General features: G+C 43.0%; 48 protein-coding genes (1 of these 48 running past the window's edge). 24 read left to right on the forward strand and 24 right to left on the reverse strand.

The genetic code is table 11. The features are described 5' to 3' along the window. Positions 1 to 61: 61 nt before the first annotated feature. Positions 62 to 523 carry a TetR/AcrR family transcriptional regulator gene (locus tag AB4558_RS17245; RefSeq protein ID WP_017062760.1) on the reverse strand — a complete coding sequence of 154 codons (462 nt, stop codon included), beginning with the start codon at positions 521 to 523 and terminating at the stop codon, positions 62 to 64. A 530-nt stretch (positions 524 to 1,053) separates the two neighbouring features. Between AB4558_RS17245 and AB4558_RS17250 the strand changes: the two genes are divergently transcribed. Beyond that, a complete protein-coding gene (locus tag AB4558_RS17250; RefSeq protein ID WP_017062761.1) occupies positions 1,054 to 1,353 on the forward strand; it encodes a YfcZ/YiiS family protein in 300 nt (99 codons plus the stop codon). Positions 1,354 to 1,389: 36 nt separating this feature from the next. Here AB4558_RS17250 and AB4558_RS17255 read toward each other — a convergent pair whose 3' ends face one another. After that, entirely contained in the window at positions 1,390 to 1,686 is a 297-nt protein-coding gene (locus AB4558_RS17255) for a YnjH family protein (protein ID WP_102332681.1), read from the reverse strand. Between the two features lie 103 nt (positions 1,687 to 1,789). Here AB4558_RS17255 and AB4558_RS17260 point away from each other — a divergent pair, with 103 nt between their 5' ends. After that, positions 1,790 to 2,389: a hypothetical protein gene (locus AB4558_RS17260; RefSeq protein WP_372074935.1), complete on the forward strand. Its 600-nt coding sequence runs from the start codon at positions 1,790 to 1,792 to the stop codon at positions 2,387 to 2,389. A gap of 141 nt (positions 2,390 to 2,530) precedes the next feature. Here the strand turns inward: AB4558_RS17260 and AB4558_RS17265 are convergent, their stop codons facing one another. Next, entirely contained in the window at positions 2,531 to 3,637 is a 1,107-nt protein-coding gene (locus AB4558_RS17265; RefSeq protein ID WP_017064308.1) for a 1-acyl-sn-glycerol-3-phosphate acyltransferase, read from the reverse strand. A 175-nt stretch (positions 3,638 to 3,812) separates the two neighbouring features. Here AB4558_RS17265 and AB4558_RS17270 point away from each other — a divergent pair, with 175 nt between their 5' ends. Continuing rightward, positions 3,813 to 4,439: a hypothetical protein gene (locus tag AB4558_RS17270; protein WP_017064307.1), complete on the forward strand. Its 627-nt coding sequence runs from the start codon at positions 3,813 to 3,815 to the stop codon at positions 4,437 to 4,439. Positions 4,440 to 4,572: 133 nt separating this feature from the next. On the opposite strand, the gene AB4558_RS17275 is transcribed toward AB4558_RS17270, so the two are convergent. Together AB4558_RS17275 and AB4558_RS17280 are read right to left on the reverse strand one after the other, a co-directional pair. Continuing rightward, positions 4,573 to 5,058, reverse strand: coding sequence for a hypothetical protein (locus tag AB4558_RS17275; RefSeq protein ID WP_372074936.1), 486 nt, complete (start codon positions 5,056 to 5,058; stop codon positions 4,573 to 4,575). 27 nt (positions 5,059 to 5,085) lie between these two features. Beyond that, positions 5,086 to 5,607 carry a nicotinate-nicotinamide nucleotide adenylyltransferase gene (locus AB4558_RS17280; RefSeq protein ID WP_017064305.1) on the reverse strand — a complete coding sequence of 174 codons (522 nt, stop codon included), beginning with the start codon at positions 5,605 to 5,607 and terminating at the stop codon, positions 5,086 to 5,088. Between the two features lie 109 nt (positions 5,608 to 5,716). Between AB4558_RS17280 and nadE the strand changes: the two genes are divergently transcribed. Continuing rightward, the gene (gene nadE / locus AB4558_RS17285) at positions 5,717 to 6,547 is read left to right on the forward strand and encodes an ammonia-dependent NAD(+) synthetase (protein ID WP_102393916.1); all 831 of its coding nucleotides are present in this window, start codon (positions 5,717 to 5,719) and stop codon (positions 6,545 to 6,547) included. A gap of 106 nt (positions 6,548 to 6,653) precedes the next feature. Here the strand turns inward: nadE and AB4558_RS17290 are convergent, their stop codons facing one another. Together AB4558_RS17290 and AB4558_RS17295 are read right to left on the reverse strand one after the other, a co-directional pair. Next, positions 6,654 to 8,525: an MOSC N-terminal beta barrel domain-containing protein gene (locus tag AB4558_RS17290; protein ID WP_372074937.1), complete on the reverse strand. Its 1,872-nt coding sequence runs from the start codon at positions 8,523 to 8,525 to the stop codon at positions 6,654 to 6,656. Between the two features lie 209 nt (positions 8,526 to 8,734). Further along, entirely contained in the window at positions 8,735 to 9,499 is a 765-nt protein-coding gene (locus AB4558_RS17295) for an EAL domain-containing protein (RefSeq protein WP_017062770.1), read from the reverse strand. 269 nt (positions 9,500 to 9,768) lie between these two features. On the opposite strand from AB4558_RS17295, the gene AB4558_RS17300 reads away from it, so the two are divergent. After that, complete coding sequence (locus AB4558_RS17300; protein WP_102321328.1) at positions 9,769 to 10,725, forward strand: helix-turn-helix domain-containing protein; 957 nt, start codon at positions 9,769 to 9,771, stop codon at positions 10,723 to 10,725. Positions 10,726 to 10,821: 96 nt separating this feature from the next. Then, a complete protein-coding gene (locus AB4558_RS17305) occupies positions 10,822 to 11,832 on the forward strand; it encodes a helix-turn-helix domain-containing protein (RefSeq protein ID WP_102321327.1) in 1,011 nt (336 codons plus the stop codon). A gap of 255 nt (positions 11,833 to 12,087) precedes the next feature. On the opposite strand, the gene AB4558_RS17310 is transcribed toward AB4558_RS17305, so the two are convergent. The 7 genes from AB4558_RS17310 to AB4558_RS17340 all read right to left on the reverse strand — a co-directional run bounded on the left by AB4558_RS17310 (position 12,088) and on the right by AB4558_RS17340 (position 19,349). Continuing rightward, on the reverse strand, positions 12,088 to 12,351 hold the full coding sequence (locus AB4558_RS17310; protein ID WP_017062773.1) for a hypothetical protein: 264 nt from the start codon (positions 12,349 to 12,351) through the stop codon (positions 12,088 to 12,090). Between the two features lie 533 nt (positions 12,352 to 12,884). Continuing rightward, positions 12,885 to 13,625 carry a LysM peptidoglycan-binding domain-containing protein gene (locus tag AB4558_RS17315; RefSeq protein ID WP_065584792.1) on the reverse strand — a complete coding sequence of 247 codons (741 nt, stop codon included), beginning with the start codon at positions 13,623 to 13,625 and terminating at the stop codon, positions 12,885 to 12,887. Continuing rightward, positions 13,622 to 14,749, reverse strand: a complete 1,128-nt coding sequence (locus AB4558_RS17320) for a hypothetical protein (protein WP_102321325.1) — start codon at positions 14,747 to 14,749, stop codon at positions 13,622 to 13,624. The genes AB4558_RS17315 and AB4558_RS17320 overlap by 4 nt, the downstream gene beginning before the upstream one ends. Continuing rightward, positions 14,706 to 15,410, reverse strand: a complete 705-nt coding sequence (locus AB4558_RS17325) for a hypothetical protein (protein ID WP_229648578.1) — start codon at positions 15,408 to 15,410, stop codon at positions 14,706 to 14,708. Before AB4558_RS17325 ends, AB4558_RS17320 begins: the two co-directional genes overlap by 44 nt. Positions 15,411 to 15,423: 13 nt before the next feature. Next, positions 15,424 to 18,225 carry a CS1-pili formation C-terminal domain-containing protein gene (locus AB4558_RS17330; RefSeq protein ID WP_372074939.1) on the reverse strand — a complete coding sequence of 934 codons (2,802 nt, stop codon included), beginning with the start codon at positions 18,223 to 18,225 and terminating at the stop codon, positions 15,424 to 15,426. Further along, positions 18,225 to 18,752, reverse strand: a complete 528-nt coding sequence (locus AB4558_RS17335; RefSeq protein WP_240800848.1) for a hypothetical protein — start codon at positions 18,750 to 18,752, stop codon at positions 18,225 to 18,227. Before AB4558_RS17335 ends, AB4558_RS17330 begins: the two co-directional genes overlap by 1 nt. Positions 18,753 to 18,818: 66 nt before the next feature. Continuing rightward, positions 18,819 to 19,349: a hypothetical protein gene (locus AB4558_RS17340; protein WP_102321323.1), complete on the reverse strand. Its 531-nt coding sequence runs from the start codon at positions 19,347 to 19,349 to the stop codon at positions 18,819 to 18,821. A gap of 482 nt (positions 19,350 to 19,831) precedes the next feature. Here AB4558_RS17340 and AB4558_RS17345 point away from each other — a divergent pair, with 482 nt between their 5' ends. The 3 genes from AB4558_RS17345 (at position 19,832) to pyrC (ending at position 23,447) form a co-directional block, all read left to right on the forward strand. Next, a complete protein-coding gene (locus AB4558_RS17345; RefSeq protein ID WP_372158945.1) occupies positions 19,832 to 21,781 on the forward strand; it encodes an adhesion domain-containing protein in 1,950 nt (649 codons plus the stop codon). Between the two features lie 286 nt (positions 21,782 to 22,067). Next, positions 22,068 to 22,226, forward strand: a complete 159-nt coding sequence (locus AB4558_RS17350) for a YqaE/Pmp3 family membrane protein (RefSeq protein WP_017059962.1) — start codon at positions 22,068 to 22,070, stop codon at positions 22,224 to 22,226. A 192-nt stretch (positions 22,227 to 22,418) separates the two neighbouring features. After that, positions 22,419 to 23,447 (forward strand): dihydroorotase, encoded by a 1,029-nt coding sequence (pyrC, locus tag AB4558_RS17355; protein WP_372158946.1) that lies wholly within the window; start codon positions 22,419 to 22,421, stop codon positions 23,445 to 23,447. A gap of 117 nt (positions 23,448 to 23,564) precedes the next feature. Here pyrC and AB4558_RS17360 read toward each other — a convergent pair whose 3' ends face one another. Continuing rightward, positions 23,565 to 24,470 (reverse strand): DUF808 domain-containing protein, encoded by a 906-nt coding sequence (locus AB4558_RS17360; protein WP_102427973.1) that lies wholly within the window; start codon positions 24,468 to 24,470, stop codon positions 23,565 to 23,567. A gap of 175 nt (positions 24,471 to 24,645) precedes the next feature. Here AB4558_RS17360 and AB4558_RS17365 point away from each other — a divergent pair, with 175 nt between their 5' ends. Further along, positions 24,646 to 25,572: a M14 family metallocarboxypeptidase gene (locus tag AB4558_RS17365; protein ID WP_372074943.1), complete on the forward strand. Its 927-nt coding sequence runs from the start codon at positions 24,646 to 24,648 to the stop codon at positions 25,570 to 25,572. 205 nt (positions 25,573 to 25,777) lie between these two features. Here the strand turns inward: AB4558_RS17365 and AB4558_RS17370 are convergent, their stop codons facing one another. Further along, positions 25,778 to 27,385, reverse strand: coding sequence for a BCCT family transporter (locus AB4558_RS17370; protein WP_372074944.1), 1,608 nt, complete (start codon positions 27,383 to 27,385; stop codon positions 25,778 to 25,780). A 486-nt stretch (positions 27,386 to 27,871) separates the two neighbouring features. Next, positions 27,872 to 28,444, reverse strand: a complete 573-nt coding sequence (locus tag AB4558_RS17375; protein WP_017070684.1) for a malate synthase — start codon at positions 28,442 to 28,444, stop codon at positions 27,872 to 27,874. A 465-nt stretch (positions 28,445 to 28,909) separates the two neighbouring features. Between AB4558_RS17375 and AB4558_RS17380 the strand changes: the two genes are divergently transcribed. After that, on the forward strand, positions 28,910 to 30,337 hold the full coding sequence (locus AB4558_RS17380) for an NAD-dependent succinate-semialdehyde dehydrogenase (RefSeq protein WP_372074945.1): 1,428 nt from the start codon (positions 28,910 to 28,912) through the stop codon (positions 30,335 to 30,337). A 211-nt stretch (positions 30,338 to 30,548) separates the two neighbouring features. On the opposite strand, the gene AB4558_RS17385 is transcribed toward AB4558_RS17380, so the two are convergent. Together AB4558_RS17385 and AB4558_RS17390 are read right to left on the reverse strand one after the other, a co-directional pair. Then, entirely contained in the window at positions 30,549 to 32,732 is a 2,184-nt protein-coding gene (locus AB4558_RS17385; protein WP_065583554.1) for a malate synthase G, read from the reverse strand. Between the two features lie 155 nt (positions 32,733 to 32,887). Further along, positions 32,888 to 33,841: a LysR family transcriptional regulator gene (locus AB4558_RS17390; RefSeq protein WP_372074508.1), complete on the reverse strand. Its 954-nt coding sequence runs from the start codon at positions 33,839 to 33,841 to the stop codon at positions 32,888 to 32,890. 141 nt (positions 33,842 to 33,982) lie between these two features. On the opposite strand from AB4558_RS17390, the gene AB4558_RS17395 reads away from it, so the two are divergent. Beyond that, the gene (locus AB4558_RS17395; RefSeq protein WP_136981762.1) at positions 33,983 to 35,581 is read left to right on the forward strand and encodes an isocitrate lyase; all 1,599 of its coding nucleotides are present in this window, start codon (positions 33,983 to 33,985) and stop codon (positions 35,579 to 35,581) included. A gap of 212 nt (positions 35,582 to 35,793) precedes the next feature. Further along, entirely contained in the window at positions 35,794 to 36,372 is a 579-nt protein-coding gene (locus AB4558_RS17400) for a hypothetical protein (RefSeq protein ID WP_017067975.1), read from the forward strand. Positions 36,373 to 36,475: 103 nt separating this feature from the next. Here the strand turns inward: AB4558_RS17400 and AB4558_RS17405 are convergent, their stop codons facing one another. Further along, the gene (locus tag AB4558_RS17405) at positions 36,476 to 36,868 is read right to left on the reverse strand and encodes a cystatin domain-containing protein (RefSeq protein ID WP_017064277.1); all 393 of its coding nucleotides are present in this window, start codon (positions 36,866 to 36,868) and stop codon (positions 36,476 to 36,478) included. A 668-nt stretch (positions 36,869 to 37,536) separates the two neighbouring features. On the opposite strand from AB4558_RS17405, the gene AB4558_RS17410 reads away from it, so the two are divergent. Both AB4558_RS17410 and AB4558_RS17415 read left to right on the forward strand, forming a co-directional pair. Then, complete coding sequence (locus tag AB4558_RS17410; protein WP_372074505.1) at positions 37,537 to 38,766, forward strand: acyl-homoserine-lactone synthase; 1,230 nt, start codon at positions 37,537 to 37,539, stop codon at positions 38,764 to 38,766. Further along, positions 38,759 to 41,368, forward strand: coding sequence for a response regulator (locus AB4558_RS17415; RefSeq protein ID WP_372074503.1), 2,610 nt, complete (start codon positions 38,759 to 38,761; stop codon positions 41,366 to 41,368). The genes AB4558_RS17410 and AB4558_RS17415 overlap by 8 nt, the downstream gene beginning before the upstream one ends. Positions 41,369 to 41,490: 122 nt before the next feature. Here the strand turns inward: AB4558_RS17415 and AB4558_RS17420 are convergent, their stop codons facing one another. Both AB4558_RS17420 and kduD read right to left on the reverse strand, forming a co-directional pair. Further along, complete coding sequence (locus AB4558_RS17420; protein ID WP_017059986.1) at positions 41,491 to 42,129, reverse strand: RpiB/LacA/LacB family sugar-phosphate isomerase; 639 nt, start codon at positions 42,127 to 42,129, stop codon at positions 41,491 to 41,493. A gap of 53 nt (positions 42,130 to 42,182) precedes the next feature. After that, positions 42,183 to 42,944, reverse strand: coding sequence for a 2-dehydro-3-deoxy-D-gluconate 5-dehydrogenase KduD (gene kduD, locus AB4558_RS17425; protein WP_017059987.1), 762 nt, complete (start codon positions 42,942 to 42,944; stop codon positions 42,183 to 42,185). A 317-nt stretch (positions 42,945 to 43,261) separates the two neighbouring features. On the opposite strand from kduD, the gene AB4558_RS17430 reads away from it, so the two are divergent. Both AB4558_RS17430 and AB4558_RS17435 read left to right on the forward strand, forming a co-directional pair. Continuing rightward, positions 43,262 to 44,593 carry an MFS transporter gene (locus AB4558_RS17430; protein ID WP_017059988.1) on the forward strand — a complete coding sequence of 444 codons (1,332 nt, stop codon included), beginning with the start codon at positions 43,262 to 43,264 and terminating at the stop codon, positions 44,591 to 44,593. 191 nt (positions 44,594 to 44,784) lie between these two features. Then, on the forward strand, positions 44,785 to 45,666 hold the full coding sequence (locus AB4558_RS17435; protein ID WP_372099890.1) for a multidrug transporter: 882 nt from the start codon (positions 44,785 to 44,787) through the stop codon (positions 45,664 to 45,666). Here AB4558_RS17435 and AB4558_RS17440 read toward each other — a convergent pair. Further along, entirely contained in the window at positions 45,653 to 46,843 is a 1,191-nt protein-coding gene (locus AB4558_RS17440; protein ID WP_372158948.1) for a GGDEF domain-containing protein, read from the reverse strand. The two genes, AB4558_RS17435 and AB4558_RS17440, sit on opposite strands and share 14 nt — an antisense overlap. A gap of 321 nt (positions 46,844 to 47,164) precedes the next feature. On the opposite strand from AB4558_RS17440, the gene AB4558_RS17445 reads away from it, so the two are divergent. The 7 genes from AB4558_RS17445 (at position 47,165) to AB4558_RS17475 (ending at position 56,701) form a co-directional block, all read left to right on the forward strand. Beyond that, positions 47,165 to 47,953, forward strand: a complete 789-nt coding sequence (locus AB4558_RS17445; protein WP_372158950.1) for a phytanoyl-CoA dioxygenase family protein — start codon at positions 47,165 to 47,167, stop codon at positions 47,951 to 47,953. 20 nt (positions 47,954 to 47,973) lie between these two features. Next, positions 47,974 to 48,963, forward strand: a complete 990-nt coding sequence (locus AB4558_RS17450) for a zinc-dependent alcohol dehydrogenase family protein (protein WP_372158951.1) — start codon at positions 47,974 to 47,976, stop codon at positions 48,961 to 48,963. 301 nt (positions 48,964 to 49,264) lie between these two features. Then, a complete protein-coding gene (locus tag AB4558_RS17455; RefSeq protein ID WP_372158953.1) occupies positions 49,265 to 51,169 on the forward strand; it encodes a bifunctional UDP-sugar hydrolase/5'-nucleotidase in 1,905 nt (634 codons plus the stop codon). A gap of 743 nt (positions 51,170 to 51,912) precedes the next feature. Next, positions 51,913 to 52,611: an ABC transporter ATP-binding protein gene (locus AB4558_RS17460; RefSeq protein ID WP_017072425.1), complete on the forward strand. Its 699-nt coding sequence runs from the start codon at positions 51,913 to 51,915 to the stop codon at positions 52,609 to 52,611. Positions 52,612 to 52,619: 8 nt separating this feature from the next. Continuing rightward, complete coding sequence (locus AB4558_RS17465; protein ID WP_372158956.1) at positions 52,620 to 55,154, forward strand: ABC transporter permease; 2,535 nt, start codon at positions 52,620 to 52,622, stop codon at positions 55,152 to 55,154. Then, positions 55,154 to 56,287: a lipocalin-like domain-containing protein gene (locus AB4558_RS17470; protein WP_372158954.1), complete on the forward strand. Its 1,134-nt coding sequence runs from the start codon at positions 55,154 to 55,156 to the stop codon at positions 56,285 to 56,287. The genes AB4558_RS17465 and AB4558_RS17470 overlap by 1 nt, the downstream gene beginning before the upstream one ends. A 204-nt stretch (positions 56,288 to 56,491) precedes the next feature. After that, the gene (locus AB4558_RS17475; protein ID WP_048609786.1) at positions 56,492 to 56,701 is read left to right on the forward strand and encodes a hypothetical protein; all 210 of its coding nucleotides are present in this window, start codon (positions 56,492 to 56,494) and stop codon (positions 56,699 to 56,701) included. 279 nt (positions 56,702 to 56,980) lie between these two features. On the opposite strand, the gene AB4558_RS17480 is transcribed toward AB4558_RS17475, so the two are convergent. Further along, positions 56,981 to 57,671: the 3' portion of a helix-turn-helix domain-containing protein gene (locus AB4558_RS17480; RefSeq protein ID WP_029235520.1), read on the reverse strand. It continues 98 nt past the right edge of the window; 691 of the gene's 789 nt are visible here — the last part of the coding sequence; the start codon falls outside the window, past its right edge — the gene reads right to left on this strand; its stop codon occupies positions 56,981 to 56,983.

A 57,671-nucleotide genomic window follows, 5' to 3' on the forward strand; every position in this document is an offset into this window, starting at 1 on the left:
CCGCTAATCCGCGATGAACCCAAAAAAAGCCCCCGCAGGAGCTTCTTTTATTGAGTGCTGATTATTGGCTCATACGAATCAATGATTTACCAATCAACCACTCTAGTTCTTTACCGCTAGTATCGCCAAACTGAGTTTCAGTCAGCTTGTATAGACGATCAATACCGTTTGCAGCGAACTCATGCGCGCTCTCAGCAGTAACGATATGATGGAAAAGTAAACGTAAGATTGCTAGGAACTCAGCGTCTTCAAGTGCTGCAACCCAGCTAGCTGAAAATGCGTCAAGGCCATTTTCGAAGTCAATGTGTTCCACGAACATCTTGAAAATACGACCGTCTAGAGCAGCAGTAAAATCCGTTTTCTTTGGAAAGTGATGACTTATACCTGTACGAGAAACACCCGTTTGTTGACTCAACGTCGTGTATGACATCTTGTCGTAACCCAATCTTAGTAGCTGGTCTACAACGGCATCCATGATTTTCTGGATCGTGATTTCTGTATCTTCTTTACTACGCTTTGGCATATTCAGGCTCTTCTCTTTGTAAATCCATCTAACTCAATCAAATGAAGTCAGAATGAAAATCGTTATCAGCATTATGTGAGCAAGGTATTTTTTCGCAAGTATTTATAACTAAATTCACACAAATACTATGTACGAACAATTTTACAGTGATGCCTCTTTGGACACTTTGTCTAATTATTCTTCGAAAATCACCTTACAATCCTAAGTCGATAAGTTTAAATAACTACTTAGAATATGAAATACCCAACGAAAAATTCATTGTATAAATACCTATCAAGCGATAGATAGTCTTATAAAATCATTTCTGGCGCAACTAAGTGAATGATATTCTGACATATTAATAACATTCCTCTTCAACAAAACGTGAGGTAAATCACATACATATTTGGCGGCGCGAATATAGATATTCATCAAACACCTTAACAAACAACATAGCATACCAGTATAAATTAGTTCAAAGGTTTTAATTTTTGTAGATACAGTTCAAATTGCTCGTTAGAATAACCTCAGACTTTGTAAGAGGATTATTTATGAGCCAAGATATTGGTAACAACGATGTATGTGAGGCTTGCGGCTGTGCAGGCGAAATCGGGTTCATCATTAAAGAAGGCGACGATGTTGCTGAAGTAACGGTTTACGGAAACTCAAAAGCACTGATTGAAGCTGAGTTTGCTAAGTATGTTGAACTTGCTAAACAAGTGTCTAGCAACGTTGAGTTCGAAGCATCAGAGATGACTGAAGAAAGCACAGAGTTGCACGCTCGCTTTAAATTTGAAGTTAGCGCTGAGAAGATTATTTTTGAACTTAAGACTCGCTCTCTAGCGCGTTAATATAAGCATTTATATGCTTATTAAAAGACGAGTGAATTACTCGTCTTTTTTTAATTGAACCCAAGCCAGTGACCCATTTTGCTCAAAATCATTTTCTGCAGCGCACTGAATCACTACGCCCCCTACCTCTAACACTGCCCCAATACTATAAGCCTTGTCATCATAATAACAAACTCGTTGCTGTTGACTGCCTTGTGTCACCACTACCGCAGCTTTACCGGGCGTTGAAATTACTTTATTGGCACTCGCAGACATTGAGCCAAACAATGAAGCGGCTATCAGAAAGACCTTAATAATTCGTATATTTACTCTAATCATTGATTTACCTATCATCTTTGCTCCATTCCTCGTTAATCTACCGCCAAATGGGTAAAACACTATGCGAGATTAATTTTTCCATTATAGTGTAAGCGTCTATCGTAATAAGAAGCCTGTTATGCTCAGAATAATTGCACTTATTATTGGTTCCTTAACCATAACAAATGTCAGTGCTGAACCACTCGATCACTATCAAATATTGAACCATCTCGATAATTACGGAAACTTATATCTACGAAATAAGCCTTATAGATCACTTCCAACTGGCTTGGTGGTAGATGGTAATCTCAATATAGAGAATACTGCGATCACACGCCTACCCAAAGGGTTAGAAGTGAACGGCAGCCTTAAAGGCTCTAACAGCCAACTCGCTCGAGTCCCGAGCGGGGTTAAGATAAAAGGTTACGTCGACTTGATTGGCAGCCAAATCACCAGCTGGCCAAGAGGTGTAAGAGTGGGCGGCTTTATCAACCTCACCGACACTCCACTGGAAAGGCTACCGAATGGCTTTAGAGTAAAAGGCGATCTGAGCGTGATCCGCACTCCTTTAACCGAGTTACCCAACGGGATCGTGATTAACGGCGACCTTTATATAGGTGGTTCTGGGATTACAACATTCCCCGAGACCATGACAGTCAAAGGCAACATCTATCTGGGCGGCAACACCGTAACCAAATGGCCAACCAATCTAGATCTCGGTGGTGCAGTCGCTCGCTAATTCAGGCTAATGCTCTAATGCTCTAATGCTCTAATGCTCGATCGCAGCAACAAATGGTGATTCAGAAACAAAAAAGGAGCCCAAGGCTCCTTTTTCAATTCAATCAAGTTGCTAATCAACTAGCAAGCTAACTAACGCTCGTTAACCAATGTTCTTCACTGGGTTGGCGTAGCTATCGATCAAGTACTGACGCGCACCTTGTGGCAGGCTCGACAGTTTAGCTTCAAACTCTTGTTTAACGGCCGCTGTAATCGACTCATCTTCTTTTTCTGCTGCCAGCAAGTTTACTGGGAACAGTTTGTAGTTATCGTGGATCTGACGATCGATCTCTTCAGCAAGCGCTTCAGGCGTATCAAAATCTTGGTCGATAACCTGACCGAAACCAACGTGAACGCGTCCTTTATCACCGATGATGCCTTGAATGATACTTTCGATATCTTCAAACTCACCCTTTTCGTAACTGCCGTTTACGTCTTTTTCGAAAAGCTCTATCGCTTTAGCCGTGTCACATGGGTCGTTCTCGTAAGAAATAGCCACAGGAACAATCTTCAATGACTTCACGTATTCAGGGAAAGCAATTTTTTGCTTACGTCCTTCAACGTGGAACATTTTCAAAATTGCTGGCTCAGTAAAATCGTTACCGTCTTTCGCACGACCTTCCTTTTGAGCGATCCAGATTGAGTTGCCCGTTTCTAGAGAGTGCTTAATGTAAGAAGACAACTGCCCTAGCGCTTTCATCATCTCACGCGGTCCTTTCAAAGAACGCTTTACGATGAAGCTCTTGTTTAAACGCATCAATTCAGTCGCACATGGCTTTTTCAACAGGTTGTCTCCGATAGCGATACGACAAGTCTGATGATTATTTTGATGCAGAGCGTAATTTACCAACGCAGGATCCATAGCAATGTCACGATGGTTTGATACAAACAGATAAGCTTGGTTCGCATCCAGTGACTCGATACCAGTGTACGTCACACCGCTAGTGGTTTTCGCTAACGTGTCGCGTAAGTACTTTTTCACTTCAATCTGAATGGATTCAACGCTAGTCAGCTTGCTCCATTTCATTTTTAAGTACACACGCAAAATCGGGCTCATTAATGCTTTGAACCAAGACGCATGGTTTGAAAAACGGTAGTGCAAGATTGCACTGATAAATTCTTCATCATTAATAAGACGGTTTAGTGCCGCTGGAATTTCATCATCGCCGTAAGGGCGAATATCAACATATGGATCGGTTGGAGAGGTCATTTTTTAATTCATATAATAAAAAGCTGGCTCATTCTACGCGTTGTTTTGACTTCTCGCAGCTACAGAGCCCATACTTTTGACAAGGTCAGACCAGAAACATTGAAAATCCCCTGTTATTGTTGGCATTCTTTAAGATTAACGGTAATCTTGACGCCCCAAAATTAAGGTACTATCTATGAACTTCGCTATTGAATATACATCGGCTTACTTTTCACACTTGGTGATCACACCACGCAAGAAAGTACTTAAACATAGCCTTGTATCGGTTCAAAGTGGCTTGGTTTTGATTAAGTTAGGCAAACAAGAGTATGCCGTTGAACCAGGACAAAGCGTCTGGATTCCATACGACTGCCTAACGTCACTGACCTACTTTCCAAACACTCAGGTTAACCGTGTCGATTTTTCTGTTCGTTTGACGGATTCATTCCCAAGACAAGCGGGTTACATCACGCAAACGAACCTCTCTTCGGCACTACTAGAAAAGCTAGAACAAACCAAAGCTCGCGCTTCTAATGCCAATAATACGGAACAAGCGTTTAAAGATATGCTTTCTGTATTGAAGCAAGAAGTGTTGTCGTTTAAACCCCTGCTTTGCGAAAGTGCTCTTTCTCAGCGATTCAATCAATGGAACATTGATGACTCAAACTTGCCACAAGAGCACACTCTGGTGATGGTGATGCGAGAAGCGAAGAAGCGCATGCAGTCAGGTCAAAAACGTTCACTTGTGATTGATGATCTGTTCTCAGGCAAAGAAGAAGAGTTCGAGCAACTGTGTATGCTTGTTTTTGGTGAAGATTTATAGCTTGGCGGAAAGTGAGTGCTGGTATTAAAACTCGCAAGCCAGATACTAAAAAGCCGCAAAAACTGAGTTTTTGCGGCTTTTTTAATTTTTACTATTTAGACGTAGATAGCAATCTATCTGTGCATCTGCCTGTCTAAAATGGCAACTCAACCTGCATCATTAGGTCGGCGTCACGTGAGTCGTGCCAACGATAATCAAAGCGCATACGCGGCTGCCCTTCGACTTTCTCGCCAAAACCGATGCTGAGTTGAAGACCATGATTCATCAACCACTCCTCTGTAGACATATCATACTCCTCGTCTTCAAGGTCTTCTGGAAACCACATACCCAAGCCAACATAGTTTGACTCAATGCTTTGTGTCAGCAATGGCGAGTCTTTACTTTGAAGTACCCAATCAGACCAATAGTCCGGTGTGCTTTCAGGTTCATCATCGCTCAGCCCACTGATTTCCATCATACGTTGGCCAAAAGACTCAATGCTGGTCGAGAAATCTAGACAATTGTCATCTTCATCAGAAGTCAGCATGATTGAATCTAAGCTAAAAAAATCACACTCAGCATACGCAGGCATACTGCATGCTGCCATGATCAACGTCGCTGGTATCGCGCTCTTTAGCATAGTCCTCTGACCTCTTGATTAGTGAACTTACATTATCTGATACAGTCCACTATCTTGCAACATCTTTGTAACTGACTTTGTACTCAGTTTTGCCACATCGCTTCCACTTATCAGTGCATTACGTATGTCTGTGCTGCGAATTTTCACTTTTTCAGGGCAAGCCATTACAGACCACTGCTCAGTAATCTCATCTGATTTATAGAAAGATGAGAACTTAAAGAAGTTATCTGGGCCAATAACAAACGTCAGTTCAGCGTCACGATGTAACTTTTGCAGTTCACTGAGTACAGCAAAAGTCGTCACGCTTTCGCCGGGTGTAAATAAGCTCTTTTCGATCAACGAAAGCTCAACTTGATCCAGTGAAAGATCACTGATAAATGCATTAACTAACTGACATCTCGTATCAAAGTCTAGCATCTCTTTTCCCCAAGCATGGGCAATACTTGGAACGAGTAGAATTTTGTCAAAGTGAGCCAACGAATCAATCACACTTTTATGCCCTAGGCTCGGTGGATTAAACGCACTACCGAAAATGGCTATTTTTTCCATTGTTTATTACTGCCTTCTCTTTCTAAGCTTGTGCAAAGAGGTTTTTAAATCGGATGATTTAGGTATGATAACACTAGATTTTTAATTTGCTTGCAGGAAAGGAATACGAATGGAACAGTTAATTCGTGACGAAATGCGCGTACTACCTTCAATTGACCCTCACTTCGAAGTGACTCGTCGTGTGGACTTTATTAAAACGAAACTTCAGCAGTCAGGCTGCAAGTCTCTGATCCTTGGTATCAGTGGCGGTGTGGATTCGACAACTTGTGGCCGTTTAGCACAAATGGCCGTTGATAGCCTAAATGAAAACGCTGGTAGCAACGACTACCAATTCATCGCGGTTCGCCTGCCTTACGGTGAACAAAAAGATGAAGACGAAGCGCAACTTGCGCTGTCTTTCATTCAGCCTTCTCAATCTGTTTCTGTAAACATTAAAGCGGGTGTTGATGGGCTTCACGCTGCATCTCACATTGCTCTAGAGGGCACAGGCCTACTACCAACAGATTCAGCAAAAATCGACTTTGTGAAAGGCAATGTGAAAGCTCGAGCTCGCATGATCGCACAATACGAAATTGCAGGTTACGTTGGCGGTCTTGTCATCGGTACTGACCACTCAGCTGAAAATATCACTGGCTTCTACACCAAGCACGGTGACGGCGCATGTGATTTAGCGCCTTTGTTTGGCCTGAACAAGCGTCAAGTTCGTGAACTTGCAGCAACGCTAGGTGCGCCAGAGCTATTGGTTAAGAAAGTGCCTACTGCCGACCTAGAAGAGCTTGATCCACAGAAAGCCGACGAAGCAGCATTGAACCTTTCTTACGACCAAATCGATGATTTCCTTGAAGGTAAAGAAGTCCCTCAAGACGTGTCAGACCGCTTAGTAGGCATCTACAAAGCAACACAGCACAAGCGTCAACCGATCCCAACGATCTACGATTAATTGTTTGAATTAATCTTAGAATCAAAAAGGCCGGAAGTTCATTTCAGTGAACTTCCGGCCTTTTCTATTCAATGTGCTTTTCTTTCTGGCCTTCCGACCTACCGAGTTAGTCTACAACTTCGATATCAGTTTGAGGCACACTGCAACACGCCAGTATTTGCCCCATGTTGCGTTCATGATCTTGCAACGCCGGTACATCAGGTTGATGAACTTGCCCAGACTCAAGGGTCACTTTACAAGCACCACAGAAACCCGCGCGACAGCTTGATGCGATAGACACACCTGCCGACTCAGCTTGCTCTAGTAGTGTTGATTGGTTGTTGCCTTCGAACAGGTAGCCGTTAACGCTCAACTGCAGTTGCTTCACCGCTTCTTCCGTTGATTGAGCAACACCAAACGCTTCTTGATGATAATGCTGAGGATTCAGCCCCATTTGAATCAGCAATTTCTTGGCATTATCCATAAAGCCGTCAGGGCCACACACGAATGCTTGGCGCTTATGAAGGTCCTCAATTTTGGCGACATGAGACACACTCAAACGACCTGACAAACCATCCCACTCTTTCGTTGGTTGGCTTAGTGAATAAATCACACTTAGACCAGCATGTTCGCGAGCGATCTTATCAATCTCAGCTTGATAAGGGATATCTTCTTCACTGCTGCATTGGTGATAGAACACCACATCATCAATCTGACCATGGTCGGCTAAGTAACGAAGCATCGACAACATAGGGGTGATGCCGCTTCCCGCTGATAACAGCAGTAATGGATGTGTTGGGTTATCTTCTAAGTAGAATGCGCCATCTGGATTCTGAGCAACTAGCGTGTCACCGACTTGGAAGTGATCATTGAGCCAGTTTGAGATTTGACCATCGTCCACTCGCTTCACGGAAATCGCCAAACGACCTGCGCGTGAAGGGCTAGAAGATAACGTGTAACGACGAGACACTTTCTCGCCATTAATCACCATTTCAATCGGTAGATGCTGCCCCGGCTGATAGCTTGGTAATAAATTGTTCTCTTTCGCTGGCTCTAGCCAAAAGGTTGTGAAGTCGCGAGCGATCTCTTCACGCTCGACGCAAGTTAAGTGCAGTGACTCGACCCAAGAGTCTTCGTAATGTTCTTTCTCTTTGGTTTCAAGTACCTCAACAACGTCACCCGCTTTCACCAGACCTTCATTTTTCGCCACAAGGTTCTGACCAAAGAAAACGCCACCACGTTCATTGGCTCTGAACGTAGAAAAGGTATTGAGTGGCTCTTTTGTTGCTCTGAATTCGCCGCTCTCAACATCGACTGTCGTTAGGATACAGCGCTCACAAGGCTTCACCGCTTCGAATTCAACCTCACCAATTCGAATGCGCTTCCAACCATCTTCAGCAAACGCTTCAGTGTTTGAGACGACAAAATTGGTGCGGAACTGATCCATTGAATGGGTTTCAGGGCTGCGGCGATTGAGTTCATCAAGAGAGGCTTGGCTGATCACTAACATTGGGTAACCGTCAGCAAAACTCACATTGTGACCGAGCTTTTCACGAACACGATTAGATTGCTCACCACAGAACAGTAGCTCAACGCGCACGCCCAACACATCACTGAACCAATCATCGGCTTCATCACATGTCGTGTATGCCGTGAAGCTGTCTTTCCACACCTTTGCTGGCGCTTCTTGCATCTTGAAGCTCGCATACTTTAAGCGCAGCGGTTCTTTAGCTTCATAAGTGAAGATCAAACCATCTGGTTGCAAGCTAGAAGATACCTTGACCATTTTAGGGTACTTACGTGCCGTCACCATTGAGCCGTCAGCCAAGGCCAACATAAAACGTCTGTCGAAGGTAAGGCCCTGTTTTTCGACCCAAGCAGAAGAGAGTGCAATCCCACCTACTGATTTAACCGGAAACACATTAATTTGAGATAAGGAGGGCTGTTGACCTGAAAGCTCTTGCTCCAAAGCCTTTTGATCCAAAGGTGACTGCGACATAACGATTCCAATGTTTTGTTGTTTGTCCCAATGCTAACAAATGGTTATAAATAGATAAACTGGCAGGCATTAAACACTTGATACTAAGTAGGCATGATTAAACTAATAGAATGGCATTATGTTCCGGCAAACCTAAAACTCTTGAAACTAACGATGATGCTTTACACACTAAAAGTAACCCGAATTTATTCACGCTATTTTTAAGTAGATCAGCAATATGCTGCACCTTGTTTCGACAATTGACTCAATGAGCCAGGTTTGCCTAAGTGATAGCCCTGAAAATAATCTATGCCCTGCGATTGTGCAAAACGTAAATCTTCATGGTTTTCTATACCTTCAGATAACAATTCAATCTGATACTTCCGAGCTAAAAATCTAAGACGCTCCCAAAAGGTCGAATTATCACTCCGGTTTCTCATTAACGACCGATCTATTTTCACTATGTTCGGTTTAACAACCCTAATCAGTGCTTCACCAGTGTTATAACCACTGCCATAGTCATCTATCGCGATTTTAATTCCAAGACCACGACATACTCCAAACTGGGACATCATCCTTTTCTCGTCAATGCCAACCGGGTATTGTTCATTCTCAGTAAGCTCAATCCATAAGGTTATACCCAACTTATTACATGCTTGCCAAATTGGGGAAATATCACGTAGAAAAGTGAAACTTAAAACGTGATCAGGGGAGATATTAATAGTCAGAAAATCAATCATTTTCTTCTGAGACAATAATTCCTCGGACACTCTTAACAAGAATATTTGAGTAAACCATGCAATCTTCTTAGAGTCTAACAGACAGCGAATTGACGATTCAACATCGTGCCCTTTTTCCCAACGTAACAAAACCTCAGCACCGACAGTTCCATTGCCATTAGTTATCGGTTGAAAAACAGGATAAAACAATCCCTGATTAACATCGTCAATAAGTGCTTCGGCTTGTAAATTTTCAGACAACATATTCGTATTCATAAACAAACCTCTTTTTGTGATTAATCCATACTACAGATCAATAACTAGCAAGGATTAGCATGAACAAATCATATGTAGCTTTACATGCCTACTTCTTAACCGTGAAGACAAACTGCATAAGTAGTTAAACGAACTCCTGTACAAATACACAATGCCGTTTCAAAACGGTAATCTCGAGTCTGTTACATTTAGATAGGTTATTAAAAACGCCATTAACTATCATAGATGACTATACTTCAATTAGATCAAATTACGCTTAGGGATAATGTATGTTTGGTGACTATTTAAAGGAATTGAGAGTCTCACTAGGTCTTACTCAGAGTGAGCTTGCTGTTAAGTTAAACCTTGCAAATGAAGAGTTTCGCTCTGTAGACGTGGTAACTCTCAGTCGTTGGGAACGAGGAAAAACCAAACCAACACTTGCAAAATGCCTAAGAATCTTGCGTTGTTTACAGGTTGACCTGAGTGACTTTTATGAATTAATACCTAATCCAAACGAAACAAAGCTACTAGACGAGGTTGAACAACTTCGTTTTAATAACAGGGTAACGAAGCTTTCATCATTAAGTTATGAAGAGCCACAAGAGCCACAATCAACTTTAATTACTGAGATGCCACTTCTTTTGAAAGATGATGACAAGATACTATCTAGCCTTAAAATCTTTTACGAAACAGCCATCCATACACCGAAGGGTTTTTTCGACATTAATCTATATGACTACCAACAAAACAAACGAGCTATTTTAAAAAGATTTATAACAGAAAGCGGGCAGTTGGTAGGTCACTCAATTAGTTTTATATTCGAAAGTGACTATTTTGACAAAGTTACTCATTCAAAAATCATTGATATCGACCTGACAAAATCTGTCAGTTATAAAAATTCGACTAAGTTATCAGTTTGTAATTATAATCGTTACTCTTCTAATTTCCAGATATTTCGATGTATGTTAGTTTCTCAATTTATAAACCTAATTCACTATTCAAATGTTCAACGTTATTATTTCTTTAGTGCATGGCCTGAAATCGGACAAATTTTAGAGCAACTTGGATTTAAGAAAATAGCATTTGATATTGAGTCAGAAAAAGGAGGTTTTAAATTAGGCAACCGCTCATTCGAACATTGCTTATACGAAATTGATACAGCGACACTTCTTTCTCAACCCGAAATAATAACCCTCATAAAAACAACCCAGTGGGATAACCAATACTCAATCAAAAATCATTAGGCATAGCCAAACAGACTTTAAATTAAGATGCCTACCATCTTAAGTTTCTACACATAATAATACTTCGCCTTATGCAAAAGATTGGAGAAAACTACTGTGTTTGGCGAATACTTAAAAAAATATCGAATCGCGAATGAACTAACACAAAGTCAAGCAGCTACAAAGCTCAACTTACTCGGAGGAGATCTATCGAACATTGATACCGTTACACTTAGTCGATGGGAAAGAGGAACAACTAAACCAACTCTTAGCCGTAGTATTCGTGTTTTGCGAGAATTTACCAACGATCTTGAGCCTTATCTATCTAAAGTTAGTCATTTACAACATCAAGACCCTAGTTCTAAAAATAGAGTTGATCAATTCAATACTCTGATGGAAGAGAAATACCGTAGTTTAAATAACTTGATCGCCAGAGCAAATTATCAGTCAACATCGATGATCGAACACAATCCTGTTTGTGAATATCCGATTGGAAATTCTAATGATAGTGAGATTGTAAATTCTGTACTTGTTTTTCATGAGAAAACCTCTGATGAGAATATTAAGCATGGACTCTATAAAATCGATTTTTTAAAATATTGCAATGAAAAACGTTTCATTGCCTATAAATATGTCGACAGCGTCACAGGGGAGCTATTAGGACATAACATAGGCACTATATTCACGACTGAAGGTATGATCTCCGAAATTGAAACACTTTCTCAAAAGTCGATTGATGAAATAGATTTAAGAAAAACCGTTCCTTATAATAAAAGACGAAAATTAGCTTATTTTGCGGTGAGCCATCATTCGCTGTACGAGCGACCTTTTCGTCTACAATTAAATAGAGAATTCAGGTTTCTAGCAAAACACGCTAACATTACCGACTACTACACAACAGTTGCTATAAAGAGCTCAGCAGAAGTACTCGAAAAAATGGGATTTTCTGTTGTTTCGTACGAGAAAAAATCAACCAACGGTGCAATCAAAATTGGTAAACACTATTATTCTAAAGCTTTAATGCACATAAAAACAAGCCAGCTATTTACTCAACCCGAGTTCTTGAACTTGCTTACAGGCTGTCAAACCTGTTCAAACCCATGCTCAATTAGCTCTCAGTGTTGCTAAGCGGTCTCTTTCCGCGCACATTAACAGGAGTACCAATCCATCGAAAGATAGTTCTGATGGATGAACTCCTGCTTGCTTCAATCTTTCAAAACACAGCTCTACAGTTTTGACATTCGTATTCGATATTATTGAACCAATATACCTCATTATTTTCCCACTTAAATTATCAGTACAATCTATATACTATGTAATTAAGCGATTGAGTATTAAAGCATATGGTAAAAAGTTAGAATCTAATATGCTATGTTCGCTTGACTACATGTCAACCTCACGAACAATTACATCATCTACTTCATTGTTTAGTAATGTTACATAACTGCTCTGAGTCATGCCTCTTACAGCTTTCGTGTTTTGCATGCCATCCACATTCGTTAGACTTTTGTCAGAATAAATTGCTCGTATATCTCCATCGACTCGGCCTGAAAACGTGACATCATCAGCACTAATAGAAGCAATCGCTGAGGTTGCAAAAAATAAAAACGAACATAAAACGACCTTAATATTGACAAACGACTTCATAAACACCTCAAATGTAATTGGTTACATATGAGAGTTTAGCTTATTCGCAGGAAAAAAGAAGTCTAATGCCTACCAGCCACTCTTGCATCCGTGATGTTAGATTTGTAAACATTAATTTGTTCAGAAAAGTCCATTCATAACGATCATGATATAGCATGGATACGGCCACATCAATTCACCAGACTTATGCATATTATGCACTGGTTAGCGATTTGATGGCAGTTAAACCTTAGGGAGAGACCGAAGAGTAAAACGCTAATACATATCTTGCAAGTCTTCATAGTAGTTTAATGGTTTTACATTAAGAGAATTAAATTTTATCTAACTTCGTAATATTTAATACCTGAACCTAAGATCTGGTATGTAAACCATGATTCTTGGCAACACTTGATTATTCACATCAACGTAAGCTATGTAAGATCATAGATGAATAGTTAGACAGATTTAATCGAGTGCAAAAAAAAAGCATCACCATACCTTATAAGAAATAGGTCTAGTAATACTTTAATATTGATCAGGTTACCGGTAAGAGCTTATTCTAATACTTGGCCAGGAATGATCAAATCAGGATTTTCAATATCATTACTCTCAATGATCTCTTCTAAATCGAAGCCGAACTTTCTACGTAGTTCATATAACCAATCACCTTCTTGTACGACATAAGGTAATGTCGGCTTAACAGCAACTTCGGATATACTGTTAGACATAGTATCGAAGTCACAGTCCGTATCAGTTGGGTCAGATGTGCAATCCGGAGCTTTCGTAATTTCAAGTGACGAAGGGCGAGGTTCAACTTGGTCAGACTCAATCTTACGCTTGCTGTCATTGAAATAATAAGATAATCCAACCACGGCTTCTCGTTGATTTTGCCCAAAATCATCATTCAACGTTTGATTAAGTGCGATACTCGCACCGAAATATTCATTCAAAGCATACTCAGCAAGGTACTCTATTGTTGGATATTTATCTTCAAATCCGACTCCAACCTTTAAATCAATTTCTTCTCCATCATGTATACTATAAAGCAAACCTAAATCAGGTATGTACTCAGAATCATCTAATAATTTATAATGTTTGATACCTAGATTCAATTGAAGTCGGTTATATTGGTAGAGAAAATAAATAGATTGAGAATTCTCAAACATATCTCCATCAAAATTATAGCCATAGTTTGCCCCTACCCCCAAAATATGAGCAGTTGGCTTCTCAGCAACCGCTGCACCGCTGGTTAGTACTAGAAACATAAAAAAAATATTATTAATTAGTCGGTTCACAGGTTCACCTCATAAACAACATTAAACGACCCTTGGTAATTACCTGAACTGAGTGCATTTCCATCGACATCAAAACTAACATCGTATGCTACATCAACTTTGTTACTACCTTCTCCATTCACTGTAATCACTTCTGAATCAGGAAAAGATACGGTATTAAGTACTCCGTCTTGGACAATCACCTTGTCAGGGCTTTCGCAGCCAATGGCACACGTGATTGTGTAGGGTATCTTTTCTAGCGAGTTATCAATATTTGTAAGCTCATAGTCACCTGACGTAGGGCTAAATGTCATAATAACGCCTGTAGGTAAAGTCCCTAACAAGCTAACATCATACCTCGTTGTACCAGAGATCCTTTTTGTTGCAGTATCATACTGGGGTTCAATATTCCCGTCTCCAAGTACCGTTAATGATTCAAGGATCGCAGCTTGATAATCAATCGTGATAATTAACGTCTCCGGCACTCTGGTATAAGTCATCGTACCGGTTTGACTTGTAAAAAAGTAAGTGGGTGAAAGGTTAATTGATGCCGTAAAAGTTCCAGATCCAACAGGGGCTGCGAACACATCATTACTGATATTAGGCAAAGCGAAAGCAGGTCGATAAAACTTAAAAGGCTCTATTCGGCTTGTTGCTGTGTAACCCATTCGCGACACACACAAAGTCGACTCTTGGCCCACTTTCGCACTCGAACCACTTATATTTGTAGCTGCACACTCATTGGCAACTCCCATTCCCACATTTGACCCGTAGTCTTTTGATGTGAAATAACTAGCCGAGCTACCCAAATTATACTCAACGCCTAACAACTCCAGGCTGGTGTTAAAACTTTCGCCTGTAGAATGATTAACAAAGCTAACGTTATTAACGGGTTGGTTATCCATCGTTGCGGGATACCACTCTGCCGTTGGTTGCTCTTGCGCTATCGTCCATGCAGATGGAGATATAGCTTCACTACCGAAATAACTATTTGGCGCCGCATTGTTCCAAACCACAGAGTTGTTTGCTGTAATCGTTCCGTATACATCTGCAGCATGGCTACTATCTAAAGCCGTGAATAATAGCGCTATACTAATTAGGCTATTTCTTTTTAATAGTGATATTTTTGTTATAACTGTAATCATGGTTGGCTACCTTAACGGATAACGAATCGACATTTTGCAGGCCTTCTGCTAATTTTATGGTTTTCTTTCGACCAGATAGTATTGTATTAGTTTGTTTACATTTGTTACTAACAGAATTCGGTTTACAGTTATCAAACTGTATGTAGAAAAATGTGTTACCATTATTTTCCACATAAACTTCTGAACCGTTATATTTAACTTTGTAGTCAACATTAGTATTTTTTGCAGGTACAATATAATAAGGAGCATAACCATAATTAATACCAATTATACTTTCTTTTTTATCTCCATCGATAACGCTAGGCATGAAAGTCACTTGATAAACTTTGTCCTTCTCTAAATCATCACAATTAACCTGACATAAATTCTTTACTGATACACGACGTCTTTCCCCCGGATTTAATATCAGTTTATTGGGTAATAGCGCAAGATCCCATAAAGGTAAATTATCTTTTGTTAGCTCTACCTTTTCTAACTCTCCGTTTTCAACCTTTACTTGGCTAACGTTACCTTTTATATATTCAGGTTCAGTTTTCGAACTAGTCAGAGTAAAAACTCCATTACCATCTTCTCCAGCTATAAGAAGCATTTTATCTATGCTAAATGCATGGCTAAAAGAGGTCGTCATTAATAGTATCGAAGTAAATATTACACGTTGCATAATTTTCTCTATGTTAGTTATAAGCATATGGCGTCATCTCCATATGAACTGCATAATTAATGAGTTCATCAACATACAGTTTGTTTGCCGTAGTTAGTTGCTCAGGAGACTTAGCGAATATATACAAATAACCGCCAAGCTTTTTGTTTATAATTTCAACACCTGAGTTGTTCAGTTTGTTCTGATAGTTCAATACAATATTACTATCCTTGTATTGCCCTAAGTAGTAATAATAAACACCATCAACTAGGGCTATCTGATAACCTTCACTATTTTCTTCGAATGATGGCATACAGAAGTTATTACCTAAATTCAAATTATTAACCGATGATAACTCCGGTATTACACATTGGTTTTCCTTAGATATAATTTTGTAAGGTTGTTTATCTTTCACCTTAAATTGATACACACCTTCAACAAGCTTGTCAGTAGAAACACAACCTCCACCGATACATTCAACTCCGTCTATTGGATTTCCATTTATATCACTAAACGTCGATATAAATGATTTCAACTCAGACAACGACGTATCCAAACGGATAACAGTTCCTGGATAACTAGTAGCCGACGTATAAGACTCACCATTGTTGTAAAAATCAGAGGCTTCCGTATCAAGCTTGAATTCATATTCATAGAACTCTTTTAATGGATATACCGTCAAAGCATCTCCACTAACATAAGCATTGCTTTGTTTTCCATTCTGCTCGGAGTTAACTACCGCCAAGAATTTTCCATCCGAAGACAGTTCCCCTGTATCATTATTCGAAATAAAATAAGAAGATGACTTTTCACTCGTAAACTCTATTCCTTGAGAAGTTACGATATTACTTGTACCAATATATGCAGAAACACTTGTATTGCTACTTGAATTGATATAGGTATAAGAGTTTGAGTCAATATATTTATTCTTATAATTTGCAGACAATGATAAATCGGCACTGCTTTGGTCTTCAGTAGAATCTTGATAATAAAGTCCCGCAGAGCTTGATACATTTAGATTGTTTCTGTTAATTAGACTACTTGAGACTGTATCTCTATGCGATAGCGCAACATCACCACTATCATCTATTTGTGCTTGTGTACTATGTGTGTATGTGTTTTCCTGGCCTATTGGAATAATTATTGAGGCCATAACACCATAATTTATATCGCTCGATTCACTTGCTGATAACTCTAAGTTCACCTTTGAGTCAAGTGGTAATGATGATATCTGCACGCCACTTCTTGCAGACCAACTTTCTGATTCATTATTATAACCATTACTAAAATCTTTATATTGGTTTTTTGTTAATATACCCGATATATATGATGATATATTTCTCGTTAAGTACTTGTTGTAATTTACTGATAATGACGTATAGTTCGAGTTACTGAATAAAAGTTGAGACAAACTAATATCTCCAATACTATTATCATTTTCACTATCAAATTTTGTGTAAGATACACTTAAGTTATAAATCCCCACATCAAAATTATAAAAACTAGATCCATCGTCAAATAATCCTGTTACTGCCGATATTCTGGACACTTCCCCTAAAGATAAGTGACCACCAACATAATTATAATTATCTTCCCCTGTAATAAACGAACCTGCACCCAGTGCAAAAAAATCCGTAACTTGATAGCTCAATTTCCCATTGGTGAACATTGGACTTTCATAATTATCATAAGCAAAGTTGATGGATTTCTGGTCAAAATCGTCCTCTAGTCCCGTATTCGTCAGGTCTCTTGATAAATAACCGGCTGTAATATGATAATCTAGTTCGCCGGTTTTAATCGACGAAGAGCTTGTATTGACTATCAACCTATCTTCTGTGTAAAACTCTTCACTGCCATCAAATATTCGAATTGTCGCAGTATAAGTACCAAATGGTAGCTCGTTATAGTCAAAGTATTCTTGCCCTGCATCCACATTACGACTTAATAGAACACGGCCTCTATCATCATTAATTTCTAGTCGACCAGCTCTTGAAATGTTCAAATATACTCGTCTAGAATTAGAAGATGATTTTTTTACTAGCTCTCTCGTCGATCCAATCGACAACATGTAACCAGAAGTTTTGCTGCCATTTTCTAAAAACTGAGTACTATTCCAAGGGCGTTCTTGGTATTTATACCCGACAGAGAAACGAGTATTACCACCAACATAGTTATACGATGAGTCATCCGAACTGAAACCATTGACATCACTAAAGTTTAGATCATTATGCAAATAGCCATACTTGCCAAAACCTGCATAATTTTCATGTTGATAAGAATAAGACGATGTATAATCAGTGTTGTCGCTATAAGAACCAGATAGATTCAAACCATGTGACATAATGATCGCGTTTTGATCGATCTCTTCTTTTACAAATTTTATTTCTGACTCTTCTATTATCTCAGTTAAGAATTGTGAGTTAACATGAATAATCAATGATTGGCTATCTGGCACATAAACAAAATCATATAAATCAGGTAGTAGACCACATTCACTTCGATAACCTTTACAATCTAGGCTCGATTCAACCCCATTTACCAGTGTTGTTGCCACCGCATCGCTAACATCTTTCTCAATACCAAGTTCATTCGCCAATGCTTGTGCTACAAGTTGTTTTTGTGAAGTGGGAATTCTTACTTCATCACCCGAGATGAAAGCTTCCGAATAGAATAATTTGTTGTTATCAGCCGAGAGAATTAGTGGCATTCTTATCAACTTCTCTTCAAACATATCTTCAAATCCATCTGGAATATTTGCGACGGATTTTGAACTATATATTATGGCCAAGAAAAATATGATAATTAAGTTTAAACCAAACCAAAGTCTAATAAACATTATAGTTGAAGCTCCACATTGAACGTAATACGACCATTGCAATCTAATGGCTCATCACTCGGTATATTTTTATTTGTCACTAATTCAAATTCATTGGTAGAGTTTTCATATTCAGTATTTTTAATATTATTAAATTCAAAGTTTGGTATATCTGAAATATCAGAGTAATGTTTTCTATCGATATAGAGATCGACAAAATCATCATACATAGTCTCACCGCTATCGTTGAAAACACATTTAGAAGTGAACTCTGATATGTTATAACTGTATTCAAACGAATCCCCAGAGCTTGTTGGTATATTCGTTCTAATATAAGAATAAAAACGCCCATTTAGAAAGGTTTCGTTCTCACCATCATACTTCAGTGCAATAAACTCATCAGATAAATCTACATTTATAGAATAGTCATACAAATTCGCTCTATTTATTTGTGTATTTACTGGAAATGAATAGCTTTCATAGCCAAAGCTATTGAAACTAAAAATAACAAGCAATAATAGAAAGAAATAATTTATATAGATATTCATTTTCATCAGCCTCGAAAAACAAGGCACTTAATTAATTAAGTGCCTATCAAATAATGAGATTTTTTCTTATGGCAAAGTTGCAATCATATCAACGTTAACGATAACTTCTGTACCAGCAATATCATCTGGAGTTGAGTGTGCTGTATCGTTAGCAACATACAGTTGAATCGTATCGCCTGCTGAAAGTTGAGTTGAAGCTAAGTAGTCAGCTGCAGTAAGTTCCGTCGCTGAAAGGTTATCGCCGACGACAATGTTAGGCTGTACTTCACCCATTGAAGCTGGAAGCACATTTACTTGTGATACCGTCCAGTTAGCTGGAGTTAAAGCCCCAAGCACAGCCCCCGTGTAGTCATGCGCTTCCAAAACAACTGCTTTAGTCGTTGCGAACGTACCGTCAGCGTTCACCTGTAACGTACCAACAAAAGAAGCAGGGTCTTCACTACCGCCCGCACCAGTAACAAGGATGTCACCGTTGGATACAAAACCAGGAACAAAGCCGCTGAATACTACAGAACCAATAGAGGTATCGCCAGGTGCAGAAAAAGCTGGAACAGATGTAATTGCAGATAGCAGTGTAATAAGTGTTAGTTTTTTCACTTTTATTTCCTTCGATATATTCATAATATGATTAGTTAGCCCCTTGCTAACTTCGGGTGTATGATATGCAATGAATAAACGTTTTGGTTAGCAAGTAAAGAAAAGTGACCTTCCGATATGCCTAGTGGATATTTGAGCAAGAAAACCATTCACCTAAAAAATAACCTAGGCATTTAATTCCTTAGGTTACTCATTCGCTAATTTAGTAACTGGTATTAGATCCCACCTTCGGTCTTATCTTATAAAAGTAGTTATTCACATGAACAACCCCACTTCAATATAAATACTAGAGACGTATAACAGTTTGAGTTTTAACTTATATCATTGCTAATAGCGCCAGCTGTCAACTAGGCACTCACCAGTGCCAGATACTAGCTCGTGCTAATTTAAAGTGATTTAGCCTTGTTAGAATACGCAAATAAATAATGGGCTGTGCTCTCTTTGCTTAATTCCCATAACATTCACTAATGAGTATTAAATACATGATGAGAATAAGTACATACGCACCTTTTCATAAATTATCCCTGTCAGTAGCGATATCATTGGCGCTGTTTGGGTGTGGTGCATCTAGCGACGAAGCGACTACTAACTCCAAACCCGAATCTCCAACATCAGGAGATACCCTTTACTATGCTCAGGATGTAATTCGTCAAAGCACTCCCACAAATACCTTTTTTGTTGATTTGTCGAATAATATGGAGTCATCTGATGATTCGTCAGTTACATTAACGACAGTTACGTCTTTGAATAATAGCTATGATTGTAATGTTGTATCCCAAAATGCCAATGGCTTCACCATTAGCGCTCAAAGTGCAAAAGTGTGCGACTACCGCTATCGAGTTGGCGCTGCGCTACCTTCTGACATCGCTATGAGCTCCCATAGTAACCATGGAGAGGCGCGTATTAGCGCTACTTCAGCAACATCAGGAGATGGTTTTGCTGAAGCGACAGTTCGTGCGGCTGTCGGTGAGTCAACTGAGCAACTTACACCGATTTCAGGACTAACCTCCTCTTTCACATCTGTACAAATAGATATCGCTAAAGAGCTTGGGAACGCGGGGTACTCTCTAGACACAAGCACATATGCATTAGCAACCACGGTTACATTGCCTAATGGTGATGCGACAAATTCAACTGCTATTGCAAACACATCAACTAATACGATTGATTACACCCCAGGAGATGGCATACCAAGCGGCGTAGAACGCATCCTATATAGCTATAGTGATGGTTCAAGTGTGTTAGCTGGTAGTATTGATATCGCGGTCTCAACAGACACAAACAGTGCACCAACAGCAGAATCTCGTAGGAAAATCAGTTATATAGATCCAGACTCTGGTGACGAGGTAGCTAAAATTCCTTATGGTAAACAATTAAGGTTCAATGTTGCGGATCTTATAAGTGACCCTGACGGTGATACTCTTCATCTCGTTGACATATACAGCTTTGGTGCAACCATCTTAATTCCAAACGATGCCAACAACGATGGTAATCTTTTCAATGATACTGAGTTTGATTTCACTAGTACCCAACCTGGAGAAACATCTGTGTCCTATGTTGTGTCTGATGGAAAAGGGGGCTATGCCACAGGAATTTTGCAAGGTTACGTCGGTAACCCATATGAGCCAATCGTCTCAGGGAATATCTACCTACCACCGTTGATGTACGCAGATGCTAAAGATGCTGAAATCATCGCCACACCTCAAGTTGGTAACGGTACTACCGCTTTAAATGGTATCACCACGGCTTCTCACGATTGGCACACTGCTAATCACTTGTGCCAAGCTAGAGGAGCACGATTGCCAACGGTGACGGAACTTCGAAGCCTATATGATGATGGCAATACTAGTGGCCGTTTGTTTACTAATCACAACTGGCCAATTGACGTTAGCTACTGGGCTAGTAACCAAGGAGCAAGTGGAACTAGCTATCATCATTCCGTAAACATGGCAGATAGAGTTGTTAGTACATATGATGCCAATTCGAGTGTTCGATTTGCTGCTTGCGTCGATGCAACACCTCTAGGGTATCCAGTTAAATTCCTTGGTGATGACATTGGTAATGATTATCTATTTGATACTCGTATCAATGCTCAAGTGACGTTTGGCTGTGGGTTTATTGTAGATTCTATCTCGCAGGTAGGAGGTGCTCATATTGGAGGCACTGGCGGAGCCAAACATACAATAAACGTTGCTGACATAGGTAGAGTTAGAGCTGTCTGGGGACCCACAGAGTTTGGGTCTGGAAACGATATGTCTCGACTCTTTCTATATAATAAATCTGGTGGCTTACTGTTAACCTGTGGTAGCAAATCTTACTCAGGTCACTATAGCGATGAATATACTCTAACCGCAGATGAGCAGTTAACAGGCTTTAGGGCCACAGGAGACAGCTACCTAAATGGATTAGAGCTTTGGGTTGATACCGAATAATCCTAAGACGCTAGCGTTAAACTAGTTATTCGTAACTAGTTTAACGCTAGACTGCACACTATTTATGTTTCAATTTAAACAATTTCAACTCAAACCTCACTATTACATCCAATCTAACTTTAGTCGAACTGGCAGGCATTAAACACTTGATACTAGGCTAGTATCTTGAGATGTTTAGCTTTCTATTTTGGTACATTAAGGCAGCAATGCCGTAACACTCTCGAGACGTTCTATAATATGAACACGTTTACCGCATTGAACTTTCATTGAATAAAAAGGATTTATCATGAACAAACTCGTCATTATCATCTTATGTGTACTGCTTCCGCCTGTTGGCGTGTTCTTCGCTCGCGGCGCCGGGAAAGATTTGGTGATTAATATCATTCTTACTTTCTTCTTCTGGGTTCCAGGAATGATCCATGGTCTGTGGGTAGCCACCCGCTAACCCTTATTAACAAATAGATACCGAATAAAATATCCATAAAAACAAGCTCCTAGCCATGAAGAGTTAAAAATAGGATGAAATGAAAGTACTTTTCCACTATCATCCTGTCGCCTAAACGTAAGCGATTGCTTTCACAGATTTCGCTGAGTTTAGGCTCCAACTACATAACACTTCAAATGGTGGGAGCCTTCAATGACACAACTTACGATTACTCGTCCTGACGACTGGCACGTTCATCTACGCGATGGCGAAGTATTAAAAGATACAGTGCGCGATATCAGCCGCTACAATGGTCGAGCGTTAATCATGCCAAATACCATCCCACCGGTAACCGATACCGAAATGGCTTTAGCTTACCGTGAACGCATCATGGCAGAGCAGCCAAGCGAGCAATTCCAGCCTCTAATGGCACTCTACCTGACAGACAACACCACTCCTGACGAAATTCGCAAAGCGAAAGAGTCTGGTGCAGTAGTGGCTGCAAAGCTTTACCCAGCGGGCGCGACGACTAACTCCGATTCAGGCGTGACGTCAGCACAAAAGATTTACCACGTGTTAGAAGCAATGCAAGAAGTGGATATGTTGCTACTGGTACACGGTGAAGTAACGGCTCACGATGTTGATATCTTTGACCGTGAAAAAGAGTTCCTAGACACAGTTCTAGCACCGATTGTGAACGACTTCCCTAACCTGAAGATTGTTCTTGAGCACATCACGACTGCAGACGCAGCGACTTTCGTTAAGAACGCTAACGACAACGTAGCAGCAACCATCACCGCTCACCACCTGCTTTACAACCGCAACCACATGTTGGTTGGCGGCATTAAGCCACACTTCTACTGCCTTCCTATTTTGAAGCGTAACACTCACCAATTAGCGCTTATCGAGGCGGCAACAAGCGGCAGCAAGAAGTTCTTCTTGGGTACAGACTCTGCACCACATGCTAAAGGCGCAAAAGAGTCAGCATGTGGTTGTGCGGGTTCTTACACTGCGCACGCAGCAGTAGAGCTTTACACTGAAGTGTTTGAACTAGAGGGTAAGCTTGAAAACCTAGAAGCGTTCGCGAGCCACAACGGCCCAGACTTCTATGGCATGCCACGTAACTCAGATACCATCACTCTAGTTAAAGAAGAGTGGAATGTTGCTGAAACCATGCCTTTCGATTCAGACATCGTTGTGCCAATCCGTGGCGGCGAGACGATTGCTTGGTCTGTAAAATAAGCACTTGGGCTGTTAAATAAACACCCTCCATTTAGCGAAAAGGGTCACCATAGTAATTATGGTGACCCTTTTTTGTTTCGATGAAAGACTGTCTTATTCCCAGCAGTAATTTAACGATTACTTACCGCGAATTTTTCCGATAGCAGTCCAAATAGCAACGACAATCAATCCAGATAAAACCCCAATCACACCATTTAATAGCGTTGGTACCACCGCAGTCGCAATCGTATGTCCACTAAAATCCATAATAATCGGTTCAATTAAATGATGAATCGCAGGAACGTTGTGCACCACAATACCGCCACCAACCAAGAACATCGCAGCCGTGCCGACAACCGCAAGCATCTTCATCAGCTTTGGTGCAAAGGCGACTAACCCATTACCCAATCTGGTTTTAATGGTACTCCCATTCGATGTGCGCTGGAGATAAAAACCTAAATCATCCAGCTTAACGATCCCAGCCACTAAGCCATAAACACCAATCGTCATCACAACGGCTATCAAACTTACGACAAGAATCTGAGTCACGATACTTGTACCCGTTACGGTACCCAGAGCTATCACAATGATTTCCGCAGATAAGATGAAGTCGGTACGAATTGCGCCTGAGACCTTTCGCTTCTCATACTCTTCAACAGATTCACCCGAGCTGCTTTCCTCATCTTTCTCTTCGTGTTGATGAGCATGAGGAAAAAGCTTTTCTAAGATTTTCTCTGCCCCTTCAAAACAAAGAAACAGACCACCAATCACCAGTAGTGGCATGATCAACCAAGGAATGAATGCACTGATCAATAGTGCTGCCGGAACCAAAATCAGCTTGTTTTTAAATGAGCCTTTTGCGACCGCCCATACCACTGGGATTTCTCTTTCAGCAGAAACACCGGATACCTGCTGGGCGTTAAGGGCTAAATCGTCACCTAATACGCCTGCGGTTTTTTTAGCGGCTACCTTAGACATCAATGCGACATCATCCAACACGGTTGCAATGTCATCTAACAGTGTTAGTAAACTTGCTCCAGCCATTTTGTTGTCTCTTTATAAAGAATTGAACCATCAATAAAATGTAACACCATCAATTCACTCATCAAAGTTATGAGTCTGTAAAAAATAAAGTCACAAGTTGTGTTTTCTATTGCTGTCTCTGTTAGACAGGAATAATCTGTCTTAATCTTTCACGAACATAAAAGAAAAAGTATAGATGAAAAGTGAATCTACCTACCCGATTGGTAAGCTAGGGCAAAAATGGCAACAAGCAGAACGTGAAGCATGGTTAGCTCAACGAACGGTTAAGCGTGAATACCAGCAAGAAGTTGTACCAAAGATTAAAGCACTGGCAGACCGCTTTGACATCGAACAATACGGCGCACTGAGCTACGACGAAGCTCGCTTCCCACTCTTCGCTATCAAGAGCAAAAACTGGGACGAGTCAAAGCCGACGATTCTGGTAACAGGTGGTGTTCACGGTTACGAAACCAGTGGCGTGCATGGCGCGATCAAATTCGCTGCGACTCAAGCAGAAAAATACACGGCGCACTTCAACATTGTTGTCGCACCTTGTGTGAGCCCTTGGGGCTACGAAGTGATCAACCGCTGGAATCCAAATGCTGTTGATCCAAACCGCTCTTTCTACGACGGTACGCCAGCAGAAGAATCAGCAAACCTACGAGCTCTAGTAGCGTCTCTGCCAGAAGTATTGGTTCACGTTGACCTGCATGAGACGACTGACTCTGATGAAACTGAATTCCGACCTGCACTCGCAGCTCGTGATGGCATTGAGTACATCGAAGGTATGATCCCAGACGGTTTCTACACTGTTGGCGATACTGAAAACCCACAACCTGAATTCCAAGCTGCTGTCATCGCTTCAGTTGAAAAAGTAACCCACATTGCGCCTGCGGATGACGAAGGCAAGATCATTGGTTCAGACGTCACTCAACACGGCGTGATCAACTACCCAATGAAGAAGCTTGGCTTATGTGGCGGCGTGACTGACTGTAAGTACGGTACAACCACAGAGGTTTACCCAGACAGTGACAAAGTAACAGACGAAGAGTGTAATGATGCTCAAGTTGCTGCTGTTGTTGGTGCTTTGGATTACGTTATTCAGCACGAATTGAACGCGTAAGCGTAAACCCGCTCATGGCTAGAACCGGGCACCTAGACTAATAACTAAGAGCCAAGAACTAAAAGAGCCACAAATGACTACTCACTTGTGGCTCTTTTTTGTTTCTCTTTCGCTGATGTCTTCTACGGCATAAAAAAGCTCCCTTGCACGCGGTGCAAGGGAGCTTTGAATCTGCTGATTAGAGTAAGTTCCTATCTAGAGGTACTTACTTAGTGGCCGGAGTAACCGTTTCTTGCCCTTTACCGACTTCTGTCAGTAGGCCTTTCAACAAGCTCACACAACCAATCAAAAGAATGATCGTAAACGGCAGTGCTGCAATAATCGTAATAGATTGCAGAGCTTGGATTGATTGAGTACCACCAATCCACAGCATCACCATCGCGATAGCACCTGAGATAACCGCCCAAACGACTTTCTGTTTCACTGGCACTTCTAATTTACCACCCGCCGTCATGCCATCGATAACGATAGAACCTGAGTCCAACGTTGTAACGAAGAACACGATGATCAGCGCGACTGCGAGAACAGACAGAATGCTACCGAACGAGTAAGCATCTAGCATGTAAAACAAGCTTAGAGATACGTCTGTAATGCCTTGGTCGAGGCCAAGTTGCCCCACATGGTTAATTACTTGCTCGATAGCTACGCCACCGAAGATCGACATCCAAGCCGACGTTACCAATGTTGGGATAATCAGTACGCAAAGTAGGAACTCACGAACCGTACGGCCCTTAGAAATACGCGCTACGAACATACCGAAGAATGGTGCATACGCAACCCACCATGCCCAGTAGAACACAGTCCAGCCATGCAGCCATGTTGTGTCTTCACGACCCGCACTTTGGCTCAAAGCTACGATGTTTTTCACATAGCCCGTTGCCGCAGTCGCCACAGAATCAAGCACTGTCGTAAAGTTCAATACAGCGATAAGACCAAGGAATACGAACGCAATAACCATGTTCAGGTTACTTAGGAACTTAACACCACCGTCCATACCACGTAGTACAGAGATGATCGCCAAGCCCATGATCAGAACGATGATAGATTGCTGAAGGAAGATGTTGTTTTCCAAGCCGAACACGTGGCTAATACCACTTGCTGCTTGTGTACCACCTAAGCCCAATGAAGTCGCAAGGCCAAACAGAGTAACCAGTACGGTTAGTACATCGATTACATCACCAGTTTTACCCCACACACGCTCACCCAGAATTGGGTAAAACACAGAACGCATTGATAGCGGTAAGCCTTTGTTATAAACAAAGTACGCCAGACAAAGCGCCGTCATGCCATAGATAGCCCATGCATGAAAACCCCAGTGGAATACGGTTGCGCCTAGCGCCAGTTCACGACCAGCGGCTGTGAAAGGTTCTGCGTCTAATGGCGTTCCGAACCAGTTAGTGAAGAACGCAGTTGGCTCTGCAACACCCCAGAAGATAAGTCCAATACCCATACCTGCTGCGAATAACATCGCAATCCAAGATGACATTGAATAGTCCGCCGTCGCGTCTTCGCCACCTAAACGGATTTTACCCAACGGTGAAAAAGCAAGAACAACAGCAAACGCTAGCATGATGTTAGCTCCCCACATAAACAGGAAGTCAAACTTTGATAGAACAGCACCCTTAATAGAATCAATTGCAGCTTTAGCATCTGCAGGAGGAAGAGCAAGAAGAGTGATGATGAAGAGAAGAGATAAGCCAACTGAGGCTACGAAAACTGTGTTATGGACATCCATGCCCCATTTACTGACGTTGTCTTGACCAACTTGATAGTCAGTAGAATCAATACTGTACTTTTTTGATTTAAAACTCATAAATTATGATGTTCGCATATCCGATTCAACGAATATAAGGACGCTCTCCATATCCAACTACTACTTGATTGGCTCGCCGCATCGCCTAAATAAAAGGCAATAAAAATCACAATAGTTAGTGATAAATGGACTTACTGGCTCAATCCCAAGGCGCACATTATAGCACAGCTCAAAGCATTTTGACTGATTTTTAGCTCAATAGTCACCCAAACCACCGTTGATAGTGATAGTTAACCCAATAAAAACAGAATAAAACAAAAGAATAAAAACCTTCAAATACAACAATTTAAATTAAAATGACGCACCGTAAAGTCACATCCAAACTTTTTGCAGATAATTTTAATAATCACCCAATTTACTTATAGCTCTAATAAAAAAGCCCCGCTATAGGGGCGGGGAAAGTTACCAAAGGTAAAAGAGAAATCAGTGCTCAAATGTCAGCGCTGCGTCTCACAGATCAGCACTGCACATTTCAAAGACAGTTCGTTAGATTGCGAAGCAAAAACCTAGGTTATAGTCTTCACCATTTTTCGCAGTGAACTCTTTGTCTTCACTTGATGCATTCGGGCGGCCACTTTCATCGCCTTTTACTAAGCTCACCCAGTGACGGATGCCAGAAGAACGGCTGGCCTCAGTTTGACCAAACGTAGTGCACGTCTCTAATTGGATATCTTGAATATCAACCAACTCCAGACGGCCTGTGCCTTTACGAGCGCCGATTGTCACTTCAACGTGCGTACCGCTTTCATCACGGAATAGGATTGCTGAAGGCTTAGATTTATCACCTGTGTAAGCTACAAAGTGTTTAGCGCGTTTTAGGCCGGTGTGCTCACCGTTTTTGAAGTAAACCTGAACATGTCGGTAATCAATCTCGTAGCTCACCGCGTCTTCGTGTGAACCCGCCTCAAGAGGAAATAAAGTATCAAGCAACTGTTTCGCCATTTTCTGTTTTTCGAGTTGCTTGTCTGCTTTCACCATTTCGACGGCAAAGACAGCTTCAGCAATAAATGTTGAATGGTTTCTGTGAAGTTCTGTTTTGTCTAGTGTCAGCATATTCATAGTCTATCCCTCGTACGGCTTTAAATTTCATTTAGGTCAAACATCCCAATAGACCCTTTTCAAAATTGTTCTTTACTGTGTGGTTTCCATGTTTTTCATACTACTTGTATTTTTGTCACAATTTCACAACAAAAATTTCACAGTGTGAATTTTACTAAATTGCTTTTTTACACAAACCGGCATTTCGAGCCCCCAGCCCTTTATTTAACTGGGTTGAGGGTTCCGTAGAAACGCGTTTACGTGTTGTTTGAATTTGTGTAATGCCCGACTAAATCACAGTCAACACGCAACGCTATGGTCATCATTTCAGGAAAAACGGGAGGTGTTTTCATCTTGAAAACAAAAAACTGTATTATTGAGTCGTAACCACAAGCTTCGAGCAACGAACACCTGGTCGAAGTCACTCTAACTCTCACTGCCCACAAATAAGCAACACGTCTAAAGTAATCATCAAGAAGGAATCACATGCTAGAAATTAATAACCAGCACTTACTCTCTTTTATGGTGACAGAAGCGAACAACGCAGTTGCAGTCACAAACCCAGCAACGGGTGAACTCATCGGGCACGCACCGATATCATCAGAAACAGAGTTATCGAGCGCGATTGAACGAGCTCATGTAGCGCAAAAAGAGTGGGCAAAAATCCCTGCTAAATCTCGTGCTGCACTACTTCATCGCTGGCACCAGTTGATCCTCGAAAACAAGAATGACCTTGCTCGAATCATGACGATTGAACAAGGTAAACCGTTAGCCGAAGCGGCAGGCGAAGTGGTGTATGGCGCGAGCTTCATTGAGTGGTTTGCAGAAGAAGCAAAGCGCACTTATGGTGATTCCATTCCTAGCACAGTCGCAGGCAAACGTTTGGTGACCATCAAGCAACCGATCGGAGTGGCGTGCGCGATTACGCCATGGAACTTCCCTATTGCAATGATCACTCGTAAAGCGGCTCCTGCCTTAGCTGCGGGTTGTAGCTTTGTCGTGAAACCTTCGGATGAGACACCGCTTTCCGCGTTTGCTGTGGTTGAACTGGCTTATCAAGCGGGTATCCCTAAAGATCTACTTCAAGTGGTGCTTGGTGAAAGCCCTGAACAAGTGGGCAACCTATTCACTTCGCATCCGCTTATCAAAAAAATCTCTTTCACTGGGTCGACCCGTGTGGGCAGTATTTTGATGGCTCAAGCAGCAAAAGGCATCAAACGCACCTCAATGGAACTTGGCGGTAACGCACCATTTATTGTGTTTGACGATGCCGACATCGATGCAGCCGTTCAAGGGGCAATGGCGTCGAAGTTCCGTAATGCAGGTCAAACATGTGTCTGTGCAAACCGATTCTACGTTCACAGTAAAGTGTACGATGAGTTTGTGGCTAAATTCGATCAAGCGGTTCAGCAGCTTAAGATTGGTAACGGCTTAGATGAAGGTGTCACGATTGGCCCTGTTGTCAGCCTGAACGCAAAGAACAACATCCAAGCTTTGGTAAACCGAGCGATTGAACAAGGTGCCACGCCTGTCACGCCAACTCAGGAACTTAATGGGCTTTTCATTCAACCTGTTGTTCTTAAAGATGTAAAACACAGCATGGACATCGTTCAACAAGAGATCTTTGGCCCAGTCGCGCCCGTGATGAAATTCGACACGGACGAAGAGCTTATCGAGATGGCCAACGATACGATTTATGGTTTGGCGTCTTACTTCTACAGTCAGAACATCCACCGAGTGTGGAACATTGCAGAAGCGCTTGAGTACGGTATGGTCGGCATTAATGATGGTCTAATCTCAACCGAAGTCGCGCCTTTCGGTGGTGTGAAACAATCAGGTATTGGCCGTGAAGGTGCGAAAGAAGGCATCGATGAGTACATGGACATTAAGTATCTTTGCTTTGGCGGAAAATAAGGTTGGTAGTAACTAAGTTCTGGCAGTGATTAGGGCTCGGAAATAATTAAGTCTTAGTGAGCACTAACCTGCCCCATTCTCCCCCCTTCCCTTCACAAAAATGAATCAAAAAAAAAGCCGCGCTATAAAAGCGCGGCACCTTGGGCTCGGTTAAAGGGGGTTTCTTTTTTTAGTATTTTACATTCTCTGTTTTTGTTATTCGGTTGCTTCACTATCCCTGCGCTTTCAGTTTTAGACGCATCGCGTGCAGCACTGGCTCGGTGTAACCGCTCGGCTGAGCACAGCCTTCGAATACCAACTGACACGCCGCTGAAAATGCAATGCTGTTTTCAAAATCAGGCGCCATGTTACGGTAACTCGGGTCGCCAGCGTTTTGCTCATCCACCACTGCGGCCATACGCTTCATGGTTTTCATTACCTGAGCTTCCTCGCAAATGCCGTGACGTAACCAGTTCGCAATATGCTGGCTTGAAATACGCAGCGTCGCTCGGTCTTCCATTAACCCTACATCGTTAATATCAGGTACCTTCGAACAACCAACGCCTTGGTCAATCCAACGAACCACATAACCCAAAATACCTTGGGTGTTGTTATCCAGTTCACTTTGAATATCTTGCGCGGTAAGCTTTTGATCGCCCAGTAACGGGATAGTAAGAATATCATCGACATTGGCTCTCACTCGCTCACGAAGCTCTTTCTGACGGCTTGGTACACTCACCTTATGATAGTGCAGCGCGTGCAAAGTCGCGGCGGTTGGAGAAGGAACCCAAGCGGTATTGGCACCCGCTTGTGGATGTCCGATTTTCGCGTCCATCATCTTCGCCATATTATCCGGCTCTGGCCACATACCTTTACCAATCTGGGCTTTACCTTGCAGGCCACAAGCTAAGCCAAGATCAACGTTTTGATCTTCGTATGCGCCAATCCAAGTCATGGTTTTCAGCTGTGTTTTAGGAGCAAAAGGCCCCGCTTCCATACTGGTGTGAATCTCATCACCCGTTCGGTCTAAGAAACCTGTGTTGATAAACACAACACGATCTTTAGCTGCACGAATACATTCTTTAAGGTTAACCGAAGTACGACGCTCTTCGTCCATGATGCCGACTTTTATCGTGAATCGATCTAGCCCTAATGCATCTTCAATACGGCCAAACAATTCATTAGTAAAGGCGACTTCTTCAGGGCCATGCATCTTAGGTTTTACGATGTTGATACTGTTCGCAGTCGAGTTTTGGTACGCGCTGTTGCCTTTTAAATCATGCATCGCAATTAACGAAGTGATCATGCCATCCATAATGCCTTCAGGCACTTCATTACCTTCGGCATCAATAATCGCAGGGTTAGTCATCAAGTGGCCGACATTACGGATGAACAACATGCTGCGGCCTTTTAGTGAAATCTCACCACCCGTCACGCTGGTGTATTGGCGATCGGGATTAAGGTTACGAACAATAGTTTTGCCGTTTTTCTCTAGTGATTCTTGCAGATCACCTTTCATCAAGCCTAACCAGTTACGGTAAGCCAATGCTTTGTCTTCACCATCAACTGCAGCAACCGAGTCTTCGCAATCCATAATGGTTGTTAGGGCAGCTTCGACCAACACATCTTTAATACCCGCCACATCAACGCTACCAATCGGTGCGCTTGGGTCAATTTGAATTTCGATGTGCAGATTATTGTGTTTAAGAAGAATGCACGAAGGGGAACTTGCGTCACCTTGATAGCCAATGAACTGGTCGCTATCAATGAGAGTGACTTCTTCGCCGTTATCGAGTGTCGCTATGAGCTTATTGCCGATGCTAGCGTTACTGATGCTGTATTTGGTCACGTCTTTATGAGAGACACCGTTTAATGGCGCTGCATCATCAAGGAACTCACGAGCATAAGTCACTACTTTAGCGCCACGAGCAGGGTTAAAGCTTCCGCCCTTTTCCGCGCCATCACTTTCACTGATCACGTCCGTTCCGTAGAGCGCATCATATAGACTGCCCCAACGCGCATTGGCTGCGTTAAGTGCAAAGCGTGCGTTCATGATTGGCACCACAAGCTGCGGCCCTGCTTGTGTTGCGATCTCAGGTTCTACGCTGGCTGTCGTCACTTGAAAGTCATCGCCTTCAGGAACCAAATAACCGATCTGCTGTAAGAACTGTTTGTACTCTACAGGATCTAGCGTTTGCCCGGCACGCTCTTGGTGCCAAACGTCAATTTGATGTTGAAGATCTTCACGCTTGATAAGCAATGCGCGATTTTTTGGCGCCAAATCTTCAAGAATGGTTGCAAATGATTGCCAAAAGTCTTCAGCGACAATGCCTGTTCCAGGAATCACCTGCTCATTAATTAATTGGTAGAGGGTGCTATCAATGTTCAAGCTTCCCTGTTGAATACGACTGCTCATAAAATCTCTCTCAAACTAATTGATGGCTACTCAATAAATTTTCGTGACTAGCTCAAATTTACTTTACTGATTTAAACTTACTTAACGGACATGAATTTAGCTAATTTATGCCGGTTATATTGGATATTCATATAAAAAATACCCTACAAACTATGTTATTCCGTCACTCCACTCTCGATTTCGTTAGCGACACTTTTAATCAAACGACGCATCCACTGATGGTCTGGATTGGTTTGTAACAATGGACTCCACGCCATCTTCACCTCAAAGGGTTCAATCGCAAATGGCGCAGGCTTGATCAACAATCTAGGATTATTGCGCTGCAGTTGAGCTGCTTTGGTAGGAATAGTCAGGATAAGGTTCTTCTGCTGAGCGAAGAGAATCGCCGACAAATAGTGTCGAGTAAACACCGTGATGTTACGGGTTTTACCGATGCGTATTAATGCCTCATCTATCCAACCAAGCTTTTGTGCTTCACTTGGGTTTATTCCCACTCCCGTTCCCATACCTGTCTTACTTACCCAAATATGTTGTGCCTTTAAATAAGACAAAATATCGAAGTTGTCGGCGATCGGGTTGTCACAACTAAATAGGCAAGAAAACCCGTCGTGCCAGAGGCTCATCTGGTGAAACGACTGAGGAATATCGTCAAATCGGTTGATAATTATATCAACGGTACCTTGCTCTACATCCTGATAACTCACGTCACTTGGCGTCATGATATCCAGTCGTATTTTCGGTGCTATCTCACTTAACCTTTTCAGAAGAGGTTGAATAATGGTCGACTCTGCATAGTCACTCGCCATGATACGAAACACGCGTTCACTGTCTTCTGCATTAAACTCTGTGGTCGGTTGCAGTGTCTTCTCTACATTCGCCAAGATGTTTCGAATCAGTGGCTGCAACTTATGCGCGCGTTCGGTCGGTATCATCCCTTCACTTGTTCTTACTAATAGCGGGTCTTCAAACAGATCACGCAATCGGCGAAGGCCATTACTCATGGCAGGCTGAGTAATACCCAATTGATTTGCTGCTCGTGTAACGTTTCTCTCACGTAGCAACATGTCTAAATACACAAGTAAATTAAGGTCTATACGAGCAATATTCATAAGAAAAATACCGAATATAATAACTATAAATTAACAAAATTATCACATACATGATTATTATTTGTCCATGGTTAGATTTAATCCAAATCAAATGACCTCGCCAAATTGGCCAACATGTCCACGTGAAACTAAGGAATAGTTATGTCGCAAATTACACAAGATATCGAAATGATTGAAGTTGCAAAAAGCGCTGCTGGTGCTCCATGGGATGCAATTAACCCTGAATCTGCTGCTCGTATGCGAGCTCAAAACAAATTCAAAACAGGTCTGGATATTGCGCAATACACGGCAGATATCATGCGTGCAGACATGGCGGCTTACGACGAAGACAGCTCTCAATACACTCAGTCTCTGGGTTGCTGGCATGGTTTCATCGGCCAACAAAAGCTGATTTCTATTAAGAAGCACTTTGATGGCAAGACTGACCGTCGTTACCTATACCTTTCTGGTTGGATGGTTGCTGCACTTCGCTCTGACTTTGGTCCACTTCCAGACCAATCAATGCATGAGAAAACATCGGTTGCAGGCCTAGTAGAAGAACTATACACATTCCTGCGCCAAGCCGATGCTCGTGAACTGGGTGGTTTATTCCGTGAGCTAGACGCTGCGCGTGAAGCAGGTGATGTGAACCTACAAGACCGTATTCAAGACAAAATCGACAACCACGTGACACACGTAGTGCCAATCATTGCCGATATCGATGCTGGTTTCGGTAACGCAGAAGCGACTTACCTAATGGCTAAGCAGATGATTGAAGCGGGAGCTTGTTGTCTACAAATCGAAAACCAAGTAGCCGACGAGAAACAATGTGGTCACCAAGACGGCAAAGTAACGGTTCCACACGCTGACTTCCACGCAAAACTTCGTGCGCTTCGTTACGCTTTCCTTGAGCTAGGCATCGACAACGGCATCATCGTTGCTCGTACCGATTCACAAGGTGCTGGCCTAACAAAAGAAATCGCCGTAGTGAAAGAGCCGGGCGACCAAGGTGACATCTACAACTCATACCTAGATGTTGAAGAGATTGATGTTGCTGATATGGCTGAAGGCGATGTTTGTTTCAACCGTGACGGCAAGCTAGTTCGACCTAAGCGTCTACCTTCAGGTTTATACCAATTCCGCCAAGGTACTGGTGAAGATCGTTGTGTATTTGACTGTATCGAAGCAATCAATGCAGGTGCTGACCTACTTTGGATTGAGACTGAGAAACCACACATCGGTCAAATCAAAGAGATGATGGACGGCGTACGTGAAGTACACCCTAATGCGAAACTGGTTTACAACAACTCTCCATCATTCAACTGGACGCTAAACTTCCGTCAGCAAGCTTACGATGCGATGGTAGCAGAAGGTAAAGATGTTTCAGCTTACGACCGTGCTAGCCTAATGAGTGCTGAATATGACGAAACTGAATTGTCTAAACGAGCTGATGACAAGATTCGCACATTCCAAGCGGATGCATCTCGTGAAGCGGGTATCTTCCATCACTTGATTACTCTACCGACTTACCACACTGCAGCGCTGTCTACTGACAACCTTGCAAAAGAATACTTCGGTGACCAAGGCATGCTGGGCTATGTTGCAAATGTTCAGCGTAAAGAGATACGCCAAGGCATCGCTTGTGTTAAACACCAAAACATGTCTGGTTCAGACATCGGTGATGATCACAAAGAGTACTTCGCGGGTGAGAATGCACTAAAAGCCGCGGGTGAAGCGAATACGTCTAATCAATTTGATTAACCGCTAACGCTAAAGCCTCCCCCGTCCTTCTCTCTTACTTAGGTAAGATCCGGGGGAAGGCTTTGAGATAAAGCTTGTACTGCCAGCTTTATCTCAAAGCCTCAGATTTGTGTTCCACACCACGGTTAACCGAACAACTTCTGTTTAAGCTAACTGTATACGTATTTGTTCAGATTCCTATTTGTTAAGATTCTTATTTTTTGAGAGTGCCTATGACTTCAATACCTACACACCTACAAGATGCAAAAACACTGTTATCAGAGAATGGTTTCGCGACGGGTGATACTTGGTATCACGGCACATCTTCCGCTTTATTGGCTTCTATTCAAGGCCAAGGTTTAAAACGTTCTGGAGACAAAGCGCTCAACGAAGCAGCTTCAAAAACTATGGCGACCATCGGCAACAACTACACCGAATCGGTTGAGCCAGTGTTTCTCACCCAGAGCAAAGAACTGGCATATTACTGGGCTCAACAAACCGTTCGTGAGCGAGGCGTTCGCTTCGAAGGTGAAGAACAGCCTATCGTATTAGCGGTAAACTTATCTGAAAAGCAACGTGCCAAAGTAAGACCGGACGTAGGAGCAATGAGTCTATTGATGATGAGTGTGGGCGAGCAATTCATGTCTCACCTCACTGAAATTTATCAAGCCAATAACATTGCAGGCCCCGACATCGAGCTTCGCACTGCTGATCGCATGGACTACCTCAATAAACTCGGTATGGCCTACATTGATGAAGACATCAGCCGTGCTTGTGTTCAGGAGTTAGCTGAGCCCGAGTTGGCCGACTGAAAACGTTCAACAAATCAGTCTTCTTAAAAACAAAAATGGCTCCCAATACGGAGCCATTTTTATTTGCTATAAGCCTATCTCACAAGATACAGACGCATCTAGATTATGAGCACAGAAGACCTTTCTGTGCAGGTTGCGTCATTTCGATGTCACCTTGTAGAGAACGGTAAACGATGGTGTTCCACACTTCACCATTATCCATTTCAAACTCAATAGCGTAATTCAAACCCGCGACAACCTGAGTTCGAACACTCAAGATCTGCTTGAGCTCAGCTGAAGTGTTCATTTGGCTAAGAACTGCGTTTAAAGCTTGCTTGGCTTCTGGTGTTATCTCACTTTTCGACCAACCACCCGTCAGGTTTTTAGTGCTGCAGATGGGGTTCGCATTCTCTTGCGGTTGAGTTGGTACCTCTGATTTCTGACTACACCCAGCTAACGCCACGACACTAAACAAGGTTGCTGTTCCAAGTAATGATGTTAATCGTACGTTCTTCATAAATTCTCTCTACCTCAATCATTTACGAGGGATTACTCGCAATAATGTTTCATATGCAGGCAAGCTTAAACCTCGAATGTCATCACTTCATCAGAGATTATGGTGTAACTACTCTATAAACACAGGAGATTGTCAGGAAAACAAGACGAGCACTGGAGCTCTGCTTTTATCCACCTGATATTTAAATCATTAAAATGAGTAGCGAGAGAATAAGCGAGTAATAATACAGACATAATTAATCAGATAATTACATACTTCACACCAAAAACATTCCTATCACGATTAATAAGATGAGCTCATCTTGATGTGGATTATGATATTGGTTCAAAAAATAGATATTTGAAATTATTTTATAAATCCAAAAGTTTATGCTCGACTTAATCATGTCTGATTTTAAAACTGTGATCCAACCCTACAAGTTGTTGATAATAATGTATTTTGTTCATCTTTGAATTCATTCAAATATGGAAAATCTTTATTGTTGAGGGTGAGTGCAAGTAGTAAAATCTCGCCCGATTATGCAACTTACTTCTCACACCATGGACACAAGTAAAGTTACGATTGGCTCTCTCAAAGTAACGTAACTTCAAACACATACCTAAAATCAGTGTCCTATAGATAGTGCAGATCAAATAAAAATAATTATATAAACCTAGGCTAGGTTAAACATGAAATTAACGTCGTCTTTAGGCTCACTGTTGGCTAGCAGTCTGTCTATCGAAATAAAACAGCGAGCGCTGATAGAGCTCGTCATCAGCACTTATCAGCCACATGAGCGCACTGAGCTTTTTCAAAGCGTGACTGAATATCGTAGAAGCCAATTAGAATTGCTTTTCCCAGAGCATCAAAACAAAAGCTACTCTGTATTGTTTGAGGTGATGGACTACCGCGATCTGATTCTGCGCTATCCAAATACACTATCTGCAGAGATTGCTCTTCTAGAGCAGGCTGTAGGGCAGTGCTATATGCATTGGCTAGGTTTCTGGTGTGAGTGTGAAATTGCTGCGATCAAAGCAAAATCTCCATTAAATCCAAGCTCCATTTCTCATGTCGACCTCCCTATCAATGACAGTGCTTATTACGGTGCGATCATCGAACAGATAGAACATGAGCCACTTTTGGTACAAACACCGAGTCACCCACAAGGAATGTCAATCAGCGATGCCATTGCTTTAAGCAATCTCGAGGTGTTCATCAAGGGCGAGAAATGGTTTGAGATGCTGCCTTTATTACACCTTTCTCAGGCAGGTAAGCATTTTATTCTGCTCAAGCATCCAGTCGATGAAGCCTTTCCAACACTGGTTTCCTCTGCGCTGATTCAAGACTGGTCTAAGAATGACACTTGGCTAAGTTACGCACCGCCGTTCAGCAATGAGCAATGGCAATACTGTTTACCCAATTACGGCTACGATGAACTCGCAGGGTTACAACTTTTCACACCGCCTACACTGTCAAAATGTTACTCTCTCCCAGAATTTGACCAACAATTCCAGTTACAATTGTCCGACAAATATGCCCTGTGTGAGGTGTTACGTCTGACAGTAAGTGGCAATACCCAACAAAAGCTCTATTTCCTCTACCTTTCTCAAAAAGAGCTGATGAGTGTGTTACACCAAATAGGCTATAAGATTGGCTTCACTATTATCGAGCAACCTTTCATGCTTCAGTTTTATCAAACCATTGATTCCAATGCATACTTCCATTCTGGATATTGCGAATTAAATGACGATGGCACGACAATTTATCGTGGATTCTGGAATTTTGAGATGATGGTAAAAGCGTTCAATAATGTCGATTTTCGAAGCTACAAACGCGCAGTGCGAGAAAGCAGAAAGTCATTAGAAAAGTCGCGCTCGGCAGGAAAAACTAGCTCGGTGAAAAAGGATGAACATGTTTGATTTCGGCCTAGAGGCGATCATCTATGCAAAAGCAATCACACTGCTTGCAACCGTGGCTGTGGTTGTCATGTGGTTGTTCTATTACTGCTATCGCCTGAAACAGAAGAACGAAGTGATCGCAGGGACACACCATGCCCCTTACATCGCGTATTCGATCTGCATTGTTGCGTGGATCAGCAGTAACGCTTATTTCCATACCGACTTATTACCGGAACTTGGGGCCTCGGCCGCCGTGTTCGCCGCAAAGTTTGCCAACCTCGCCTCGTTCTTTGCGTTTGCCTTTGCCTATTACTTCTCGTGCAAACTCGCCGCTGAACAACGTAATGGTAAGGTTCATGTGTGGCAGCAAGCCATTTTCGTCACCCTGACCGTCTACTCCTTCTTTATCAATTTAAGTCCGGGGTTAACCGTTGAACACGTCACCATTGCAGGCCCAAGCCAGTTCGTGATTGAGTTTGGCCCGCATACGCCGTACTTCTTTATTGGGATGATTAGCTTTGTAGTGCTAACACTACTCAACCTGGTGGCCATGCGCGCCAACAGCAGCAAGCTAACTTTAGCCAAAACCAACTATATGATCGCCGGCATTTTAGTCTTCATGCTGTCTACTGCGACGATCCACCTAGGCATGACCTACTTCTTGCGTGATTTCTCGCTCACTTGGCTGCCACCAGCTTTGTCGATAAGTGAAATGTTGTTCGTTGGCTATGCCCTGCTGACCTCGCGCTTCTACAGCGTGAAATACCTGGCGTACATGAGCCTAAATGCGATGTTGGTTTGTGCTATTTTGGTGATCCCTTTTGGCGCGATATTTATCCCGCTGACAGACGACAGTCAATGGCTTATTGCTATCCCAATCTGCGCGATTATCGGCATCACGTGGCATGTTCTCTACAAGCGCGTAAGCCACTACGCCTCGTTCTTTGTCTACGGAAACAAGAAAACGCCAGTACAACAGATCCTCTCACTAGAAGACGATTTCAAGCTGTCGATTGATGATGCAATGCGTCGATTAGGTAGCCTATTGCAGATTCCCGAAGACAAGTTGCGTCTGGTGAACAGCAACTACAACGAAACCTTCTACGAAGATTACCTGTCTACCAACAAGTCCGTTTTAGTGTTCGATGAGTTGTCTCAGGAGCTTGATTACACCGCACCAGCCAAGCGCTCAATCAAAGCCCTGTATGACAAAATGAGCTCCAACGATACCGCTTTGGTGATGCCTCTGTTTGGCCAGGGGAAATCGGTCACGCACTTGTTAGTATCGTCACACAAGAGCAACGATCAGATGTTCTCTAACGAAGAGATCTCTGCCCTGCAAACCTTATTAACTCGAGTACAAAGCACTATCGAAGCCGATAGACGCATCCGCCAAAGCCGTGCCCTTGCTAACTCAATCGCTCATGAAATGCGTAACCCGCTGGCTCAAGTGCAGTTGCATTTTGAGGTGTTAAAACAGCACATTGATAATCAAGCTCCAGCGAAACAGATCTTACTTGATATTGAGAACGGCCAAGCTGCGATTCAACGTGGTCGACAGCTGATTGATATAATCCTGCGCGAAGTCAGTGACAGTACGCCTGAACACGGCCCTGTGACCATGACCTCTATCCACAAAGCCGTAGATCAAGCCGTAAGCCACTATGGTTTTGAGAATGAAAAGATCATTGAACGCATTCGTTTACCACAACACGCTGATTTTGTAGCAAAGCTGAATGAAACCTTATTCAACTTCGTCATTTTCAACTTGATACGCAATGCAATCTATTACTTTGATTCTTATCCAGAAAGCCAAATTGAGATCAGCACCAACACCGGACCGTACGAGAACGTTCTAATATTCCGAGATACCGGCCCCGGCATTGACGAAGCCATTACACATAAAATTTTTGATGATTTCTTCTCTTACCAAAAAAGCGGTGGTAGCGGCCTAGGGCTCGGTTATTGCCAACGAGTGATGCGTTCATTTGGCGGCCGAGTTGAGTGCCACTCTAAACTTGGGGAGTTTACTGAGTTCCACCTGTACTTCCCGGTGGTACCCAATGCCCCCAAAGCAGACGCACTTCGTACGCCTTACTTCGATGATTGGAAAGGTAATCAAACTGCAACTGAAAACAAAACCAACGCTGAAGCTAAGCCAGACAACCAAGCGGCAACGCAAAATTCAGAACCAACAAGCACGCTAACCCCAGGGAATCATTTGGCTCCAACCGTACTGATCGTCGATGATAAAGAAGTACAACGCACGCTTGTTCAAATGTACTTGAGTCGACTTGGCGTCAATAGCTTACAAGCCAAAAACGGTGAGAATGCCGTCGAACTGTTCAAAACACACAAGGTCGATTTGATCTTAATGGACGTACAAATGCCGATAATGAATGGTTTTGACGCAAGCCAAATTATCAAGGCACGCTCTCCTCAAACGCCAATCATTGCTTTGTCTGGCGAATCAGGACAACACGAGTTAGATATGATCAGCAAACTGATGGATGGTCGCCTAGAGAAGCCAACCTCTTTGAAGGCACTGCAACACGTACTGGACAACTGGCTAGAGAAAGGCTGTGCCTCAAATGCTTCCAAAGAAACCGAAGATGAAGAGTAGATGCAGGAAAACACGAATCGCAATTTAGCCAGTTGATTACTGTTTGTCTCATTACATTGCTTTAATTATTCATCAAAAAGCCAGCCGAACAAGGCTGGCTCTATCAGAACTAAACGCTCTAATTAATCTAAAAGTGAACGAACATAATCAGCGATTTCTTGGTTTTGGCAATGCTCAAAGAAGCATTGTTGGAAACGCTCGCTGCCAACCGCTGTTTTCACTAGATCTTGGTCGATAGCTCTCAGAGAATCAATAAAGTTATCTTTTACCACCGCCGCTTTCACTTCATTCAAAATTGCTGCATTACGTTGCTGTGGTTCTGCACGTTCTAGTGGATACCCATTACCACGCTCGCCTGTGAACGCTTTTTCAAAGATATAACGAATGTTGAGTTCACCTGCCCAGCCAAAGCCTTTAGCAAAAGCGAGAGCGAGAGCATTGCCGTTGTTGATTTGGTTAAACAAGAAAGCATCTGATGGCTCTAGGCAGTAACCACAAACCACACCCGGGTGCAGGTTCAGTGACATCAAAGCACCTTGCCCTGTTCCACATCCCGTCACAACAAAGTCCACAGCCTTTGAGTTGATCAGAATACTGGCCATGATACCTAAGTGGATATACGTTAAGTGGTGATCATTCTCGTCGGTCATACCTAAGTTGAAAACATCGTGACCAATGCCACCCGCCACTGACTCTAGCTCAGCTGCAACCATGGCATTTTTACCTGCCTGACTGTTTTCCATCATTAAAGCGATTTTCATTTATCTTCTCCTGCAAGATTGCTGCAAACTCAAAATTTAGAATAAAAAACCAACTAGCGTGCTAACCAACCACCGTCAACAGCAATGGTATAGCCATTAATGTAATCCGATGCTGATGATGCTAAGAACACACAAGGACCTGCGATATCTTGCGGTTTACCCCAACGCTCAGCCGGAATACGCTCAAGAATCGCTTGATTGCGCTCAGCATCTTCACGCAGAGCTTGAGTATTGTTCGTTTCCATATAACCGGGTGCTATCGCATTCACATTGATATTGTCGCGCGCCCATTCGTTCGCCATAGCACGTGTCACTCCCATCACAGCGCTTTTTGAAGCCGTATAGGAAGGAACTCGAATGCCACCTTGGAATGAGAGCATCGATGCAATGTTAATGATCTTTCCGCCAGTACCTTGAGCCTTAAACTGCTTTGCAACAGCCTGAGACATAAAGAACACTGTCTTGGTGTTCACGTTCATTACGTCATCCCAATCTTGCTCTGAGAACTCAATAGCATCTTGGCGGCGAATAATTCCTGCATTGTTCACGAGAATGTCGACTTGGCCAAACTCAGCCAAAGTGCGCTCTATAACCCCTGGAATGCACGCTTGATCGAGAAGATCAGCACTCACGTTTAAGAACGAATGGCCTGCTGCACTCATTTTTTCAATAGTCTCTTCAGGTTCTGTTCGGTTAACACCGACAACCATACAACCAGCTTCCGCTAGGCCTAATGCTATGCCTTGCCCAAGACCCGTATTGCAGCCAGTCACTATCGCTACTTTACCTTCCAGACTGAATGACTCTAAGATCATGCTCGCTTCCTCAATTACATTGGATTCATTGCGTATCATTACTACCAACAATTAAATCATACAATAAGATGTAAATGCGAGAGCGACGTTGTAGAATTTCGATCTTGCACCAAAATCAGTCGAACAAGTGAAACGAGCACCACAAACTAAATGAATGGGGGGAAGTGATTTGGAGAACAGAAGCCTATAACCCACCATGAACCATGCTCTCGAAGATCACCCAAACCAGATATTGTAGGGATTTGACAACAATTCATGATTTAAAAGAGTAAAAGGGTTATACATAATAATGTGTTATCTAAATTACTGAAATTATCATGACGCTCAAAGAGATCCTTAAAATTCCCAATGTCCGCTACTTCTTAATGTTTAGAAGCAGCTACTTTGCGCGTTTTTACTACCCTATATTCACCCTACTTTATTTAGATTACGGGTTAACCCTGTCTCAATTCGCGATGCTCAATGTAGTTTGGGCGGCCACCATTGTGCTTGCTGAAGTACCGTCGGGTGCATTCGCCGATACCTTAGGCCGCAAGAAACTGGTGGTGCTGTCTTCGATTGTGATGTTTGTTGAGATCGCAATGATCGCCTTAGTGCCAACCGGAAACCCCGACTTGGTGTTCATAGTCTTTCTGATTAACCGGATTCTCAGTGGCTTAGCGATGGCACTGGCCAGCGGCGCCGACGAGGCATTGGCTTACGACACCTTAAAAGAACAAGGTAATGAAGAGTTGTGGCCGCGAGTGCTGCAAATCCAGCTTCGTGTCGCCTCAACGGTCGGTATCTTTGTCACGCTGATTGGTGCGGCGATGTACGACGTGAACTTTATGACGAACATCTTTCATTTCCTTGGACTAGCCGAACCAGAAAGCACCAAAGATCTGATGCGTATTCCTGTGTTCGCCACCCTATTTGTAGCGATGATCGCTATCTATGCCGCGATTAATATGCGCGAAGAGAAAAAGCTGATGCCAAGCGACCAAACCAAATTGGCAACCACCATCTCAAGTCTTAAATTGACGATCGATGCAGGTAAATGGGTATTCGCTACGCCTTACGTGCTGTTCATCTTGCTCTACTACAGCCTATTCGAACACACCTCACGCATGTTCCTAACCATGAACAGCCAATACTATCTGGCCATTGATATTCCAATTATCTACTTTGGTTTTATTGGTGCGGGTATCAGCTTGCTTAAGATTATATTGGCAGGACAAAGCCGAAGATTAGCAGAGAGTATGGAGGCTAAAACCTTCATTGTGGTTATGGGATTGGCAAGCATGGCGACTTATTACTGGATCAGTTTAGGTTGGTCGATTTACGGAGTCATTCCGGCACTAGTATTAATCTTTATCATCATGACGATGAACATTTTCATCAGCTACCACCTGAATAAAAAAACCGAATCACACAACAGAGCCACCGTTCTTAGTTTCAAAGGTTTGATGTTTAACCTCGGATACGGTCTGATCGGTATCTTGTACGCTTACTACTATAAGTTGGTGTCTCAGGGCTACACCGAACAAGAAATAGAACAGAACCTTGCCTTCTTGGCCTCACTGTCTTCTTTTTTCTATTACTTCACCTTACTGTTCGTTTTGATCAGCGCGCTGTTCTACTTCAAGAACAGAAAAGAAGCGATTTTCTAAACAATCGATTGATGTCGAGTGACAAGTAAATGAAGCCGTTAAGGTTTACAGCGCAAGTTTTAAAGACCGAATATTCTTCAAAACCGAGCGATTCACGCAACTGACTATTGCTTATTAAAAGAACAAGTCGCTTCTTATATTGGTTTTATTTGTTAATATAATCAGCAAATTACATAACACATGGACGCGTCATGTCTTTTAGTTGGATAGCCTTTACTCTCCTTGCTGCCTTTAGCCAATCTTGGCGCAATGCCTTTCAAAGTAAATTAAGTGGCACCATGAGCGTGGCTGGCGTAACGTTAGCGCGATTTATTTGGGCTAGCCCTATCGCCCTTATTTACCTCTGCGCCCTCTATCAATGGCAGCCCGTATCCGCACCGGATTTTTCGGGTGAGTTTGTTTTCTATATTGTTGCTGCCGCCATCATGCAGATCCTCGCGACCGGCTTAATGGTGATGCTGTTCAAGCTCGAAAACTATGCGATAGGCGCAGGCTTAGCCAAGTGTGAAGCCCCCGTATCTGCTGTGCTATCCGTATTGTTTTTTGGTACTGCTTTGACACTAACAGGTTGGGTCGGCGTACTTATTGGTACTTTAGGCGTGCTAATCATGAGTAGCGCTTCTGGCTGGCGAAGCTTGTCCCCGAAAGTGTTCTTATTAGGTATGGCGTGTAGCACCGCCTTTGCTTTAACGTCTCTTTGGGTACGGGAAGCAAGTTTGAGCATAGGGTTGCCCTTCCCTCATAGTGCTGCTTGGGTGCTGTTCCTCGTCATTTCCCTTCAGACAGTGATTATCTGTACGTATCTCTTTTTCAGAGAACGCGACACGCTGCGCCTGATATTCAAGAAGTCGAAACTAGTCATCATGACAAGCTTAGCGAGTGTTATCGGTTCTCTGGGTTGGTTTAGCGCGATGTCGCTTCAAGCCGTGCCGTACGTAAAGACACTCGGGCAAGTCGAAGTGATCTTCATGGTGTTGATATCCTATTTCTGGTTAGGGCAAAGCATCGCGCGCAAAGACATTCTTGCGCTCATCTTGCTTTCTATCGCAGCAGTATTGGTTATGTGGCAGTGACGAGCTCGTTAATATGACTAGGACAAATTGAAGTCATATTGCGACCGTTTGTTTTCGCTTGATATAACGCTTTGTCGGCTCGGCTAATAAACCCATTCCAACTCTCATGCGGGTGAAGCTGAGCAACACCAAAACTCGATGTCAGAAACATCTCATGTTCTTGTACTGCTGATACCTCTGAAATAGACAATCGCAGCTTACAAGCAATAGCCTGTGCTTGTAGGAAATTGACATTGGGTAATAAAATCATTATCTCGTCTCCGCCAAAACGGAACGCGCTGGCTGTTGGCGATGTTTTTATCGCACTTTGAACCATTTCAGCAAAAGACTTGATCACGAGATCACCCACAATGTGTCCGTGTTGGTCATTGATCGACTTAAAATTATCAATATCCATCATAATGGCACTGACAGGTGTACTCCCCGCCTGCTTCATGATGACTGGTACCATTTCATCTAATGCTCTGCGGTTTCCAAGTGCCGTTAAAGGGTCACTGTAAGATAGGTCATGAATAGACCTAAGCAACCTTGCATTAATCAACCAGAGCATCGTGAAGCTCATCGATACGATAAGAACAATACTCACTAAAAAGGCAAGCTGATGAATGAGTGCAGCCGCCATGAAATCCTGCAACTCAGCTGAAAATAGCGTCACCATTACTCGGAAAGCCATAAACCCGCCATATATCAAAAATGACAAGGCCATCATCCGAGTTGCTAAGGTCAAGTCATCACGTTGACCCTTCAATACCGCAAAAGCAGTGCAAAGAGTCACAAAGGCTAAATAGAAACTAATGAGGATGATTCGAGCCTTGATGGAAGGTTCGTAGTACGTGAAATAAATAAAACATGGTAAAAGAGCCAACATCATCAGACTGCTGAGGTAGGTGCATTTTAGGGAATATTCTCGGAATAAGCATAAGCTATACAAAGCGAGATGAAAGCCAAGCGCAATAACCATGTTGGCGCCAATAACAGTGATCCAATCAGGGAGTTCCCCTCTTAGGCTCAACATCAACGGCCCACTTCCAATAACAAATATTGAAATGGAAAAAATTGAAAGCCCTTTAATGGACTGTTGGGTAAATTGGAACAGCAACAAGCCAATGCAGTAAATGAAAGAGAACAAAATAATAATAAAATTAAGTGTTCTCATATCCAGCGAAAAACCATCCATGATTTACTCTCTTCCCTAAGCCAATTAAATCACAATATGGTCAATAATTATCTAAACCATAAATTTATTCACTATATGAATCATTACACTTTGTAAAATAGGGGATGTGTCACATATGGGGAGATCGGTATCGCATGAGTCCATGACATGGATATGCATGTAAAACTCGCCCCCCATATGGCTTCATAGCATCACTGAATCTACAGGCTTCTGCACTCGTTACTTGGTTGAATGACGACTGTCTGGCATTATGCGCCCAAGAAATCTCTAGGGGCTGTTGACCTTAGTTATTATACAGCAAAGAATGAACGAAGGTAGTCAGTGGTAGAAAACAGCCAACAATTAAGTGACCGTTACGACGAACATGGTTACTTTGTTATCAGAAATTATTTCAATGAAGCTCAAATTGCATCGCTTAGAAAAGTCGTGCTGAAATTTCATGAATCATGGAAAGCAGACAACGAAGAATTCTATAAAGAAGAAGCATTTAACTCGTCTTTAATTACGGGAAGCGAGTATTTGCTCGCCGACGATAGAAGCGTGCTTTTCGACTTCATCAGCTCGAAACAAGTGATGAACGTGGTTGATGCGGTGATTCCGAACAAACCAGCATTCATGAATACACAGCTGTTCTTCAACCCAGTAAATCCGCAACAAAAAGACTTCTGGCATCGTGACTGTCAATACGATTACGACGTTGATGACCAAATGAAAGTCATCATGGAAACCCAGGTATTGCATCTGCGAGTGCCCATTTTTGATGAGCCAGGTATGGAACTTATCCCTGGCACACACAAGCGTTGGGACAACGAAGAAGAATACAATGTTCGCCAAGAAGAAAACGGCAAAGTGAGCAGCGATGACATATCTGGCGGTAAGCAGATACCGTTAGCCGCCGGTGACTTATTGGTGTTTTCAGCGGATATGATCCACCGAGGCCGATATGGCTTGGATCGTTTGGCTTTGGATATTTTGATCTTTGATTCGGCGGCAGACTATGTCGACTACGTTGATGATGACTGTTTACCAACACCAGCCATGTTGAGCAATATTACCGACCCAAGATTGTTTATGAACACGCTACACTTAAAATCAATACAGTACTCATAATCCATAAAGGTGCCCTAACTATGACTGACACTAAACAAAACACCCGAATTAGCCAGTTCCGTTTCGGTCAGCCAAAAGAATCTCTCAAGTTAGAACATGTCGCTTTAGGGGTACTAGACAAAGATAAAGTTCGCGTACAAATTGAAGCGACTAACATCAACCCTAGTGATCTGTTGTCGATTTATGGTGTGGGCCAATACAAACATAGCCATCAGCCGCCGAGAGTACCGGGATTTGAAGCGGTAGGAAGGATTGTAGAATCCAGCAGTGCTGAGTTTATAGTGAATCAACGAGTGCTTGTGGCAACCAGTGGAACATGGCAGAACTATGTCGATGTATCACCAGATGATCTGTTCCAAATTCCTCAACATTTAGACAATGGCTACGCCTGTCAGTTGTACATTAATGCGCTAACCGCATGGGTGCTAACGACAGAAATAGCCAAGCTGACCCAAGAGGATGTGTTGATCATCAACGCGGGCAGTTCAGCCATCGGTAAGATCTTCTCCCAGTTATCAGCATCACTCGGCTTCAACATCATTGTCGTTACATCACAGCAGACACAATACCCTGCCACTTCCTGTTGGGTGATAGATGCGAACGCTGATCTAGTTTCTCAAATTAAGGCATTAGGCTTGCCTATGCCAACCGTTGCCTTTGATGCGATTGGCGGCTCACCCGGAACCGATCTTGTTCACACCCTTGGCAACAACGGGCGCTTTATCAACTATGGGTCGCTGTCGTTGGATTTTTACGAGCCACGCTTCTTTGAGTACGCGAAAAACCAACACATCGATTTCAGCACCTTCTTCTTGCGTTATTGGGAGGAAGCAGAAGGTAAAGATGTTCGCCGTGATAAGTTCACGACCATGCTAGATCACTTCATCACAAACGACATTCAGCTCGACGTTGACCGCTATCTACCATTCGATGAAGTGCAAACCGCGATTGATCTCATTGAATCGAAAACCACACGCCTAGAGGGCAAGATCATCTTACTGCCACAGTAAGTGAGAGTTGGACGATATATACCTTGTTTATTTCAACAGGCAAGACGTTCAACAGCTTACAAGCGTGCTTGTTAATACACCATCGCTTAGGAAGTTTGATTAAAGAAATCGAAGATTGAAAAGATAGCGAAGAGTTGTGGTGCATTTCTCCATAACTTAAGTGGTTACGAGATGGTCATGAATCACATTTATTTGAAACATCAATTAGTTATATCATTAGAAATATGATACTGATCGCCCATAAGATAACCTCGATTCTATATGGTAGCGTCATACTTAAAACCACGATGTGAACATACTTATGAAAAGACACATACTATCAAGCGCCATCCTACTCTCTCTAGCCTTTCCCACCTTTGCAGCTGATGGCGATATACACGATGTCACGATACTGGGTACTTCAGATATCCACGGTCATTTTATGGCGTGGGATTACGCGGCAGATAAACTCAACACTCGTGGTAGCTTGAGCCAAATCGCGACCAAAGTTGGTGAGATCCGCAAAGAGCAATCTAACATTATCCTTGTCGACGCTGGCGATACCATCCAAGGCAACTTCGTAGAAACCTTCAAAGACGAGCCCGTTGATCCAATGATGCTTGGCTTTAATCACATGAAATACGATGTGTGGGTTTTAGGTAACCACGAATTCGACTTTGGCCTCAAAACCCTCAACAGGGCCGTTACCCAATTTAAAGGGCAGTCTCTCGGTGGCAACATCAAGAACAAAAACGGAAACCCATTCCTGCCTGGTTACACCATCCTAGAACGCGGTAGCATTAAGATCGGCGTGATCGGAATGGATACCCCAATGACGGAGGTCTTTGCGCAAGGTACCAACCGTTTAGAAGGCGTCACTTTCACTAATCCAACCTTGGAAGTGAAGAAAATCGTCAAGGAGATTGATGATAAAGTGGATGCCATCATATTGGTTGCCCATATGGGAATTGAGAACGAGAATGACATTGCCGACACCGGTGTCACCGACATTGCCAATGCAAACCCAGAGCTTGATGCCATCGTCGCCGGCCACATGCACACTCGCATCGAGAAAGCCGTTGTAAATGGCGTTATTATTACTGAACCCGACAGATATGGCCGCGCCCTATCTCGTATCGATCTTCAATTTGAAGAGCGCGATGGCACATTCACTCTCGTCAACAAAGACAGCTTCACCTATAAAATTAAAGGTATCGACTCTGATGAGAATATGGACGAGTTATACCAGCCTTACCACAAACAACTCCGAGAAATGGCGAACAGACCTGTCGCTCAACTTACCGGCGTTGATTTAGTCCCAGAAAACGAAATCCGCGGTATCCCTCAAGTCCATGTTCAAGACACAGGCATCAGTGCGCTATTCCAAGAAGCGAGCTTCTTCTATGCACCTAAAGCCAATGTCATCGCACTTCAAATAGACAACGACAATGCCAAGCTCGATGTTGGCCCAATCAAAGCCAAAGACATCGCGTACAACTACCAATACGCAGGTGGCGAAATCACTGTCTACCAGATGACAGGCAAAGAGCTGAGAACCTACATGGAATGGTCTGCGGGCTACTTCAACTCAGTACAACCTGGCGATGTAACCTACAGCTTTAACCCTGAACGCAGAGCATCAAAATACTCGACCAATGACTTCTTCGCGGGCGTGGCTTATACCATCGACCTTACTCAGCCTGCAGGTACACGCATTACCAACCTCGCGTTTGCAGATGGCACTCCGGTTACAGATCAAACAGAAATCCGTATTGGTATGAATAGCTATCGAATGGGTCATCTAACCAAGAAAGGCGGCGTGCTAGAAGGCGAATCGTTCCCTGTACTTTTTGATACGGAAGCAGAGTATGGAGAAGAAGCAGGCACAATCCGTAATATGACCATCAAATATCTTAAAGAAGAAAGGAACGGTCAGTATGAAGGTAAACCTCAACAACGATGGGCACTTTCTGGTTTAGAAAGCCGTTATAATGAACAACGAGAGATAGTGAAGTCATTGATTAATGATGAAACCATATCAATCCCGACCAGTGACGATGGCCGCTACACAAACATCGCTTCTATCAACGTAAAAGAACTGATGTTCAAACCTGACGAAGCGAAACAAGCTGCCATAACCACACGCGAAAAGAAACTGGCGCAAGCAACTGAGCAAGAGAGTAAGCAGATCAAACGCGAAATCACTCTGATTGAAGCGCTCAATTAATCCCTGACCTCAAACCAATAACGACTTAACGACGCTTAGAGCGTGGTTAGGTCGTTGATTACGGAAAGTTGAGTACGATCCATATTAAGTGACGTTGAAAAATAGAAGTAAAAGCAGACTCTTTGACACACTCATAACTATTGTAAGCAAGTACTTTGCAACTTGAAGGCTACACCGCCTCCCCCCCTTTTAGTAAAACCTAATAAATCAGATAGTTACCCACAGGTAGCCCCATTTCTTTATCTTGCCTTCCATCACATGCATGTTGATAATACGAAGAATCTCTCACATAAGGCGAGAGCTTCTTTATAGGTAATAATATGAATAACCCTGAATTGGTTTTCGCTATCGCTGCTTTGTTAGGTGCCTTAGCAAAATTAATCCTCGCAATAAAGTCCAAGTAACTAGATTTTCTTGGGCCTTACTAACCCTGATTGGCTTCAACCAATCGGGGGCGTTTTCTTTTAAAACGAATTGGAATTGGGACAATTTTTAACATAGATATTTATTATCTATAAACAGCCCCAAAAGCCTCCTAGGTGACTCTAAGCTCCCACTTACACCTGTATTCCATCTCACACTGATCTATTCCCCTCTTTTTGCAGTACAAGTTATTAATAATTCGATATAAATCGCTCTATTTTTTGAAATTGTTGTCTACAGTTTTATAGAGCTTGTCGCTTCAATAATTGCCACAAGTAACGACACCTTTTGATGGTAAGTTTTGGTTATAAGGAAAGGAAATGGAAAGCCCAATTGTCACACTTACACATGCCAGCAAAAGCTTTGTTGATGGCAACGATACCCATCACGTGCTGGAAAATGTCGACTTCGCTTTGGCGACAAGCGCAAGCGTGGCTTTAACAGGGGCGAGTGGCAGTGGAAAGAGTACTTTACTCAACCTAATCGCGGGCTTTGAACCTCTAACTGGTGGCGAGTTGTGGCTCGATAACGAGAACACATCAGATTGGAGAGATCCACAGTGGAGCCGATTCCGCCATCAAAAGCTAGGCGTGATCTTTCAACAGTTCAACTTACTAACCCCACTCAACGTAAAACAAAACATCGCCTTCCCGCTCCATTTGAATCAACAAAAATGGAGCGACTGGTGCGATTATTTAGTTGATGCATTGGGTATCAACGAGTTACTCGAAAGACATGTATCCGCACTCTCTGGCGGTCAGCAACAACGAGTCGCAATAGCGCGCGCGCTAGCCCATAAACCCAAACTATTGCTTGCCGACGAACCCACAGGCAACCTCGACCACAAAGCAGGGTTAGAGGTTATGAAGCTGCTGAGTGAAATCACCACTCAAGGCAACACTGCGGTGCTTTTGGTTACGCACAGCCCAGAATGCGCCAGCTTTATGCAGACAAAATTGGTGTTAGATGATGGTTGTTTAAGGAACGCCGATCTAACCCCAAGAGCAGCAGCGTTGTGAGTAATCCAATGAAGCAAACTGGCTTCGCTCAGAACCAGCTCACCCATACCAAACTGACTCTGAATCTATTCGCGGCGCACTATCGTCAATCACCATTGCAAGCCGCAGCGATTCTGATCGGCATTGTGTTAGCGGTCACCTTGTTTGTCGCAGTGCAAGCCATCAACCTCAATGCCAAGCGCAGTTATGCAGAATCGACCGAGCAACTTAGCGCTCAAGCGCAGAACCTTATCATTCCACTAGCAGGGCAAAACTATTTGCCGGAATCGCTCTACTTCAGCTTAAGACAAAGTGGATTAAGCGCAGCGCTACCTGTTATAGAAGGGCGAGTAAGAGACGAGCAAGGTCGACGTTGGTCAGTTCAAGGCAGTGAGTTGATCGCCGCCCTCACTTCAAGATCTCGTCACGCTCGCGTCGACGAACAAAGCAACACTCAAACCAAAGAACCAAACATTTCCCTGTTCGACAATGCCTTACCTTTGCCGCAACTCTTAGCAGGTGAACCCATTGTGATGATGAGCCAGTCGCAACACCAGAACTTGGGAGGAGTAGACACACTCACTTTGGATGAAGTGCTCACTCAAGTGGTAGTGCTACCAGATGAATGGCAGCTAGGTAGCCGAATGTTGATGGATATTGGGTTCGCTCAGCAACTGCTTAACAAGCAAGGGCAACTGAGCTACATCGCTATTTTTGACACTAAGAGCGACACTAAGAGCAATCCTCAGGATAAATGGCAAAGCCTTATTGGCGAGCAAGGACGATGGATTTCCAACAACCAAAGTACGGATCTGGGTTCAATTACCGATAGCTTTCACCTCAATCTCACCGCCATGAGTCTGTTGGCGTTTTTGGTTGGCCTATTCATCGCTTACAATGGTGTGAAGTACAGTTTACTGAAGCGTAATCGGCTATTGGTGCAAATTCAACAAGCCGGCATTGCGCCAAGCATCGTGTTTTCAGCTCTGTTAGTCGAGCTGACTCTTTTAGTCACACTAGGCGCGTCGCTTGGTTTCATTCTCGGCATCCAACTCAGCCATTGGCTGCATCCAACCGTCGCGATAACACTTGAGCAACTTTATGGTGCAACACTGCTTCCCGGTACATGGCAGTGGCAATGGTTAATGCAGGCACTGCTACTCACGCTGGCCGCAACGCTTGTCGCTTGTTGGCAACACTTTAAACAGCGGGTGCGACAACCCCTCTCTTCCCATGGCGGTTTCTATCAAGCGCCGGAAACGTCTAACGAAAATCAGCTGTTTGTTATCGGGTCAGTATTAACTATTCTCGCGTTAGCAGGTTTATGGATGAGCGAACATCATCGCTTCACCATGGCATGGCTCGGTGTGTTAGTGGTATCGATTCCTTTGTACCTGCCCAAAACGCTAAGCGTGCTAGCGAACTGGAGCGAAAAACGCACCCAATCGGGGTTAATACAATATCTGTTTGCTGAGCTACGTGAACTTATTTCCCCTCTCTCCCTTGCCATGATGGCGTTGCTTCTCGCTGTCACCGCCAATATCGGAATGAATACCTTAGTCGGCAGCTTTGAATCCACGTTAAAGCAATGGCTTGAACAGCGCTTACATGCCGATATTTACGTTAGCCCTGCCCAAGGTGAAATCGCGAATGTGGAACGTGCGTTAGAGCAGTTTGAAAATGTTGAAACCGTTTATAAGCAATATTATGTCGATGATAACTTGCAGGGCTTACCTACTTTGCTCGGCACCAAAGACAAAGACACACTTGAGCAAACCATGGTATTTCAATCCCACCTTGATGATTTCTGGACGCGCTTTTACCAAGGTGAATTCGTGGCGATCAGCGAACCTACGGCAGTGAAGCTCGGCTTGCCGCTTGGAAGCCGACTCAAGCTCGACGCGATCCAAGACAAAACACTCATCGTCGGGGCGATTTTTCATGATTACGGCTCACCGAATGGCGAAGTGTTACTTGCACCTGATTTGTGGCTCGAAAGCGGCTTTACTAACTTACCCACCAGCTTGGGAGTCAAAGTATCTGGCGACCCACAAGTGGTGTACGAACAACTGCGCCAACAACTCAATTTGCACCCAAGTCAGCTTTACAATCAAGCGCAGATAAAATCGATCGCTTTAGAGATCTTCTCGCAAACTTTTGCCATCACCCGAGCGCTTAATGGCGTCACCTTAATGGTGGCGGTGATTGGGTTGTTCTGCGCCTGTTTCATGTTGCTCGATGCACGCAAAGCCGCTATTGCAAGATTGTATGCGCTCGGTGTTAGTCAGAAAAAATTGATGGCAATGGTGGTCGGGCAAATCGTTGTTCTGGTCGCCTTCACTCTGGTTATCGCTTTACCACTCGGCGCTATGGTCGGTTATGTGTTGACGGACATCGTTACCCTGCGCGCCTTTGGTTGGAGTTTAAATTATGTGTGGAATTGGAGTGATGCACTCAGCATCGCAGCCATCACCATTTTAGTGGCTGTGATTGCGACCTTGATCCCACTGTGGCGTTTGGTCAGTAAACCCGTGGTATCCAGCTTGCAAAGTGAGGTGTTGTGATGAATCGATCAATGAGAGTTTTCGTTCTCACACTTGGCATCTTACTCCTTTTAGGGTGTGAGGAGTCCACTCAACCATCAGCTCAAAATATGGGTTCGATACTCGGTACTGAAACACAAACCGAGAATGAAACGGCAATCGATCAAGCGCAATTTTCTCCGGTAGTAAAAGGTATCGACATCACTTTCCCTGCCGACCATCAAGCGCACCCTGATTTTCGTCATGAATGGTGGTATTTAACCGCAAACTTAATTGATGAAGAAGACAATGTGTTAGGTGTGCAATGGACACAGTTCCGCTTTGCGGCTGCACCACATGAAAGTGGCAATAGCACCAAGGAAACTACGTGGCAAAGTCAGCAGATTTACATGGCGCACAGCGCTGTCACCACTAAAAATAAACACTATGCCGATGAAAAATGGTCTCGTGACCAAGCTGAACTGGCGGGTGTAAGCGATTCGCCGTTTCGTGTTTACCTCGATGATTGGCAATGGACGTCGACGACCGATGACCTGTTCCCAGCTACATTGGTCGCTAACTCGGGTCAATTTGGATATTCGCTTAAGTTAACCAACAACGCGCCATATCAAAAGCAAGGCGAACAAGGCTACAGCACTAAAAGTAGCGATGGCAAAGTGGCTTCCTATTACTACAGCCAACCATTCATCAATGTATCGGGCGAGGTAACTATTGATGGCGTCACCCATCAAGTTTCCGGCAAAGGTTGGATAGACAGAGAATGGAGCTCGCAGTTTTTACTCGACTCGCAACAAGGTTGGGATTGGTTTGCGCTAAGGCTGAGTGATGAAACCAGCTTGGTGGTATTTCAACTTCGAAACTCAACTACAGGCAAAGCCAGCTATTCTCATGCGAGGTTGATGAATCAAGATGGCTCCGGCATCGCGATTAAGCAGCAAGACATCAGCTTAACCGCCATCAAGCAAACTAAAATCGACGGGCGTGACTACCCAACAGAGTGGCAAGTTTCGATTCCAAGCCAGCAAATAGAACTGACCGTCTCGGCACTCAATCCAAATGCCAAAATGCCGCTGTCGGTTCCTTATTGGGAGGGGCCAATCATGATTAAAGGTTCTCATTCCGGATCTGGCTATATGGAGTTGACTGGGTATTAGATTGTGTATTAATACAGGTGGAATCTAACAACAAATACATCGCGATAACCATCAACTAAAACACTTTCAACCAAAACCTCCACCACGGAGGTTTTTTGTTATTCCATATGTTCTATTTACCTTAACGCCTGTTGAAAAATATCTAATTTAACCAAACACTGGGCTCCCCTAAAATACCAATCAAATGGTTAGAGGAGATAGAACATGCTTAGCTCAGTGCACAATGACGAACTCAACAGATACATCGAGAAACTAGACTTAAACCTTACCAAGGATCAGGTTCGTGAACTTGGTTGGCAGCAAAGTAATGAAGAGGTAGGAAAAGAAAAAACAGTATTAGGCTCGTGGTTTTTCTTTTCTTTCTTTGGCTTATGTACGTCTGCATGTCTTGCGCTGCTAATGTATATTTCATGAAGATAAACAGAACAATGACCACGTATAACCAGCATGGAACCTTCAATTGGTTCGAGGTCGACGGAGAAACGTACATACTGTTCAAAGTGGGCAGCAACAGTGCTCTATTGAACCAACACTATGAGGATGTCACCGAACAACAGAGCGAAATATATGGGCTGTTAAGGGCGATTCCATAAGCTCATACTGCACGTATTCACTTATGGTCTATCTATTCACTTGTGGTCTATCTACGCACTAACTAGCGCAAACATCCGTTCTTTTGGCAACAAGACCGAGCTACAACAAACGGTTCTTATACTGCTCTGGCGTTTGGTTCGCGTAACGTTTGAACATGGTGATAAATGGGCTTGCTTGGTTATAACCCAATGTAAGAGCGACCTCTTTAACCGATTGGCCGTTTCTCAACAAGTCCATTGAGTATAGGTAGCGCACTCGCAGTCGCCACTCGGTAAAGCTCATTCCAAGCTCGGTCTGGCAGTGGCGAGAAAGGGTTCTTTCCGTGGTGTGGACACGTTCAGCCCAATCTTTCAGCGTCACTTCATCGGTTGGGTTCTCTTCAACAGAAGCCAATATAGGCGCTAGATACTTATTATCGGTTGAAGGCAAGAAGTGGTGTTCAACCTCACGCTGCGCAAGTTGGTCAAGCAGTACCTGAACGAGCCTTTGGTCTTGCTCGGTTTCCGCAACATTGATCCCACGATCGCGAAAATCATCGATAATAGAAGACACAATCGGCGTGATCTTTATAAGGCTGGTTTTATCTGGCAGGTGTTGCGTGAGTTCTGGGGCGATATTTAGTGAACAGTAGTCCAAAGGCTTACGGTTATAACTGCAATGCATCACCCCGGCCGGTACCCAAATCGCTAGATGTGGTGGCGCTAGAAATCGAGTGCTTTCCGCTTCCATCTCTAATATACCACCACTGATCAATTGAACCTGTCCCCATGAGTGGCTATGAACTCGGGTT

It is taken from the genome of Vibrio sp. 10N.222.51.C5 (genome assembly GCF_041474575.1).
Lineage (GTDB): Bacteria > Pseudomonadota > Gammaproteobacteria > Enterobacterales > Vibrionaceae > Vibrio > Vibrio crassostreae_C.

Bases quoted from the DNA above. Each gene is read 5' to 3' on its own strand.
- AB4558_RS17245 (WP_017062760.1), bottom strand. From the start codon at position 523: ATGCCAAAGCGTAGTAAAGAAGATACAGAAATCACGATCCAGAAAATC.
- AB4558_RS17250 (WP_017062761.1), top strand. From the start codon at position 1,054: ATGAGCCAAGATATTGGTAACAACGATGTATGTGAGGCTTGCGGCTGT.
- AB4558_RS17255 (WP_102332681.1), bottom strand. From the start codon at position 1,686: ATGATAGGTAAATCAATGATTAGAGTAAATATACGAATTATTAAGGTC.
- AB4558_RS17260 (WP_372074935.1), top strand. From the start codon at position 1,790: ATGCTCAGAATAATTGCACTTATTATTGGTTCCTTAACCATAACAAAT.
- AB4558_RS17265 (WP_017064308.1), bottom strand. From the start codon at position 3,637: ATGACCTCTCCAACCGATCCATATGTTGATATTCGCCCTTACGGCGAT.
- AB4558_RS17270 (WP_017064307.1), top strand. From the start codon at position 3,813: ATGAACTTCGCTATTGAATATACATCGGCTTACTTTTCACACTTGGTG.
- AB4558_RS17275 (WP_372074936.1), bottom strand. From the start codon at position 5,058: ATGCTAAAGAGCGCGATACCAGCGACGTTGATCATGGCAGCATGCAGT.
- AB4558_RS17280 (WP_017064305.1), bottom strand. From the start codon at position 5,607: ATGGAAAAAATAGCCATTTTCGGTAGTGCGTTTAATCCACCGAGCCTA.
- nadE (WP_102393916.1), top strand. From the start codon at position 5,717: ATGGAACAGTTAATTCGTGACGAAATGCGCGTACTACCTTCAATTGAC.
- AB4558_RS17290 (WP_372074937.1), bottom strand. From the start codon at position 8,525: ATGTCGCAGTCACCTTTGGATCAAAAGGCTTTGGAGCAAGAGCTTTCA.
- AB4558_RS17295 (WP_017062770.1), bottom strand. From the start codon at position 9,499: ATGAATACGAATATGTTGTCTGAAAATTTACAAGCCGAAGCACTTATT.
- AB4558_RS17300 (WP_102321328.1), top strand. From the start codon at position 9,769: ATGTTTGGTGACTATTTAAAGGAATTGAGAGTCTCACTAGGTCTTACT.
- AB4558_RS17310 (WP_017062773.1), bottom strand. From the start codon at position 12,351: ATGAAGTCGTTTGTCAATATTAAGGTCGTTTTATGTTCGTTTTTATTT.
- AB4558_RS17320 (WP_102321325.1), bottom strand. From the start codon at position 14,749: ATGATTACAGTTATAACAAAAATATCACTATTAAAAAGAAATAGCCTA.
- AB4558_RS17325 (WP_229648578.1), bottom strand. From the start codon at position 15,410: ATGCAACGTGTAATATTTACTTCGATACTATTAATGACGACCTCTTTT.
- AB4558_RS17330 (WP_372074939.1), bottom strand. From the start codon at position 18,225: ATGTTTATTAGACTTTGGTTTGGTTTAAACTTAATTATCATATTTTTC.
- AB4558_RS17335 (WP_240800848.1), bottom strand. From the start codon at position 18,752: ATGAATATCTATATAAATTATTTCTTTCTATTATTGCTTGTTATTTTT.
- AB4558_RS17345 (WP_372158945.1), top strand. From the start codon at position 19,832: ATGATGAGAATAAGTACATACGCACCTTTTCATAAATTATCCCTGTCA.
- AB4558_RS17350 (WP_017059962.1), top strand. From the start codon at position 22,068: ATGAACAAACTCGTCATTATCATCTTATGTGTACTGCTTCCGCCTGTT.
- pyrC (WP_372158946.1), top strand. From the start codon at position 22,419: ATGACACAACTTACGATTACTCGTCCTGACGACTGGCACGTTCATCTA.
- AB4558_RS17360 (WP_102427973.1), bottom strand. From the start codon at position 24,470: ATGGCTGGAGCAAGTTTACTAACACTGTTAGATGACATTGCAACCGTG.
- AB4558_RS17365 (WP_372074943.1), top strand. From the start codon at position 24,646: ATGAAAAGTGAATCTACCTACCCGATTGGTAAGCTAGGGCAAAAATGG.
- AB4558_RS17370 (WP_372074944.1), bottom strand. From the start codon at position 27,385: ATGAGTTTTAAATCAAAAAAGTACAGTATTGATTCTACTGACTATCAA.
- AB4558_RS17375 (WP_017070684.1), bottom strand. From the start codon at position 28,444: ATGAATATGCTGACACTAGACAAAACAGAACTTCACAGAAACCATTCA.
- AB4558_RS17380 (WP_372074945.1), top strand. From the start codon at position 28,910: ATGCTAGAAATTAATAACCAGCACTTACTCTCTTTTATGGTGACAGAA.
- AB4558_RS17385 (WP_065583554.1), bottom strand. From the start codon at position 32,732: ATGAGCAGTCGTATTCAACAGGGAAGCTTGAACATTGATAGCACCCTC.
- AB4558_RS17390 (WP_372074508.1), bottom strand. From the start codon at position 33,841: ATGAATATTGCTCGTATAGACCTTAATTTACTTGTGTATTTAGACATG.
- AB4558_RS17395 (WP_136981762.1), top strand. From the start codon at position 33,983: ATGTCGCAAATTACACAAGATATCGAAATGATTGAAGTTGCAAAAAGC.
- AB4558_RS17400 (WP_017067975.1), top strand. From the start codon at position 35,794: ATGACTTCAATACCTACACACCTACAAGATGCAAAAACACTGTTATCA.
- AB4558_RS17405 (WP_017064277.1), bottom strand. From the start codon at position 36,868: ATGAAGAACGTACGATTAACATCATTACTTGGAACAGCAACCTTGTTT.
- AB4558_RS17410 (WP_372074505.1), top strand. From the start codon at position 37,537: ATGAAATTAACGTCGTCTTTAGGCTCACTGTTGGCTAGCAGTCTGTCT.
- AB4558_RS17415 (WP_372074503.1), top strand. From the start codon at position 38,759: ATGTTTGATTTCGGCCTAGAGGCGATCATCTATGCAAAAGCAATCACA.
- AB4558_RS17420 (WP_017059986.1), bottom strand. From the start codon at position 42,129: ATGAAAATCGCTTTAATGATGGAAAACAGTCAGGCAGGTAAAAATGCC.
- kduD (WP_017059987.1), bottom strand. From the start codon at position 42,944: ATGATCTTAGAGTCATTCAGTCTGGAAGGTAAAGTAGCGATAGTGACT.
- AB4558_RS17430 (WP_017059988.1), top strand. From the start codon at position 43,262: ATGACGCTCAAAGAGATCCTTAAAATTCCCAATGTCCGCTACTTCTTA.
- AB4558_RS17435 (WP_372099890.1), top strand. From the start codon at position 44,785: ATGTCTTTTAGTTGGATAGCCTTTACTCTCCTTGCTGCCTTTAGCCAA.
- AB4558_RS17440 (WP_372158948.1), bottom strand. From the start codon at position 46,843: ATGGATGGTTTTTCGCTGGATATGAGAACACTTAATTTTATTATTATT.
- AB4558_RS17450 (WP_372158951.1), top strand. From the start codon at position 47,974: ATGACTGACACTAAACAAAACACCCGAATTAGCCAGTTCCGTTTCGGT.
- AB4558_RS17455 (WP_372158953.1), top strand. From the start codon at position 49,265: ATGAAAAGACACATACTATCAAGCGCCATCCTACTCTCTCTAGCCTTT.
- AB4558_RS17460 (WP_017072425.1), top strand. From the start codon at position 51,913: ATGGAAAGCCCAATTGTCACACTTACACATGCCAGCAAAAGCTTTGTT.
- AB4558_RS17465 (WP_372158956.1), top strand. From the start codon at position 52,620: ATGAAGCAAACTGGCTTCGCTCAGAACCAGCTCACCCATACCAAACTG.
- AB4558_RS17470 (WP_372158954.1), top strand. From the start codon at position 55,154: ATGAATCGATCAATGAGAGTTTTCGTTCTCACACTTGGCATCTTACTC.
- AB4558_RS17475 (WP_048609786.1), top strand. From the start codon at position 56,492: ATGCTTAGCTCAGTGCACAATGACGAACTCAACAGATACATCGAGAAA.